At 65.1% G+C, this 55,046-nt stretch carries 64 protein-coding genes (2 of these 64 running past the window's edge); 52 read left to right on the forward strand and 12 right to left on the reverse strand.

The window, feature by feature from the left end; translation table 11 throughout:
* The 9 genes from J1M87_RS07845 to J1M87_RS07885 all read left to right on the forward strand — a co-directional run.
* Nucleotides 1–278, forward strand: the 3' end of a protein-coding gene (locus J1M87_RS07845; protein ID WP_206488990.1) for a lipase family protein. The gene continues 931 nt to the left of window position 1, outside the view; only the last 278 of its 1,209 coding nucleotides appear in the window; its start codon lies beyond the left edge, outside the window; its stop codon occupies nt 276–278.
* Nucleotides 275–2,029, forward strand: a complete 1,755-nt coding sequence (locus J1M87_RS07850) for a CocE/NonD family hydrolase (RefSeq protein WP_206488991.1) — start codon at nt 275–277, stop codon at nt 2,027–2,029. Before J1M87_RS07845 ends, J1M87_RS07850 begins: the two co-directional genes overlap by 4 nt.
* Nucleotides 2,026–3,261 (forward strand): lipase family protein, encoded by a 1,236-nt coding sequence (locus tag J1M87_RS07855; RefSeq protein WP_241256542.1) that lies wholly within the window; start codon nt 2,026–2,028, stop codon nt 3,259–3,261. Before J1M87_RS07850 ends, J1M87_RS07855 begins: the two co-directional genes overlap by 4 nt.
* 160 nt (nt 3,262–3,421) lie before the next feature.
* Nucleotides 3,422–3,982, forward strand: coding sequence for a DUF3558 domain-containing protein (locus J1M87_RS07860; protein WP_206488992.1), 561 nt, complete (start codon nt 3,422–3,424; stop codon nt 3,980–3,982).
* A gap of 19 nt (nt 3,983–4,001) precedes the next feature.
* On the forward strand, nt 4,002–4,403 hold the full coding sequence (locus J1M87_RS07865; RefSeq protein WP_206488993.1) for a hypothetical protein: 402 nt from the start codon (nt 4,002–4,004) through the stop codon (nt 4,401–4,403).
* Between the two features lie 227 nt (nt 4,404–4,630).
* Entirely contained in the window at nt 4,631–5,797 is a 1,167-nt protein-coding gene (locus J1M87_RS07870; protein ID WP_206489101.1) for a low temperature requirement protein A, read from the forward strand.
* A gap of 12 nt (nt 5,798–5,809) precedes the next feature.
* On the forward strand, nt 5,810–6,565 hold the full coding sequence (locus tag J1M87_RS07875; protein ID WP_206488994.1) for a phosphoglyceromutase: 756 nt from the start codon (nt 5,810–5,812) through the stop codon (nt 6,563–6,565).
* Nucleotides 6,566–6,702: 137 nt separating this feature from the next.
* The gene (locus J1M87_RS07880) at nt 6,703–7,875 is read left to right on the forward strand and encodes a cell wall metabolism sensor histidine kinase WalK (RefSeq protein ID WP_206488995.1); all 1,173 of its coding nucleotides are present in this window, start codon (nt 6,703–6,705) and stop codon (nt 7,873–7,875) included.
* On the forward strand, nt 7,872–8,561 hold the full coding sequence (locus tag J1M87_RS07885; RefSeq protein WP_206488996.1) for a response regulator transcription factor: 690 nt from the start codon (nt 7,872–7,874) through the stop codon (nt 8,559–8,561). Before J1M87_RS07880 ends, J1M87_RS07885 begins: the two co-directional genes overlap by 4 nt.
* Nucleotides 8,562–8,630: 69 nt before the next feature.
* On the opposite strand, the gene J1M87_RS07890 is transcribed toward J1M87_RS07885, so the two are convergent.
* Complete coding sequence (locus J1M87_RS07890) at nt 8,631–9,383, reverse strand: hypothetical protein (protein ID WP_206489102.1); 753 nt, start codon at nt 9,381–9,383, stop codon at nt 8,631–8,633.
* Nucleotides 9,384–9,473: 90 nt separating this feature from the next.
* On the opposite strand from J1M87_RS07890, the gene J1M87_RS07895 reads away from it, so the two are divergent.
* The 10 genes from J1M87_RS07895 to J1M87_RS07940 all read left to right on the forward strand — a co-directional run bounded on the left by J1M87_RS07895 (nt 9,474) and on the right by J1M87_RS07940 (nt 16,972).
* Entirely contained in the window at nt 9,474–9,770 is a 297-nt protein-coding gene (locus J1M87_RS07895; RefSeq protein WP_374222369.1) for a hypothetical protein, read from the forward strand.
* Nucleotides 9,767–10,900 (forward strand): Yip1 family protein, encoded by a 1,134-nt coding sequence (locus J1M87_RS07900; protein WP_206488998.1) that lies wholly within the window; start codon nt 9,767–9,769, stop codon nt 10,898–10,900. Before J1M87_RS07895 ends, J1M87_RS07900 begins: the two co-directional genes overlap by 4 nt.
* An 11-nt stretch (nt 10,901–10,911) precedes the next feature.
* The gene (locus J1M87_RS07905; protein WP_206488999.1) at nt 10,912–11,754 is read left to right on the forward strand and encodes a sugar phosphate isomerase/epimerase; all 843 of its coding nucleotides are present in this window, start codon (nt 10,912–10,914) and stop codon (nt 11,752–11,754) included.
* 22 nt (nt 11,755–11,776) lie between these two features.
* Nucleotides 11,777–12,634 carry a thioesterase family protein gene (locus tag J1M87_RS07910; protein WP_206489000.1) on the forward strand — a complete coding sequence of 286 codons (858 nt, stop codon included), beginning with the start codon at nt 11,777–11,779 and terminating at the stop codon, nt 12,632–12,634.
* 19 nt (nt 12,635–12,653) lie between these two features.
* The gene (proC, locus tag J1M87_RS07915) at nt 12,654–13,469 is read left to right on the forward strand and encodes a pyrroline-5-carboxylate reductase (RefSeq protein WP_206489001.1); all 816 of its coding nucleotides are present in this window, start codon (nt 12,654–12,656) and stop codon (nt 13,467–13,469) included.
* 127 nt (nt 13,470–13,596) lie between these two features.
* Nucleotides 13,597–13,833, forward strand: a complete 237-nt coding sequence (locus tag J1M87_RS07920; protein WP_008713658.1) for a helix-turn-helix domain-containing protein — start codon at nt 13,597–13,599, stop codon at nt 13,831–13,833.
* A gap of 204 nt (nt 13,834–14,037) precedes the next feature.
* Nucleotides 14,038–14,139 (forward strand): 30S ribosomal protein bS22, encoded by a 102-nt coding sequence (locus J1M87_RS07925; RefSeq protein WP_003402602.1) that lies wholly within the window; start codon nt 14,038–14,040, stop codon nt 14,137–14,139.
* Between the two features lie 139 nt (nt 14,140–14,278).
* Nucleotides 14,279–15,424, forward strand: coding sequence for an NAD-dependent epimerase/dehydratase family protein (locus J1M87_RS07930; RefSeq protein WP_206489002.1), 1,146 nt, complete (start codon nt 14,279–14,281; stop codon nt 15,422–15,424).
* On the forward strand, nt 15,421–16,461 hold the full coding sequence (locus J1M87_RS07935; protein ID WP_374222367.1) for a lysophospholipid acyltransferase family protein: 1,041 nt from the start codon (nt 15,421–15,423) through the stop codon (nt 16,459–16,461). Before J1M87_RS07930 ends, J1M87_RS07935 begins: the two co-directional genes overlap by 4 nt.
* 22 nt (nt 16,462–16,483) lie before the next feature.
* Entirely contained in the window at nt 16,484–16,972 is a 489-nt protein-coding gene (locus tag J1M87_RS07940) for a GNAT family N-acetyltransferase (RefSeq protein WP_206489003.1), read from the forward strand.
* Between the two features lie 19 nt (nt 16,973–16,991).
* Here J1M87_RS07940 and J1M87_RS07945 read toward each other — a convergent pair whose 3' ends face one another.
* Nucleotides 16,992–17,927, reverse strand: a complete 936-nt coding sequence (locus J1M87_RS07945) for an HAD family hydrolase (RefSeq protein WP_374222370.1) — start codon at nt 17,925–17,927, stop codon at nt 16,992–16,994.
* 203 nt (nt 17,928–18,130) lie between these two features.
* On the opposite strand from J1M87_RS07945, the gene J1M87_RS07950 reads away from it, so the two are divergent.
* From J1M87_RS07950 to J1M87_RS08020, 15 genes are all read left to right on the forward strand, one after another.
* Complete coding sequence (locus J1M87_RS07950) at nt 18,131–18,412, forward strand: glutaredoxin family protein (RefSeq protein ID WP_206489005.1); 282 nt, start codon at nt 18,131–18,133, stop codon at nt 18,410–18,412.
* Nucleotides 18,413–18,567: 155 nt separating this feature from the next.
* On the forward strand, nt 18,568–19,398 hold the full coding sequence (locus J1M87_RS07955) for a redox-sensing transcriptional repressor Rex (RefSeq protein WP_206489006.1): 831 nt from the start codon (nt 18,568–18,570) through the stop codon (nt 19,396–19,398).
* Nucleotides 19,395–20,789, forward strand: a complete 1,395-nt coding sequence (locus tag J1M87_RS07960; RefSeq protein WP_206489007.1) for a glutamyl-tRNA reductase — start codon at nt 19,395–19,397, stop codon at nt 20,787–20,789. Before J1M87_RS07955 ends, J1M87_RS07960 begins: the two co-directional genes overlap by 4 nt.
* Nucleotides 20,790–20,794: 5 nt before the next feature.
* Nucleotides 20,795–21,763: a hydroxymethylbilane synthase gene (gene hemC / locus J1M87_RS07965; protein WP_206489104.1), complete on the forward strand. Its 969-nt coding sequence runs from the start codon at nt 20,795–20,797 to the stop codon at nt 21,761–21,763.
* 159 nt (nt 21,764–21,922) lie between these two features.
* Nucleotides 21,923–23,485 carry a bifunctional uroporphyrinogen-III C-methyltransferase/uroporphyrinogen-III synthase gene (locus J1M87_RS07970; RefSeq protein ID WP_206489008.1) on the forward strand — a complete coding sequence of 521 codons (1,563 nt, stop codon included), beginning with the start codon at nt 21,923–21,925 and terminating at the stop codon, nt 23,483–23,485.
* Nucleotides 23,486–23,564: 79 nt separating this feature from the next.
* Complete coding sequence (gene hemB / locus J1M87_RS07975) at nt 23,565–24,539, forward strand: porphobilinogen synthase (RefSeq protein ID WP_206489009.1); 975 nt, start codon at nt 23,565–23,567, stop codon at nt 24,537–24,539.
* Entirely contained in the window at nt 24,536–25,162 is a 627-nt protein-coding gene (locus tag J1M87_RS07980; protein ID WP_206489010.1) for a hypothetical protein, read from the forward strand. Before hemB ends, J1M87_RS07980 begins: the two co-directional genes overlap by 4 nt.
* Nucleotides 25,163–25,242: 80 nt before the next feature.
* Nucleotides 25,243–25,416 carry a hypothetical protein gene (locus J1M87_RS07985; RefSeq protein WP_206489011.1) on the forward strand — a complete coding sequence of 58 codons (174 nt, stop codon included), beginning with the start codon at nt 25,243–25,245 and terminating at the stop codon, nt 25,414–25,416.
* Nucleotides 25,417–25,486: 70 nt separating this feature from the next.
* Nucleotides 25,487–25,915, forward strand: a complete 429-nt coding sequence (locus tag J1M87_RS07990; RefSeq protein WP_206489012.1) for a hypothetical protein — start codon at nt 25,487–25,489, stop codon at nt 25,913–25,915.
* 52 nt (nt 25,916–25,967) lie between these two features.
* Entirely contained in the window at nt 25,968–26,393 is a 426-nt protein-coding gene (locus tag J1M87_RS07995; protein WP_206489105.1) for a hypothetical protein, read from the forward strand.
* Nucleotides 26,390–26,641 carry a hypothetical protein gene (locus J1M87_RS08000; protein ID WP_206489013.1) on the forward strand — a complete coding sequence of 84 codons (252 nt, stop codon included), beginning with the start codon at nt 26,390–26,392 and terminating at the stop codon, nt 26,639–26,641. The genes J1M87_RS07995 and J1M87_RS08000 overlap by 4 nt, the downstream gene beginning before the upstream one ends.
* Before the next feature lie 16 nt (nt 26,642–26,657).
* A complete protein-coding gene (locus J1M87_RS08005; protein WP_206489014.1) occupies nt 26,658–26,939 on the forward strand; it encodes a metal-sensitive transcriptional regulator in 282 nt (93 codons plus the stop codon).
* A 19-nt stretch (nt 26,940–26,958) separates the two neighbouring features.
* Entirely contained in the window at nt 26,959–27,162 is a 204-nt protein-coding gene (locus tag J1M87_RS08010; RefSeq protein WP_206489015.1) for a heavy-metal-associated domain-containing protein, read from the forward strand.
* Nucleotides 27,163–27,247: 85 nt separating this feature from the next.
* Nucleotides 27,248–28,426 carry a sorbosone dehydrogenase family protein gene (locus J1M87_RS08015; protein WP_206489016.1) on the forward strand — a complete coding sequence of 393 codons (1,179 nt, stop codon included), beginning with the start codon at nt 27,248–27,250 and terminating at the stop codon, nt 28,424–28,426.
* On the forward strand, nt 28,426–29,220 hold the full coding sequence (locus J1M87_RS08020) for a cyclase family protein (RefSeq protein WP_206489017.1): 795 nt from the start codon (nt 28,426–28,428) through the stop codon (nt 29,218–29,220). The genes J1M87_RS08015 and J1M87_RS08020 overlap by 1 nt, the downstream gene beginning before the upstream one ends.
* A 10-nt stretch (nt 29,221–29,230) precedes the next feature.
* On the opposite strand, the gene J1M87_RS08025 is transcribed toward J1M87_RS08020, so the two are convergent.
* Genes J1M87_RS08025 through J1M87_RS08035 form a run of 3 tightly spaced genes read right to left on the reverse strand, consistent with a single transcriptional unit; the run spans nt 29,231 to nt 32,844 of the window.
* Nucleotides 29,231–31,198, reverse strand: coding sequence for an acyl-CoA dehydrogenase (locus tag J1M87_RS08025; protein WP_206489018.1), 1,968 nt, complete (start codon nt 31,196–31,198; stop codon nt 29,231–29,233).
* 43 nt (nt 31,199–31,241) lie between these two features.
* The gene (locus tag J1M87_RS08030; protein ID WP_206489019.1) at nt 31,242–31,448 is read right to left on the reverse strand and encodes an inositol 2-dehydrogenase; all 207 of its coding nucleotides are present in this window, start codon (nt 31,446–31,448) and stop codon (nt 31,242–31,244) included.
* A 46-nt stretch (nt 31,449–31,494) separates the two neighbouring features.
* Complete coding sequence (locus J1M87_RS08035; protein ID WP_206489020.1) at nt 31,495–32,844, reverse strand: serine hydrolase; 1,350 nt, start codon at nt 32,842–32,844, stop codon at nt 31,495–31,497.
* Between the two features lie 81 nt (nt 32,845–32,925).
* Between J1M87_RS08035 and J1M87_RS08040 the strand changes: the two genes are divergently transcribed.
* From J1M87_RS08040 to J1M87_RS08055, 4 genes are read left to right on the forward strand one after another with little or no spacing between them, the layout of a single operon-like run.
* Nucleotides 32,926–34,197 (forward strand): adenosylmethionine--8-amino-7-oxononanoate transaminase, encoded by a 1,272-nt coding sequence (locus J1M87_RS08040; protein ID WP_241256591.1) that lies wholly within the window; start codon nt 32,926–32,928, stop codon nt 34,195–34,197.
* Between the two features lie 24 nt (nt 34,198–34,221).
* A complete protein-coding gene (locus J1M87_RS08045) occupies nt 34,222–35,367 on the forward strand; it encodes an 8-amino-7-oxononanoate synthase (RefSeq protein ID WP_206489021.1) in 1,146 nt (381 codons plus the stop codon).
* The gene (gene bioD / locus J1M87_RS08050; RefSeq protein ID WP_206489022.1) at nt 35,364–36,062 is read left to right on the forward strand and encodes a dethiobiotin synthase; all 699 of its coding nucleotides are present in this window, start codon (nt 35,364–35,366) and stop codon (nt 36,060–36,062) included. The genes J1M87_RS08045 and bioD overlap by 4 nt, the downstream gene beginning before the upstream one ends.
* 44 nt (nt 36,063–36,106) lie before the next feature.
* Nucleotides 36,107–36,676: a hypothetical protein gene (locus J1M87_RS08055; RefSeq protein ID WP_206489023.1), complete on the forward strand. Its 570-nt coding sequence runs from the start codon at nt 36,107–36,109 to the stop codon at nt 36,674–36,676.
* Nucleotides 36,677–36,688: 12 nt separating this feature from the next.
* Here J1M87_RS08055 and J1M87_RS08060 read toward each other — a convergent pair whose 3' ends face one another.
* Nucleotides 36,689–37,207 carry a pyridoxamine 5'-phosphate oxidase family protein gene (locus J1M87_RS08060; protein WP_206489024.1) on the reverse strand — a complete coding sequence of 173 codons (519 nt, stop codon included), beginning with the start codon at nt 37,205–37,207 and terminating at the stop codon, nt 36,689–36,691.
* A 115-nt stretch (nt 37,208–37,322) separates the two neighbouring features.
* Between J1M87_RS08060 and hemL the strand changes: the two genes are divergently transcribed.
* From hemL to J1M87_RS08095, 7 genes are all read left to right on the forward strand, one after another.
* Nucleotides 37,323–38,642, forward strand: coding sequence for a glutamate-1-semialdehyde 2,1-aminomutase (gene hemL, locus J1M87_RS08065; protein ID WP_206489025.1), 1,320 nt, complete (start codon nt 37,323–37,325; stop codon nt 38,640–38,642).
* A 53-nt stretch (nt 38,643–38,695) separates the two neighbouring features.
* On the forward strand, nt 38,696–39,358 hold the full coding sequence (locus J1M87_RS08070; RefSeq protein ID WP_206489026.1) for a histidine phosphatase family protein: 663 nt from the start codon (nt 38,696–38,698) through the stop codon (nt 39,356–39,358).
* Nucleotides 39,351–39,950: a TlpA disulfide reductase family protein gene (locus J1M87_RS08075; protein ID WP_206489027.1), complete on the forward strand. Its 600-nt coding sequence runs from the start codon at nt 39,351–39,353 to the stop codon at nt 39,948–39,950. Before J1M87_RS08070 ends, J1M87_RS08075 begins: the two co-directional genes overlap by 8 nt.
* 8 nt (nt 39,951–39,958) lie before the next feature.
* Nucleotides 39,959–40,780, forward strand: coding sequence for a cytochrome c biogenesis CcdA family protein (locus tag J1M87_RS08080; protein WP_206489107.1), 822 nt, complete (start codon nt 39,959–39,961; stop codon nt 40,778–40,780).
* The gene (locus J1M87_RS08085; RefSeq protein ID WP_206489028.1) at nt 40,777–42,396 is read left to right on the forward strand and encodes a cytochrome c biogenesis protein ResB; all 1,620 of its coding nucleotides are present in this window, start codon (nt 40,777–40,779) and stop codon (nt 42,394–42,396) included. Before J1M87_RS08080 ends, J1M87_RS08085 begins: the two co-directional genes overlap by 4 nt.
* A gap of 3 nt (nt 42,397–42,399) precedes the next feature.
* Complete coding sequence (gene ccsB / locus J1M87_RS08090) at nt 42,400–43,365, forward strand: c-type cytochrome biogenesis protein CcsB (RefSeq protein ID WP_206489029.1); 966 nt, start codon at nt 42,400–42,402, stop codon at nt 43,363–43,365.
* Between the two features lie 933 nt (nt 43,366–44,298).
* Nucleotides 44,299–45,519: a MinD/ParA family protein gene (locus J1M87_RS08095; protein WP_307830765.1), complete on the forward strand. Its 1,221-nt coding sequence runs from the start codon at nt 44,299–44,301 to the stop codon at nt 45,517–45,519.
* Nucleotides 45,520–45,534: 15 nt separating this feature from the next.
* On the opposite strand, the gene J1M87_RS08100 is transcribed toward J1M87_RS08095, so the two are convergent.
* Both J1M87_RS08100 and J1M87_RS08105 read right to left on the reverse strand, forming a co-directional pair.
* Nucleotides 45,535–45,735, reverse strand: coding sequence for a hypothetical protein (locus tag J1M87_RS08100; RefSeq protein ID WP_206489030.1), 201 nt, complete (start codon nt 45,733–45,735; stop codon nt 45,535–45,537).
* A gap of 136 nt (nt 45,736–45,871) precedes the next feature.
* Complete coding sequence (locus tag J1M87_RS08105) at nt 45,872–46,087, reverse strand: BldC family transcriptional regulator (RefSeq protein WP_037187021.1); 216 nt, start codon at nt 46,085–46,087, stop codon at nt 45,872–45,874.
* 199 nt (nt 46,088–46,286) lie between these two features.
* Between J1M87_RS08105 and J1M87_RS08110 the strand changes: the two genes are divergently transcribed.
* Together J1M87_RS08110 and J1M87_RS08115 are read left to right on the forward strand one after the other, a co-directional pair.
* Entirely contained in the window at nt 46,287–46,640 is a 354-nt protein-coding gene (locus tag J1M87_RS08110; protein ID WP_374222368.1) for a DUF4229 domain-containing protein, read from the forward strand.
* Complete coding sequence (locus tag J1M87_RS08115; RefSeq protein ID WP_206489031.1) at nt 46,637–47,719, forward strand: PLP-dependent cysteine synthase family protein; 1,083 nt, start codon at nt 46,637–46,639, stop codon at nt 47,717–47,719. The genes J1M87_RS08110 and J1M87_RS08115 overlap by 4 nt, the downstream gene beginning before the upstream one ends.
* Nucleotides 47,720–47,723: 4 nt before the next feature.
* Here J1M87_RS08115 and J1M87_RS08120 read toward each other — a convergent pair whose 3' ends face one another.
* The 4 genes from J1M87_RS08120 to J1M87_RS08135 form a co-directional block, all read right to left on the reverse strand.
* Complete coding sequence (locus tag J1M87_RS08120) at nt 47,724–48,035, reverse strand: hypothetical protein (protein WP_206489032.1); 312 nt, start codon at nt 48,033–48,035, stop codon at nt 47,724–47,726.
* Between the two features lie 5 nt (nt 48,036–48,040).
* A complete protein-coding gene (gene pepN / locus J1M87_RS08125; protein ID WP_206489033.1) occupies nt 48,041–50,500 on the reverse strand; it encodes an aminopeptidase N in 2,460 nt (819 codons plus the stop codon).
* Between the two features lie 24 nt (nt 50,501–50,524).
* Entirely contained in the window at nt 50,525–51,844 is a 1,320-nt protein-coding gene (locus J1M87_RS08130) for an HNH endonuclease signature motif containing protein (protein WP_206489034.1), read from the reverse strand.
* 99 nt (nt 51,845–51,943) lie between these two features.
* Nucleotides 51,944–52,852, reverse strand: a complete 909-nt coding sequence (locus J1M87_RS08135; protein ID WP_206489035.1) for an NAD(P)/FAD-dependent oxidoreductase — start codon at nt 52,850–52,852, stop codon at nt 51,944–51,946.
* 76 nt (nt 52,853–52,928) lie between these two features.
* Between J1M87_RS08135 and J1M87_RS08140 the strand changes: the two genes are divergently transcribed.
* From J1M87_RS08140 to J1M87_RS08160, 5 genes are all read left to right on the forward strand, one after another.
* A complete protein-coding gene (locus J1M87_RS08140; RefSeq protein WP_206489036.1) occupies nt 52,929–53,429 on the forward strand; it encodes a MarR family winged helix-turn-helix transcriptional regulator in 501 nt (166 codons plus the stop codon).
* Nucleotides 53,430–53,481: 52 nt separating this feature from the next.
* The gene (locus tag J1M87_RS08145; protein WP_206489037.1) at nt 53,482–53,823 is read left to right on the forward strand and encodes a nitroreductase/quinone reductase family protein; all 342 of its coding nucleotides are present in this window, start codon (nt 53,482–53,484) and stop codon (nt 53,821–53,823) included.
* Between the two features lie 98 nt (nt 53,824–53,921).
* On the forward strand, nt 53,922–54,137 hold the full coding sequence (locus J1M87_RS08150; RefSeq protein ID WP_206489038.1) for a helix-turn-helix domain-containing protein: 216 nt from the start codon (nt 53,922–53,924) through the stop codon (nt 54,135–54,137).
* A gap of 6 nt (nt 54,138–54,143) precedes the next feature.
* Nucleotides 54,144–54,644, forward strand: a complete 501-nt coding sequence (locus J1M87_RS08155) for a Clp protease N-terminal domain-containing protein (RefSeq protein WP_206489039.1) — start codon at nt 54,144–54,146, stop codon at nt 54,642–54,644.
* Nucleotides 54,645–54,677: 33 nt separating this feature from the next.
* Nucleotides 54,678–55,046, forward strand: the 5' portion of a protein-coding gene (locus J1M87_RS08160) for a phage holin family protein (protein ID WP_206489040.1). The gene runs 12 nt beyond the window's last position; 369 of the gene's 381 nt are visible here — the first part of the coding sequence; its start codon is at nt 54,678–54,680; the stop codon falls past the right edge of the window.

The raw sequence follows: 55,046 nt of genomic DNA on the forward strand, positions 1-55,046 counted from the left end.
AGGCGCAGCGGATCATCGACGAGAACAGTCTGGTCAAGTACGCCGGTGTGCCGACTGCCCCGACGCTGCTCTGGGCCAGCGACAACGACCCGCTGATTCCGATCGCCGCCCTACGCGATACCGCCGGTCGGTACTGCGCAAACGGGGCGACGCTGCAGTTCGACATCGTTCATGCGCCGCAGCACATTCAGGCGGCATTCGAAGGGCTTCCGGCTGCGCTCACATTCCTGGACAACAGGTTTCGGGGTGTCGCTCCGCCTACCAACTGCCTCCGATGAAGCGGCTCGCAACTGCGGTCGCGGCAACGACACTGGCGTTGGTCGCGGCGTCCGTTCCGGCGCACGCCGCAGATCTGCCGGTGTTGGCGCCCCAGTCGTTCGGTGAATTCTCGGTGCAGACTCGATATTTCGACATCGCCGTCGGACCCGCGCGCGACCAGCACTGCACAGTAGTGGGCGACATCTATGTTCCGGATGGGCTCGGCCCCGACAATCGAGCACCGGCCATCCTGACGAGCAATGGTTTCGGCGGATCCAAGGACGACCAAGCGGGAGCCGCCGCGAGGTTCGCAACCCACGGCTACGTGGTGCTGTCGTACTCGGCGCTCGGATTCGGAGGTTCGACCTGCAAGATCTACTTCGCCGATCCCGACTACGACGGTGCGGTGGGATCGGCCCTCATCGGCTATCTCGCAGGCGCGCGCGACGGTGTGTTCGCCGATGCGGCGAGAACTGTGCCGGCACCGGCGCTCGACGTGGTGCGGCTCGACGAACCAGGAGATCCGCGCGTCGGCTATCTGGGCGGGTCCTACGCCGGCGCAACAGGGTTGGCGACGGCGTCGGTGGATCCGCGACTGGACACGGTGGCATCGATGATCACGTGGAACGATCTGGCCCACTCGCTGGCACCGGAAGCAACCGGCCGGAGGCCGGTGGGGCCGATCAAGAGCGTGTTCGGCACGGCCTTTCTTGCAGCCGGTGCCATCCTCACCGGGCCGGTCGGGTACGCAGTCGATCCGGATCGAGCCGACGGGTGCCCCAACTATGCGCAGTGGGTGTGCAATGCCGCATCCGCCTTCGCTGCCAATCGCGAACCCGAGCCGGAAACCCTGGCGGCGATGCGCCACGTCTCACCCGCGGACTATCTCGATCGCGTCGATGTCCCGGTTCTGCTCACACAGGGCCAGAAGGATTCACTGTTCAGCCTCGACGAGGCGGCCGCCACCTTCGAGGCGCTGCGGGCGCGGGGAGTGGAAACGTCCATGATCTGGCACTCGTGGGGCCACAACGATCGCACTGGCTACCCGGGAGAATTCGACATCAAAGCACCCGATCCGTTCACTCAGCACGAAGCGGCTCTGGTGGGCAACTGGCTCGACCGACACCTCAAAGACCGCGACGTCGACCCCGGGCCTGCCTTCACCTACTTCCGCGACTGGGTTCCCTACAACGATGTGGCATCGCCTGCCTATGCGGAGTCGAGTACATTTCCCGTCGGCAACAGGCGCACCTATCACCTGGCCGATGGCGCATTGGTGGACAGCGCCGGCCCGAATGCTCCATGGGCGCAGACGATTCGGGATGCCGGGTCGCCGACGCACACCACGCTGGGGCTGCCGAACATCGCAGCAGAAGTTCCGGTACCGCGATTCTCCCTGCCCGGTTCTGCTGCGACCTGGACGACCCCGCTACTCACCGAAGCAGTCGATGTCGTGGGTGCGCCCGTCTTGTCCATCAGCCCGCGAACGACCGGACCGGCCACGGTGTACGTCAGTGTGCTCGACGTGGCACCGAACGGAGTCGCAACCGCGATCCACGGACTGGTGGCCCCGGCTGTTCTGACCGGAACCGCGGAGCCGGTGACCATCTCGCTGCCCAGCATCGTTCACCGATTCGATCGCGGACACCGCATCGCCGTCGAGATCACCGCACCCGATCCATCGTTCGCCGGTGGGCCCGGACCGGCGGAGGTGACCGTCGCGTCGACGGATTCGATCAACGAATTCTCCTTACCCGTAGTGCCGCAATGATCTACCTGAGAAACACCGAAAGGCTCGCCTTGACCAGAAAACTCGTTGCCCTGAGTTCCATCCTCGTGGCACTGTGCGCATCTCTGTTGGTCTCGGGGACAACAGCTTCGGCTACCCCTGCCCCGACGATTCCCGATCCGGACGTGTTCTACGCGGCACCCGCCGATATCGCCGATCACGCCCCGGGCGACATCCTGGACAGCCGTCGTGCGGACGCGTGGATGTACCCCAACACCGACATCTGGCAGCTCAAGTATCGGTCGACCAACTCCGCGGGTGCGCCGGTCGCCGCGGTGACCACCGTGCTGATGCCCCGAGGCAGAGGTGAGGGGACGCCGTTGGTGTCCTACCAGGCGGTGATCAACGCTTTGGGCGTCAAATGTGCACCCTCGCATGGTCTGTTCACCTACGAGATCGGTGAAGCTCCGAGCCTGTACCTCGGTATGGTCACTCGCGGTTGGGCGGTCGCTGTGCCGGACTACCTGGGGCCGACCGGTGCTTACGGGGCGGCGGAGTACGAAGGTCGGTTGACGCTCGACGGCGTTCGGGCCGTGCAGAACTTCGAGCAGTTGCCGCTGAAGGACAGCCCTGTCGCTCTGCTGGGCTACTCCGGCGGCGCGTTGGCGACATCGTGGGCCGGTGCGATGGCACCCACCTACGCCCCCGAGTTGAACATCGTGGCCAGCGTGCACGGCGGAACCCCTGCCGATCTGGGATTGATCGCACAGAATCTCGGCTACAGCCCCATTCCGCACCCCGCCTTCGGAATGGCACTCGCCGCGTCACTGGGGCTGGAGCGCGAGTACCCGACCGAATTCCCCGTCTCGGAGAACCTCAATGCCGCGGGCTTGGCACTGCGGGATCAGGTGAGTAACGAGTGCAGGCGACCCATCATCATCGGCGGAGCATTCAAGAGCGCGCGAGATCTGTCGAACGTCGACATCGCATCGCTGCCGTCGGCCCAGGCAGTGTTGAGGAAGAACAGTCTGGTCGACTACGAGGGCGTGCCGAAGGCCCCGGTGTACATCTGGCACGGGATCAACGACTTCATCACCCCGTTCGCGCCGGTGAAGGAAACCGTCGACCGCTACTGCGCCGCCGGAGCAACAGTGCAGTTCAGGGCGTATCCACTGGCGGAGCACTTCAGCGGATCGCTGGTCGGACTACCCGAGGCGTACGCCTACGTGGATGCACGATTCCGAGGTGAGCCGGCGCCGTCGAACTGCGCCTGATCTGCGCTCGGTGGCAACCTCACACCTTTTCTCTCGACCTCACACCCCTGCTATGCCCTGAACCCCGGCGCGCGGTCGGCAGAAAGGGTGTGAGGTCGTTGTGGAACCGAGACAATGTTCGCGGCGTCCAAGGGTGGGTGGCTTCGACGAGGGGAGTGGCATGACGCGGTGGTGGGGGGCGGGAGTGCTCGGCGTGATGGTGCTGGTCGCCGGGTGTGGCGGGGCGACGGAGGGCGTACCGGTGGCGGATTCGCCGGCTTCGACGACGTCGGCGGCACCGAGCGCAGCCGAGCCGTGGGATCCATGCAGCATCCCGAACACTGCTATCGAGACTGCGGGATTGGATGTGGAGAGCAAGAGCACGAACCTGTTCGGGGATGCGCCGCTGTCCAACGACTGGAAGACGTGTATCTGGACCGACCCTGATCCGGGGTCGTGGTATTTCCTGGGCGTATTTTCCTCGGCTCACAACCTGGGGTATGTAGAAGCGAACGACCAGTTCGAGGACTTCACTGCCGCTGACGAAGACGGTTTCGTGCAATTTCGACGTACCGCGAAGTACGACGAGGTCAGTTGTGGCATTGCGTACGAAGTGAGCGGCGGAATTGTGTACTTCGTTCTCGACGGAAGGGCTGGACGCGAGCCTCTGGGTGATCCGTGTTCGGAAATTGGTCGGGTAACGAAATCGTTGCAAGCCAGCCTGCCTGCGCGGGCACGATAGACCGAAAGGCGGAGGTTCGATGGCTTCTGGAAACGGCAATCTGTTCGAGTCGATGCAGTATTGGTGGGACCTCTCGGAGCGTGCTGAGGCAGGGCTGATGGAGATACCGAAGGAAGTGGCTTTCAAGTGCGACCAAGTGTGCGCGGACTACATCGACCACCTTGGAGGCATGCTCGCGAAGACAAAATTTCTCGTCGATCTGGATGCATATGGCACCCTTCCGTCGGCTCGATTGCTGGGTGCGAAGTTCAAGCGACTGGCCGACGGTGAAGAAGGGTCGGCGGCTGCTGCACTCAAGCAGCACATCGAGGTCGTCGAATTGATGCGTTCGGTGTTTCGTCGCTATTTCGTCGACACCGAAGCGGTCGATGAGAGTGTGGGAGCTCGGATCGGCGGTATCGGAGCCGGCTCGGGGGAGTGAGTCCGCAACCTCACACCTTTTCTCTCGACCTCACACCCCTGCTATGCCCTGAACCCCGGCGCGCGGTCGGCAGAAGGGGTGTGAGGTCTCGTGAATCCTCGCGCCATACCGTCGAACATGCCCGAAATGTCCGATAACCGTTGAGCGGCACCATGATCGAGACAACATTCGCGAATCGGATCGCTTAGTCTGCGATCGTGAATCACTTCGCTGCCCGCCTGGTGCCGATGCGTCCGCGCGATCCTCACGAACCGCATCGCGCGGCGAGCCCGCTCGAATTGTTCTTCGACCTGGTGTTCGTCGTAGCGGTGAGTTCCGCCGCGATTCAGCTCCATCACGCCCTCGCCGAGAATCACGTGGCCGACGGTCTGCTGAGTTACGCGCTCGTCTTCTTCGCGATCTGGTGGGCGTGGATGAACTTCACGTGGTTCGCCACCTCCTTCGACACCGACGACTGGCTGTATCGCGTGCTGACCGTGGTGCAGATGGCCGGCGTGCTGGTACTCGCCGCCGGAGTAGAGCCGGCGTTCACCGATCAAGACTTCACCATCGCGGTGATCGGCTACATCGTGATGCGCATCGCGATGGTCACGCAATGGCTACGAGCGTCGCGCAACCCCGAACTTCGCAGGACGGCCTTGACGTACGCAGCGGGGATCGCAGGCGTACAGGTGTTGTGGATCCTGTGGGTACTGCTGCTCGACGGCACCACCGCCGTCGTGATGTTCGTCGTTCTGGCGGCGATCGAGATTTCCGTTCCCCTGTTGGCCGAACGGAAGGCGAGCACCCCGTGGCATCCGCACCACATCACCGAACGCTACGGGCTGTTCACGCTGATCCTGCTCGGCGAAAGTTTGCTGGCCTCCGCCAACGCCATCATCGAAGCGCTCAACGACGACACGGCTCTGGCACCGCTGATCTCGATCTCGGCCCTCACACTCGTCGTTACCGCGAGCCTGTGGTGGATCTACTTCTGGCCCCCGCATCATCGCGCAATCGGTGACTTCGGGAATTCGCTGTTCTACGGCTACACCCACTACTTCATCTTCGCGGCCGCCGGCGCATTCTCGGCCGGCATCGAGGTCGAGATCGACGTGCTCACCGAACACAGTGAGCTCGGCGACGTCGCCGCGTCGTTCACCGTGACCGTCCCGATCGCCGTGTTCGTGCTCGGAGTGTGGTTGGTCGCCATCCGGGCCAACGCCGACCGCCTCGTGAACTTCGCGGTTCCTATCGGGGCGGTTCTGGTGTGGTTCGATCCCGTCATCCCCGTCCCGATCACCCTGACCGCCGTCGTCATGATCGCCGTCGTCGCGGTCCTCGTCGCCCACGGGCCGATTCCCAACTCACCATCCGGTCGATCCGCAGGCCCCACTCCCGAGGCCGGCACGTGAGAAACTGACCACATGAGTATCGGAACCTTGATCCTGCTCCGTCACGGCGAGAGCGAATGGAATGCCTCCAACCAGTTCACCGGTTGGGTGGACGTGCGATTGACCGAGAAAGGCGAGGCCGAGGGCGCACGAGCAGGCAAGCTTCTCGTCGAGGCCGGAATCGCGCCGGACCTGCTGTACACCTCACTGCTTCGTCGCGCCATCAGCACCGCCAACCTCGCGCTCGACGCCGCCGATCGGCACTGGATTCCCGTCGTGCGCGATTGGCGTCTGAACGAACGGCACTACGGTGCGCTGCAGGGACTGAACAAAGCAGAGACCAAGGACAAGTTCGGCGACGAACAGTTCATGCTGTGGCGTCGTAGCTACGACACCCCGCCGCCGCCCATCGAGACCGGTAGCGAGTACAGCCAGGACGCCGATCCGCGATACGCCGATCTGGACAGCGTGCCGTTGACCGAATGCCTCGCGGACGTCGTCGAGCGGCTGATCCCGTACTTCGAGGAGACGATCGCCGCGGATCTGAAGGCAGGCAAGAACGTGCTCGTCGCCGCCCACGGCAACTCGCTGCGCGCTCTCGTGAAGTACCTCGACAACATCTCCGACGCCGATATCGCCGAACTCAACATCCCCACCGGCATCCCACTGCAGTACGACCTCGAAGAGGTCGACGGAAAACTCTCGCCCACCAACCCGGGCGGAACGTATCTCGATCCGGAAGCCGCCGCCGCGGGCGCAGCTGCCGTCGCGAACCAGGGCGGAAAGTAGCGTCGACCCGCTCGAAGCGAGGATTTGTCGGAACTGCAGGTGAACGATCGAAGAACACTGCCGACGGGGACTATGACGACCAGGGGAATGCCTGCACCCTGCGTATGTGAGCTGTCCATCGAACGTACGATTCCGGTGTGAGTGTCGCATCGGCCGTACTACTGGCAATCGCAGCGGCCTTCGTGGGATACCTCGTCGGCGGTGTTCTCATTCCCTACCTCAACACTCGACACGCGGAGCGTCGTCGAGTCACCTCCGGTCTGACGATGTCGCAGGTACTGGACCTGATCGTGCTCGCATCGGAGAGCGGCATCGCCGTCGTCGACCAATTCCACGACGTGGTGCTGTTCAATCCCCGCGCCGAGGAGCTGGGCCTGGTGCGTAACCGCCTGATCGACGACCGGGCCTGGGACGCCGTCCTGAGGGTCCTCGCCGACGGCAACCCCGTCGAAGCCGATCTCAGCTCGAAGAACCCCCGAACCGGCCGCGACAAGATCTCCGTCCGATGCGTCGCACGTCTGCTCAGCAAGGAAGACAAGCGCTTCGTGGTCTTGTTCGCCGACGACGACTCCGAGCAGGTCCGCATGGAAGCGACACGTCGGGACTTCGTGGCCAATGTCAGCCACGAACTCAAGACACCCGTCGGTGCCATGAGCTTGCTGGCCGAGGCGCTGCTCGAATCCGCCGACGACCCGGAATCGGTCCGGCATTTCGGCGGCAAGGTCGTCGCCGAGTCCAAGCGGCTGGGCAACATGGTGACCGAACTGATTGCACTGTCGCGGTTGCAAGGGGCCGAGAAGCTCCCCGACCTCGAGGTGGTCGACGTCGACACCGTCGTCAACGAGGCAATGGACAGGTCCAAGCTCGCCGCCGAGAACGCCGGAATTTCCGTCACCACCGACCATCCCAGTGGGCTCGAGGTCCTCGGCGACCAAGCCCTGTTGGTCACCGCACTGGCCAACTTGATCCAGAACGCGATCGCCTACTCCTCCAACGGCTCGCCCGTCTCGGTCAGTCGAGCACTGCGAGCATCGAACGTCGCATTCGCCGTCACCGACCGCGGTATCGGCATCGCCAAGGCCGACCAGGAACGGGTCTTCGAGAGATTCTTCCGCGTCGACAAAGCTCGCTCGCGGGCCACCGGCGGCACAGGTCTCGGCCTGGCCATCGCCAAACACGTCGCAGCCAACCACAACGGCAGCATCTCGCTGTGGAGCAAGCTGGGCACCGGATCCACCTTCACCCTCCAGATCCCTGCGTACTTCGAAGAAGAAGACGACGCTTCGGTTACAGAAAGAGAGAATCAGTGACCAACGTTCTGATCGTGGAAGACGAAGAGTCGTTGGCCGATCCACTGGCCTTCCTGCTCCGCAAGGAAGGTTTCGAGGCCACCGTCGTCGGGGACGGACCGTCGGCGCTCGCGGAATTCGACCGGGCAGGCGCAGACATCGTGCTGCTCGACCTCATGCTCCCCGGCATGAGTGGAACCGACGTGTGCAAGCAGCTGCGTTCGCGTTCAGGCGTTCCGGTGATCATGGTGACGGCGCGCGACAGTGAGATCGACAAGGTCGTCGGCCTCGAACTGGGAGCGGACGACTACGTCACCAAGCCGTACTCGGCCCGCGAACTCATCGCCCGCATCCGCGCGGTGCTGCGCCGCGGCTCCGATGCCGAGATCGACGGGGGAGTCGATACCGGCGTGCTCGAAGCCGGGCCGGTGCGGATGGACGTCGAACGCCACGTGGTGATGGTCGGATCCGAGCAGATCACATTGCCGCTCAAGGAATTCGACCTGCTCGAGTACCTGCTGCGCAACTCCGGGCGGGTACTCACCCGAGGGCAGTTGATCGACCGCGTATGGGGAGCGGACTACGTGGGCGACACGAAAACACTCGACGTGCACGTCAAGCGACTGCGCTCGAAGATCGAGACCGACCCGGCCAAGCCGGAACACCTGGTGACGGTGCGCGGGTTGGGTTACAAGCTCGAGGGGTAGAGCCTGCGGCATGTGAGTGGAAACGGGTAGCCCACTACGAGTTTCCACTCACGTGCGGCGCCAGCCGCTCTACCGGCGCTGCGCCTCACGAGTGGCGGGATGCACGGCGATCAGCCCGAGTCCGCGGCGACGCTTGCACAGGGAGGCCAGTTCCTCGTAGGCCGCTTTGCCGAGCAGTTCGGTCAACTCGGGCTTGTAGGACTCGAACACCTGCTTCGAGCCGACATGCGCGTCGGGGGAGCCGGAGCAGTACCAGTGCAGATCGAGACCACCCTCACCCCAGCCGCGCCGGTCGTATTCGCCGATGGTGGTCTTGAGAATCTCGGAGCCGTCGGGCCGCGTCACCCAGTCCTGGGTGCGCCGGATCGGTAGCTGCCAGCACACATCGGGTTTGACCTCGAGTGGTTCGATGCCCTTGCGCAATGCCATCGAGTGCAGTGCGCACCCGATACCGCCGGCGAACCCGGGACGATTCTGGAAAATGCACGCACCCTTGTAACGGCGGGTGCGCAGGGACTGCTCGTCGTCGAGATCGTCGTATTCGACGTACCCCTTCTTGCCGAGGCCCTTGTCCATCAGCTGCCAGTCCTGAGGAGTGAGCAACTTCACCGACTCGTCGAGCTTGCGTTTGTCGTCTTCGTCGGACAGAAACGCGCCGTGGGAGCAGCAGCCGTCGTCGGGCCTGCCTTCGACGGTTCCCTGGCATGCCGGAGTGCCGAACACGCAGGTCCAGTTCGACAACAGCCACGTCAGATCGGCGACAATGACGTGTTCCGAATTATCTGGGTCCGGGAATTCGACCCATTCTCGGGGGAAATCCATCTCGACCTCTGCAGCGAACGGTGGCTGCTCACGAGCTGCTGTCACAATCGACGACGGTAGACCCAGTACCGTGGGCTTGTGCGATCAGGGGTGCTCGACGTCGGTGGAAACGCCGCGCGTCCGCGTGTCGAATCGCTCAACACGAGGGGTTCGAGACAACTCACTGCCTCGGTATCACGGAGGACTGTCGTCGACCGTGCAGAATTGAAGGGCGTCGGCGCCGACAGGTCACCAGAACCTGTGGCCGGGGCACTGGTAGCGGAGGCGAGCATGCGGGCATTGACGGTGAGGTCGGTCGAGATCTGCCCGCGGGTGCCGAGGGAAGGTTTGATTGTGCGGAAGCTGGACACCGAAACCGACGGCGATCTGGTGGTGAGTGCGAGATGAGCGATGCCAACCCGGACGACACCGGGCAGATCTCGGTCGCCGAGCTACTGGCCCGAAACGGACAGAAGACGAACCTGACTGCGGGCGGCCGCCGTCGCCGCGGCGTCAAGGGCGGAATCTCCGTCGCCGAGCTGACCGGTGAGATCCCCGTCGTCCGCGATGAACCGGACAGTCGCAGCGCCCCGGTGGTCGAGACGCCCGCTGCTCCCGCACCCGAACCCGAGACCGACGGCGACAATCGCGCCGAGCAGGAGGATGCGCCTGCCTTCGTGTCCTCCCGGAAGCAACCGGCGCAGCCTGCTCGTCCGATTCCGTTTCAACCCGTGGCCAGGCGCGACAAGCCCCAGCCCGAGCCCGAGTTGCTGTCCGGCTCCACCACGGTTGCCGGCGACATGCTCAATCGGTCGCACGACGACACCGAACGCGGCCAGCGTCCGGCTGCAGCCACAACGGCTTTCTCGGAGCGGCAACCGTATGGATCCACCGCGGCCGAGCAGGGCCGCACGCGTCGATCCGCAGAATTCCAGGCACCCCGACAGGTCGAGGTGGTCGAACCGAACACCGACGTGACCCCGCGATCCGCGCTCATCGATGTGGACGACCTCGCCAAGACAGCGGTGTCTGCGCGTATCCAACGCGCCGAGGATGCCACCTCCGCTGCAACGGACAAGCCGACACCGACACAGAAGCGCGCGGTGCCCACCGTCGCCGAGACCCCCGAGACAGCAGAGACCACAGCGGCCGAGACGACGGCTGGGACAGACGCCACTGCGTCGGACGGTGAAGCCGAGTCGGACAGTGAAGCCGAGGAGGCGAAGGCACCGGCCCGGGCCGGCCGCCGCGCGCAGGGCACCAAGGGCAAGGGCGGCGCCGTCCGGCAATGGCTGGTGCTCATCGGGCAGGCGGCGGTGGCGATCGTCGTCGGCGCGCTGCTGTTCAAAGGCTTCGAGCAACTGTGGGACGTGTTGCCCTGGGTCGCACTGGTGCTCTCGGTGCTGGTGATCGTCGGCCTCGTGGCAGTGGTGCGAATTCTGCGACGCACCGATGACCTGATATCGATCGTCATCGCGATCGCAGTGGGAGTATTCGTGACGCTCGGTCCGCTCGCCTTCCAGCTCAGTACCGGCTGAGCGGAACGACGATGGCCGCGAACCGGATAAAAATCGGCCTGTCCACGGCCTCGGTGTATCCGCAGAACACCGAGGCGGCATTTCGCTACGCGGCCGAACTCGGATACGACGGCGTCGAACTGATGGTGTGGGCCGAATCGGTCAGCCAGGACGTCGATGCGGTAGCCGCCCTCTCTCGGGAGTACTCGGTACCGGTTCAGGCGATCCACGCGCCATGCCTGTTGATCTCGCAGCGGGTCTGGGGATCGGATCCGGTCACCAAACTCTCCCGCTCGGTGGAGGTGGCCGAGAAGCTGGAATCGGCGACGGTCGTGGTGCATCCGCCGTTCCGTTGGCAACGCAAGTACAGCGACGGCTTCGCCGACCAGGTCGCCGAACTCGAATCCGGCTCCCATGTGAAAGTGGCCGTCGAGAACATGTTCCCGATGCGTGCCGACCGCTTCTTCGGACGCAAGGAGAAATCTGCACAGCGACTGGAACGGCGCGGCGGTCCCGGCGCGGCGCTGTCGGCGTTCTCGCCGTCCTACGATCCGACGGACGTCGGGCACAGTCACTACACGCTCGACCTCTCGCACACCGCCACGGCGGGCTCGGACGCCATCGAGATGCTCGATCGGATGGGCGAGGGGATCGCGCACCTGCATCTGGCCGACGGGAGGGGAGCCTCGGTCGACGAACACCTCATCCCCGGGCACGGCAGTCAGCCGTGCGTGCAGGTGTGCTCCGAACTGGTGCGACGCGGCTTCGAGGGGCAGGCGGTGATCGAGATCAACACCCAGAACGCGCGGACCGTGGCCGAGCGCTCCTCGATGCTCGGCCAGGCGCTGCAGTTCGCGCGTACGCACCTGTCCTGAACGTGCCGGTAAGTTGTTCGCAATGAGTTCCGCCAGCCCGTTCCGGGCCGCTACCACCCTCGTCGCACTCGATGTCGACACCGACACAGCGTCCTTCGCGGGCACGATCGACTCCACCTGGACGATCGGCCCGAAGGTCCACGGCGGTGCGATGCTCGCCGTCTGCGCCGCAGCAGCGCGTCGACACATCGTCGACACCGCACCCGAGCAGTCCGAGATGCAGCCGCTTGCGGTCAGCGTCAGCTACCTGGCTGCGCCCGACCCGGGGGAGGTGGCACTGACGACCGTTGTACGCAAACGTGGACGTCAGGTCTGCAGCGTCGACGTCGAGCTGACCCAGGCCGGACGCGTCGCAGTACGGGCTGTGGTCACCCTCGGCATCCCCGATCCGCACGAGCCGCTGCACCAGATGCCGTCCTCGTTGGCGTCGATGCCCGTCGAACCTCCCAGCGACACCCAGGCCGTGACAGGTGAGCACCCCATGGCAGCGATCGTGCATCTCGCCCAGGGCTGCGAAATGCGGATCGATCCGACGTCGGCGAAGTTCCTCACCGGCGAGCAGGGCGAGGCGGAAATTCGTCTGTGGGTGCGTCCGTTCGCAGGCGATGAAGCCGATGCCGATACAGCCGTCCTATTCGCCCTCATGACCGGCGACATCTCCGCTCCGGTGACGATGAACCGCGGAATGTTCGGTTGGGCTCCGACGGTGCAGCTGACGACCTACTTGCGAGCACGCCCGGCTCCGGGCTGGCTGCGCGTCGCCGCGACCAGCTCGGTCATCGGTAGATCGTGGTTCGAGGAGGACCATCTCGTGCTCGACTCCACCGGTGCGGTGGTGGTTCAGAGCAGACAGTTGGCGATGGTGCCGCGCTCGAACTGACGTGGCAGGCTTGTCGTCCATGACGAGAATTGCAGTGATCGGTGGCGGACGGATCGGCGAGGCGTTGATTGCGGGGCTCCTCGAGTCCGGCCACGCCGTGCGTGACTTGGTGGTCTCCGAGAAGTCCGAAGCCCGAGCCAAGGACATCGCGAACGAATTCGGCGTGCTCACCACCACCGTGGCCGACGCAGCCGAGAGCGCCGACGTGATCGTGTTGGCCGTCAAGCCGGCCGATATCGAAGCGGCGCTGAGCGAGATCACCGAGATCGAGCTCGACGGCGAACGCGAACAACTCATCGTCTCGATGGCCGCGGGCGTCCCCACCTCGAAGTTCGAGCCCAAGCTCCCTGCCGGATTCCCCGTCGTCCGGGTCATGCCGAACACTCCGATGCTCGTGGGCGAGGGTGTCAGCGTGCTGGCACCGGGAAAGTACGCCCGTGCCGAGCACCTCGAACTGGTTCGTTCCATTCTCTCGGCCGTCGGCAAGGTCGTCGTCGTCAAAGAACATCAGCTCGACGCCGTCACGGCGGTGTCCGGCTCCGGGCCGGCGTATTTCTTCCTCGTCGCCGAGGCCATGATCGACGCCGGGGTGGGGCTGGGATTGACCCGCGAGGTGGCGTCGGCGCTCGTGGCTCAGACCATGGTGGGGTCAGGAGCGATGCTCGATCGGTCGGATCAGAGCGCAAGCGAGCTCCGATACGCGGTGACCTCGCCGGGCGGAACCACCGCCGCAGCGGTGCGCGAATTGGAACGAAATGGCCTCCGAGCTGCGTTTTTCGATGCTCTCGGTGCCGCGAACACCAGATCCATTGAGATGGGCATCACAGTGGATTGAAAAATCTTTTCCCCACTCCCGTCGCAGTAACCCCATCTGTCCCTATAGGCTCGGGGGCAGCACGTGCGTGTCTGTTCGGCAGGAGGGGAAGCCTGCCGCATGAGACGTGCCGGAGGTATGTGGATTGATGGCGTCTATAAACAAGCCGTCCAAGGGTTCGTCCCCGGACGGTCAACCGGCTCTGGCCGGAACGCAGTTCCTCACTGTCGCCGAAGTGGCGACGTTGATGAGGGTTTCGAAAATGACCGTGTACCGGCTGGTGCACGGCGGAGAGCTGCCCGCTGTACGGGTGGGTCGATCTTTTCGTGTGCACGCCAAGGCGGTCCACGACTATCTCGAGACCTCGTACTTCGACGCAGGCTAGTTGTGCACGCAGGGCCGGTTTCGTAAGTTCCGGTTCACACCGGTAGGATTGGCGTTCGTCGTGCCAGCCAGCCGGTGTGTAGCCGTGGGCGAGTACGTGGCCCCAGCGCCAGCTCGGTGACCACAGCCTCAGGGCTCGGTCGTCAGGTAGGCGTACGCAAACGGCGTGCGCGCAAACGCTAGAGAAGAACGTGAGGACACCCGCATGGGTTCAGTGATCAAGAAGCGTCGCAAGCGCATGTCGAAGAAGAAGCACCGCAAGCTGCTTCGTCGTACCCGCGTGCAGCGCAGGAAACTCGGCAAGTAGATCCGCCGACATCTGATTCACGAACAAGCCCGTCACCATCGGTGGCGGGCTTGTTTCGTTGGTGGACGGCTCGCTTCTCACCTCGCGCTCGCCCGCCGATCCAGTACGCTTTGTGGGGAGCCGATGTTGGGGGTGCGTAGTGAGTCCGAGCGATCGTAGTGTTGCCGCGCCCCGAGTGGTCCTGGTGACCGGGGCAAGCCGATTCCTCGGCGGTTACCTCGTCACGCGGCTCGCTCAGAACCCACAGATCGAACGCGTGATCGCCGTGGATGCGAAGTCACCGAGCAAAGACCTGCTCCGGCGCATGGGCCGTGCCGAGTTCGTACGCGCGGACATTCGAAACCCTTTGATCGGCAAAGTGATTCGCAATGCCGGCGTGGACACCGTCGTGCATGCGGCCACCGTTGCCAAGCCCCCCAGATCCGGCGGCCGCGCCACGATGAAAGACCTCAACGTCATCGGTGCGATGCAGCTGTTCGCGGTGTGCCAGAAGTCGCCCACGGTCGAGAAGGTAGTGCTCCGTTCCTCGTCCTCGGTGTACGGCTGCAGCGCCAAGGACCCGGCGAAGTTCACCGAGGAGATGAGTGCTCGACGCCCACCGAGCGGCGCGTATGCACGGGACACCATCGACATCGAGGGCTACATCCGCGGACTCGGCAGGCGGCGGCCGGACATCGCGGTGTCGATTCTCCGAATGGCACCGCTGATCGGACCTCGACTCAACGGCACCATCTCCCGATACATGACCTCGCCGCTGATCCCCAGCATCATCGGCCGCGATGCGCGTATGCAACTGCTGCACGAGGAAGACGCCCTCGCTGCACTCGAACGCGCCACCGTAGGAGGTCCGTCGGGAACCTTCAACGTCGGAGCCGACGGCACGATCATGCTCTCGCAGGCAATACGCCGGGCAGGCCGAGTACAGGTACCCGTGCCGTTCCCGCTGTTCAAGAGCGTCGGGCGCGCGTTGATGGGCGGCATGATGCGCGAGTTCACCACCGAACAACTCGAGTACTTCCACTTCGGCTGTGGGCTGGACACCACTCGGATGCGCTCGGTGCTCGGATTCGAACCGCGGTGGACCACCGTGCAGGCGTTCGACGACTTCGTCCGCGGGGCCGCGCTGCGTCCGGTGATCAGAACCGAATGGGTCGACAGCATCGAGAACCGACTGCTCTCGGGCGTCGATGCAGGTACGTCCGCGGCGCGAGCGCTGGCGGCACTGGGGAGCTCGGACACTGTGAACAGTGCCGAACCGGTGCGGGGCTCGGGAGGGGAGAGGTGAGCGAAGTGGCGAAAGTCATTCCATTGCACGGCGGTCGTTCGGTCCGCGCCGCTGCGGGCTCACGCGAACGGCATCCCTCCTCGTATGTCGAGCCTCGGGAACCGGTCCCGTTGCTCGATCCCGCTCCTCCAGCAGACGCGGCTGCCGCGGCGTCGATCCCGCCGCCGATCCTGTCGATGATCGACGATACGAAATCCGCGGTCGTCGACCAGATATCCTCGGTCGCCGAATTCGTTCGCAGGCGACTGGCCGGCGATTACAGCGTCGACGAATTTGGCTACGACCCGCATTTCGCCGACGCAGTCTGGCTGCCGCTCCTACGGCCACTGTTCGACAAGTGGTTCCGCGTCGAAGTCAGAGGCATCGAGAACATCCCCTCCGACGGAGGTGCTCTCGTCGTCGCCAACCATGCCGGAGTGGTGCCCGTCGATGCGCTGATGACCTCGGTTGCCGTCCGCGATCACCATCCGGCCCACCGTCCGCTGAGAATGTTGGCCGCCGATATGGCATTCGAGATGCCCGGCGTCGGCTCCATCGCCCGCAAAGCCGGTCATACGCTCGCCTGCAATCCCGACGCCGAACGGCTACTGCGTACCGGCGAACTCGCTGCGGTGTTCCCCGAGGGATTCAAGGGCATCGGCAAGCCGTTCAGCGAGCGCTACAAGCTGCAGCGATTCGGCCGCGGCGGGTTTGTCTCGGCGGCCCTGCGCACCGGCGCTCCGATCATCCCGTGTTCGATCGTCGGCTCGGAAGAGATCTACCCGAAGATCGGCGACATCACGCCGTTGGCGCGACTGATGGGCGTGCCCTACTTTCCGGTCACGCCGCTCTTCCCGCACCTCGGCCCGCTCGGCCTGATCCCGTTGCCCTCCAAGTGGTACATCGAGTTCGGAAAACCGATCCACACCGATTCGTACGACGCCACCGCATTCGAGGATCCGATGGTGCTGTTCGAGTTGACCGACCACGTACGCGAGACCATCCAACACACGCTGTACCGGCTGCTGGCGAAGAGACGCAACGTCTTTCTGGGATAGATCCTCGGGTTATCGTGTGGCCGTGCATATTCGTGACACGAGGACCGAGGACCTACCCGAGATTCTCGACATCCACAACGACGCGGTCGCCAACACCACCGCCATCTGGGATGAAGAACAGGTCGACCTCGCCGATCGCACGGCCTGGTTCCTCGGTCGCACAGCCGCGGGATACCCCGTCCTGACCGCCGAGGTCGACGGACGCGTCGCCGGCTACGCGTCGTACGGGCAGTGGCGGGTCAAGAGCGGATTCCGACATTCGGTGGAGCACTCGGTGTACATCCATCCGGATTTCCATCGTCGGGGCCTGGCCAGTGCGTTGCTGAGCGAGTTGATCGAGCGGGCCGTGGCAGGAAACGTGCACGTCATGGTGGGTTTCATCGAATCCGAGAACACCACCTCGATCGCCCTGCACGAGAAATTCGGGTTCGTCACCGTCGGGCAGATGCCGCAGGTGGGCGTCAAGTTCGGTCGGTGGCTCGACCTGACGCTGATGCAGCGGACACTCTGATCGAATCCGCCGAAACGCACTACCCCTTGCGGCGACCGATGACCGCGGCGAGTCCGCCGCCCACCGCGCCCAACGCCAGCGCGGTGGGAACACCGATCTTGGCGGCCTTGCGTCCGGTGCGGTAATCGCGAATCTCCCAGCCCCGGTTCTTGGCCAGCTCGCGTAGATCGGTGTCGGGGTTGATGGCCACGGCTGTGCCGACGAGCGAGAGCATCGGAACATCGTTGTGACTGTCCGAATAGGCCGTGCACCGCTTGAGATTGAGCCCCTCGCGCACTGCCAGCGAGCGCACCGCGTGCGCCTTGCCGATGCCGTGCAGGATGTCGCCCACGAGGCGGCCGGTGAACACCCCGTCCTTGCTCTCGGCGACGGTACCGAGCGCACCGGTGAGCCCCAAACGCTTGGCGATGATCTGGGCCAGTTCGAGGGGTGTGGCCGTGACAAGCCAGACCTGCTGGCCCGCATCGAGGTGCATCTGGGCGAGGGCGCGAGTTCCGGCCCAGATCTTGTCGGCGATGACCTCGTCGTAGATCTCCTCCCCGAGCGTGGTCAGCTCCGAGGTGGGGCGGCCTTTGATGAACGAGAGCGCCTTCTCCCGGCCGCTGGCCACATCCTCGCTGCTCTCCTTGCCGCTGACCCTGAACTTCACTTGCTGCCAAGCGAATTGAGCTAGATCACCGCTGGTGAAGTATTTGCGAGCGGCCAACCCGCGGGCGAAGTGAATGATCGACGCACCCTGGACCATGGTGTTGTCCACGTCGAAGAACGCCGCCGCCGTCAGATCCCGCGGAACCGCGCCCTCGCCCTCGATCTGCAGCGCGAGGGCGGCATCGGCACTGGCCTCACCCGCCACGTTCGCGCGAACTTCTGCATCGGACGGACCGAACGGATTGCGAATCCTGCGAATGCGCCGCTTGAACTGTTTGTCCTCGTGCGGATCCTCGGTGTCGACCAGATCGATATCGGGCGTGTCCTCGATCGGCAGGTCGTTTCCCCCGTCACTCACTTCCATCCACCTCCCACTCGAGTACTGGGTGCAGCCTAGCCGTGGGCCGAACCGGAGCGGCAGGCGACAGTGCTCGTGGTCACCGTGCTTCGCCCTCGAACCGACGCCTTGTGTGAGGTTCGTCTCCATTGCGTCCATGCCACAGTGGATGCATGCAGACGACTTCCCATGGCGTGGTTCTTCTCACCCGCGCAGGTTGCCATTCGTGCGTCCACGCACACGAGGTGTTGAGCGAGGTATGCCGCGAGTTCGACGTGGCAGTGACGGTGGTCGATGTCGACGAGGCGGCAGCCGAATCGCCTGACCTGCGTGCGGAGTACGGGGACCGAGTACCCGTGGTACTCCTCGACGGCATCGAACACAGTTACTGGGAGGTGGACGTGCCTCGATTGCGAGCCGATCTCGCACAGGAAGGGCACCCTAAGAACGTGTGATCGGTCTCCGTGTGCAGGTGAGGGCCGGTATGCGCAACTTTGTTCATTCGTTCACAAGCAGTTACCGTGGTGTGAACAGCATTCGTGAAATCGACACGAACGCAGGATCAGCGTGAAGACCGGCATCGACGCCGTTCGGACGAGGAGCCCCAGACGTGACCGAAGAGCGCCCGTCGCCCAGCGGCGTAGAGCGGGTCATCCCTCAGGCTACGGTCACCCGTCTGGCGACGTACCTGCGGGTCCTGTCGATCCTCGCGGACGAGGGCGTTCTCATCGTCTCCAGTGAAGAACTGGCCACTGCAGCGGGCGTCGGATCGGCCAAACTGCGTAAAGATCTCTCGTTCCTCGGCCCCAACGGAGTTCGTGGCGTCGGCTACGACGTCGCCCGCCTGCGCGCCAAGATCGACAGCGCCCTCGGCCTCGACCGCGGACATCGCGTCGTACTGGCCGGAGTGGGCAATCTCGGTCAGGCCCTCGCCGGATACGGCGGCTTCGCACGACGCGGTTTCGCCATGGTCGGCCTGTTCGATCGAGACCCGGCGCGAGTGGGAACCGAGACCGAAGGGCTGACCGTCCGGCACATCGACGACCTCGAGAAGGCCTGCCGCGAACTCGAAGCGACCATCGGCGTCATCGCCACCCCGGATGACGCCGTCCAGAGCGTCGCCGAGAAGCTCGTCGCCGGGGGTGTCGAGAGCATCCTGAGCTTTTCCCCGATGGTGCTCGATGTCCCCGAACGCGTCGAGGTGCGGCGAGTGGACCTGGCGGTGGAGATGCAGGTGCTCTCCTTCAACAGCTCGCGCAACCTCGCCGAACAGGTCGGCGTACCCGCGCCGACCATCGTCACCGCGCCCCGGCCGCAACCGGTCACACCGCCTGCGCTCACCTCCACGGCCCGGCTCGGTCGCAGCCATGGCCCGCGCATCGCAGGCAACCCAAGCCCAGTCAACAGTTCGACAAGAAACGGATCGGTGATTGCACCGTGAGTGTCCTTCTCGTCGGGATTTCGCACCGTAGCGCTCCCGTCGCAGTTCTCGAGCGTGTCGCCATCACCGATACCGATCGCCCGAAACTGACCGACAAACTGATGGCCAGCGGAAGCATTTCCGAGGTCATGGTGGTCTCGACGTGCAATCGCGTCGAGATCTACGCCGTCGTCGAGGCCTTCCACAGCGCCTTGACCGCAGTCGGCGAGGTTCTCGGTGAACACTCCGGGCTCGAGATCGCGGACCTGACCAAGCACGCATACGTCCGCTACAGCGAGGCCGCCGTCGAGCACCTGTTCGCGGTGGCCAGCGGACTGGACTCGATGGTCATCGGCGAGCAGCAGATCCTCGGCCAGATCCGGTCGGCGTACGCCGCCTCGGACAGTCGGCAGGCATCGGGCCGCGTGATGCACGAACTCGCGCAACAGGCCCTGCGGGTGGGCAAGCGCGTCCACAGCGAAACTGGAATCGACGCAGCCGGAGCCTCGGTGGTCTCGGTGGCCCTCGACCGCGCAGCAGGACTGTTCGACGGTTCCCTTGCCGGCCGAAAAGCAGTGGTACTGGGAGCCGGAGCGATGGGCGGTCTCGCCGTCGCGCACCTCGGCCGCGCCGGAATCGGCGAGCTCACCGTCGTCAACCGCACCCGCGATCGAGCCGACCACCTCGCCGAAAACGCCGTCTCCAACGGCATCCCGGCCACCTCGGTTGCGCTCGAGAATCTGCCCGACGCGGTGGCCGAGGCCGACATTCTCATCACCTGCACCGGCGCGGTGGGAGCGGTGGTCTCCATCGCCGACGCGCATCTCGCGCTGGCTCGCCGCGGCTCCGACCGGCCACTGGTGATCTGCGATCTCGGACTGCCCCGCGATGTGGACCCCGCAGTGGCGCAGCTGCCCGGCATCACCGTCTTCGACATGGAGTCCCTCCAACGCGACCCCGCAGCCGGTGCTGCCGCGAACGACGCGTCGGCCGCCCGGGACATCGTCTCCAGCGAGCTGTCGGGTTACCTTGCCGGGCAACGACTCGCAGAGGTCACCCCGACCGTGACCGCACTTCGCCAGCGCGCCGCCGAGGTGGTCGAAGGTGAATTGCTGCGGCTCGAGTCGAGGCTGCCAGGGCTGGATTCTCCGCAGCGTGACGAAGTGGCACGCACAGTGCGGCGCGTGGTGGACAAGTTGCTGCATTCGCCCACCGTGCGGGTCAAGCAGCTCGCCAGCACACCGGGAGGGGATTCCTACGCCGCTGCGCTGCGTGAGTTGTTCGAGCTGAGCCCCGGATCGGTCGATGCCGTGGCGACTCCGATGGAGATCGGATCCCTGGAACTGGTCGACGATTTCACCGCCAGCCGCGTCGACATGCGCGGTGTCACCGGTGAGGAGCACTCGGAATGAGCGACATCGTCAAGATCGGTACTCGCGGAAGTCTTCTCGCGACCACGCAGGCCGACACGGTCCGTGTTGCGCTGGCCGCGGCCGGCGTCGAGGCGGAACTGGTGATCGTCAGGACCGCAGGCGATCTGTCGGCAGCGCCCGTGCAGACGATCGGTGTCGGAGTCTTCACCGCAGCATTGCGCGAGGCTCTGGCCGACGGCACCGTCGATATCGCCGTGCACTCCTACAAGGACCTACCGACGGCGGCCGACGAGCGGTTCACCATCGCCGCCATCCCGGCCCGTGAGGATCCCCGGGACGCTCTGGTCGCCCGTGACGGACTGGTACTCGGTGAACTCCCCGCAGACGCGAGGGTCGGCACGTCGGCTCCCCGGCGAATCGCTCAATTACGCGCTCTCGGACAGGGATTGGACGTCCAGCCGCTACGCGGCAACCTCGACACGCGGATCGGCAAAGTGGCCTCGGGCGAGCTCGACGCAGTCGTCGTCGCCCGGGCCGGGCTGGCTCGCATCGGTCGACTCGACGTGGTCACCGAAGCGCTCGATCCGGTGCAGCTGCTGCCTGCTCCCGCCCAGGGGGCTCTGGCCGTCGAATGCCGCTCTGCGGACACCGATCTCGTCACCGCCATCGCGACGCTCGACGACGCCCACGCACGGGCCTCGGTGACAGCCGAACGCGGTCTGCTCGCCGAACTCGAAGCCGGATGCACCGCCCCGGTCGGCGCGATCGCCGAGGTGGTCGAATCCATCGACGAGGACGGTCGCATCTTCGACGAGCTGTCGTTGCGCGGCTGCGTGGCGGCCATCGACGGCAGCGACACCATCCGCGCATCGATTGTCGGCTCACCCGACCGCGCCGAGGAGCTGGGCCGCGAACTGGCTCGCGAACTGCTCGATCTCGGTGCACGCGAACTCGTTTCAGTCACCGAACCAGCACAGGCCGGTTCTCACGTACAGGGTGGATCTCATGTCTAGGGCCATAACGGCACCCGTCCGCGGACGTGCCAAACGCACAGCGACCCGTCCGGTCGTGCGAAGAGAGTCGATCGCCACCGCTCGACTGATTCCGAAACGGGGCACGGCAACCCCGATAGAACTGCAGTACCCACACAAGACAGCACTGGAGAACAACCGATGAGCCCAGTCCGCAAGAACACCAACGGACGGATCCTGTTCGTGGGATCCGGGCCGGGTGACCCAGCGCTGCTCACGGTCCGGGCACGGGAAGTGCTCGGAGCAGCCGAGCTCGCATTCACCGATCCTGACGTCGACAAGGGCGTCACGGCTCTTGTCGGTGCCGACGTCCCGCGTGACGCCGAGACCGGAGAGAACGGCGTCGAGGTTCGACCCGCACTCGGTGAGCCCGCCGAGGTCGCCAAGACGCTCCTGACTGAGGCCAAGAACGGACACGACGTGGTTCGCCTGGTCTCCGGCGACCCGCTGACGACCGATTCGGTGATCGCCGAGGTCAATGCCGTCGCACGGACTCACGTTCCGTTCGAGGTGCTCCCTGGCCTGCCTTCCGGGTCCGCGGTGCCGAGTTACGCCGGAATGGCGCTCGGCTCAGGACACACCGAGGCCGACGTCCGCGGCGAGGTCGACTGGGCAGCACTCGCTGCTGCTCCCGGCCCGCTGGTGCTGCACGCGACATCGGGGCATCTGGCCGAAACCGCTAGCGCCCTCGTCGAACACGGCCTGGCACCGCAGACGCCTGCCGCCATCACCGTCCGGGGTACCACCCGCCAGCAGCGCACGGTCGAGGCCACACTGGCCACGCTCAACGATGCCGGATCCGAGCTCGTCGGATCTCTCGTCGTCACCGTCGGCAAGGTGGTGTCGGGTCGAAACAAGATGTCCTGGTGGGAGTCTCGCGCACTGTACGGCTGGACCGTGCTGGTGCCGCGTACCAAGGACCAGGCAGGTGAGATGAGCGATCGTCTCGTCACCCACGGCGCCATTCCCATCGAGGTGCCCACCATCGCCGTCGAGCCCCCGCGGAGCCCGGCTCAGATGGAGCGCTCGGTCAAGGGTCTGGTCGACGGCCGCTACCAGTGGGTCGTCTTCACCTCCACCAACGCAGTGCGCGCCGTGTGGGAGAAGTTCGAGGAATTCGGCCTGGACGCCCGCGCGTTCTCCGGCGTCAAGATCGCTTGTGTCGGCGAGGCAACAGCGGCCAAGGTGCGCTCGTTCGGTATCAATCCCGAGCTCGTGCCGTCGGGGGAGCAGAGCTCACTCGGACTGCTCGAGGACTTCCCGCCGTACGACGAGGTGTTCGACCCGGTCAACCGAGTCCTGTTGCCGCGTGCTGACATCGCCACCGAAACACTCGCAGAAGGTCTACGCGAGCGTGGCTGGGAGATCGACGACGTCACCGCCTACCGGACCGTCCGGGCGGCACCGCCCGCCGCCGAGACCCGCGAGATGATCAAGACCGGCGGATTCGACGCGGTGTGCTTCACGTCGAGTTCCACAGTCCGGAACCTGGTCGGTATCGCAGGTAAGCCGCACGCACGCACGCTCGTTGCGTGCATCGGCCCCAAGACCGCCGAAACGGCCGCCGAGTTCGGTCTGCGCGTGGACGTGCAGCCCGAATCGGCTCAGGTCGGACCGTTGGTCGAGGCACTCGCCGAGCATGCGGCCCGTCTGCGCGCCGAAGGTGCATTGCCTCCGCCGCGAAAGAAGTCACGTAGGCGCTGACGCGCATCGTGCGCCTTGTGCGCCCTCCCGGGGTACGCAACAAGGCGCACGAGCCGAACGAAGTGAGGCAGGTTCAGCAGTGTTCCCCACCGACCGCCCTCGACGTCTGCGCCGCACCCCGGCCATTCGTCGGCTCGTGGCCGAAACGTCTTTGGAACCAAGGCATCTGGTGCTTCCGATGTTCGTCGCCGACGGCATCACCGAGCCTCGGGCGATCACCTCGATGCCCGGAGTGTTCCAACACACGCTCGATTCGCTGAGCGAGGCGGCCGAGGAAGCCGTCACGGCGGGCGTCGGTGGCCTCATGCTGTTCGGTGTGCCCAAGCCCGAGGACAAAGACGAAAATGGCTCGGGCGCAACCGATCCCGATGGGATTCTCAATCGCGGACTGGCTCGGTTGAAGGCGGACCTCGGGGACTCCACGGTCATCATGGCCGATACCTGCCTGGACGAGTTCACCTCCCACGGACATTGCGGTGTGCTGGGAGCGAACGGATCGATCGACAACGATGCCACCCTGGTGCGCTACGTGGACATGGCCGTAGCGCAGGCAGAGGCGGGCGCACATCTGCTCGGACCGAGCGGAATGATGGACGGGCAGATCGGTGCGATCCGGGCCGGACTCGACGCGGCCGGGCATGTGGAGGTCGGACAACTCGCGTACTCGGCGAAATACGCCTCGGCGTTCTACGGCCCGTTCCGTGAAGCCGTGGGGTCCTCGCTGGAGGGCGACCGCCGCACGTACCAACAGGACGCAGCGAATCGCCGCGAGGCCACCCGCGAGGTGGAGCTCGATCTCGCCGAGGGTGCCGACATGGTGATGGTCAAGCCTGCGATGTCCTATCTCGACATCGTGCGTGATGTCGTCGAGATGTCACCGGTTCCAGTTGCGGCTTATCAGATTTCCGGGGAATATGCCATGATCACCGCCGCCGCGCAGAACGGGTGGATCGATCGCGACGCCGCGATCCTGGAATCACTCGTCGGCATCCGGCGCGCAGGTGCAGACGTGGTACTGACCTACTGGGCTACCGAAGTGGCGGGCCGACTGTGAACGATCTTCCACCGGGCAACAACAATCCCGACAGCAACGTGCCGGGCAATCCGCCGCCACAACCTGATTGGCAGCGCTGGGAGCTCGAACACGGCTTCCCACAGTCGGGTCCGGAACTCGAGCCGACGCCGCGCCCGGCACCGGTCGACATCGAGACCTCTCGCCACCTGTGGTGGGGAGTAGCGCTGATCGGTGCGATCTCCGCGCTGTACTCACTGTGGACGCTGTTCGGCGTGCGCGAGCAATTTGCGCAGTCGCTGCTCGACGACCTCGCGGCGCAGAACGCGGCAGCGGACATGACCGTCGAGTCCACGCAGTCGATGGTGACGGTGATGCTGGTGATCACGGTCTTCGTCGTGTTCGGCTTCGGTGCGTTGTTCCTGTTCTGGGTCGAGCGCATGCGCACGGGCAAGATGTGGGCCCGCATGCTGCTCACCGTCATCGGCTCGTTCACCGTGTTCACCACGCTCGTGGACCTGTTCGCCATAGCGTCGAGCGCCGGTGCGATGAACATCGTGATGAGTGTCCTCGGCATCGGCCAGGGGGTGCTCGCGGCCGGGGCGATCTACCTGATGCATCGTCGGGAATCCAACGAGTACTTCCTCGCGTCGAAAAAAAGGTAATTTCGGGCGTGTTCCGAGTCGAGAAACCGGCCGAGTGACTAGCATCACACCGGACATCGTTTCGAGTGATCGGATTCGGCATGGCAGAGAACACCCCTGCAGCGGCACACGTTGCGCAGCCGAGCATCGAACCGGTAGAAGATCGCGAGGCCTGTCCCGCCGAGGCCGGTCGACCAGGTCTGGCGCTACTGGGACTACTACTCGCAGTCGCTGCCGCGATCGCCATCATGGCCCTGGGCATTTCTGCAGGCTGAACCCCAGACGACGGTGCTCGATCTCGGTCGGCGCGGCCGCTGACTCGACCACGGTGGCAGGATGTCTGGCGTGAGCGCAGAAATGGACGCCCCGATGGCCCGGCCCCGTGTGGTGTCCGTCGCCTACTGGTTGTGGCTGGCTTCGGCAGTGTTGCTGATCGTGGTCTGCATGATCGCGTTGACGCTCCCGAGCGAGCAGATTCGTGGATCGTTCGAGACGGCGGAACAGGGAGACTCGTTCCTGACCGTCTTTCGCGGTTTCGGAGTGATCTCCGGGGTGGTAGGGCTGGCCGTCGGGCTGATGTCGGGCCCCGTACGCGGCGGTGACCGCAGGTTTCGGCGCGCCCTGGTGGCCTTGTCCGCAAGCGTGTCACTGCTGCTGATCTTCGCGTCGTTGGTCTTCCCCGTCGCACCCACAGTGATCACCGTCGGTTTGATCGTCGCAGCCGTCCTCGTCTATCGGCCTTCGGCGCGGGAGTGGTTCCACCGTGAGCAGTGAGATCCCCACCCGAGAACCCGTTCTGTTCCACGAGCCCGGCGGTCGGTGGCGCATGCTGGCCTGGGGTCCGGCGTTCTGTCTCGTGGTGTTGGTAGTGGAGTTGGTAACCGGCCCGGTGATCCACTGGTTCGGCCTGGTGGTGTTCGCGCTGATCCTGGTCGGTTTCACCTACGTTCAGCTGCGCGCCGCGCGGATGCACGTCAGCGTCGAACTCACGCCCCGGCAGCTGCGTCAAGGTACCGAGACCGTCGACCTGGTCGACATCACCGAAATTTTCCCGCCTGCCGAGTACGCCGACAACGAGTACGAACCCAAGAAGTGGGAGACCGCGCGCGTGCTCGGTGAACTCGCGGGCGTACCGCGCAAACGCAACGGCATCGGGCTGCGTCTGGTGGGCGGCGGATTGGTTCAAGCGTGGGCCAAGGACGACGACGGGTTGCGTTCGGCCCTCGAAGCGGCCACGCGGGAGAGCCTGTGAGGAAGGTTCTCGGCTGGGCAGAGGTTCTGCTGGCACTGCTCGCCGTGATCGGGGCCGTTGCCTGCTGGAATTCGGGTGTGCGCACCACCGAGTTTCCGGCTGTTCCCGATGTGTCCCCGGCGTACTCGGGGACGTTCTACTCGGGTTCCTGGATCGCGCTCGCCGCGCTTGCCGTGATCGTGGGAGCACTGTTGCTCATCGACGGCGTCCGCCGAGTCCTGATGGATCCATCTTCCCCTACCGGGTAGGGGTATCATCGTCGGCATGAGCAGCTACAGCGCCGAGCAGGACGATCTGTTGAAGCGATTGCGTCGCATCGAAGGACAAGTGGCCGGGATTTCCCGGATGGTTGCCGACGATCGCTACTGCATCGACGTCCTCACCCAGGTCTCTGCCGCAACCAAAGCGCTGCAGTCGGTGTCGTTGAAGCTGCTCGATGCGCACCTGGCCGGCTGCGTCGTCGACGCCGCGAGGCATGGCGGCCCGGAGGCGGACGCGAAAGTGAAAGAGGCCTCCGAGGCCATCGCGCGCCTCGTACGTTCCTGACTACACGAAAGGCAATCCCATGCAGACGACATATTCTGTCGAGGGCATGACGTGCGCACATTGTGCCGCGTCGGTGAAGGAAGAAGTGTCCGAAATCGCCGGTGTGACCGGCGTGGACGTCGATGTGGACACCGGATCGGTCGTGGTGAGCAGCGACGCAACGCTGGCCACCTCGTTGGTGGACGCCGCCGTCTCCGAGGCGGGATATCGACTCGCGTCGTGAGCTGGCGCACCGCTTCGCGAGTGTGATAGAGATCATGACGTAACGGTCATAACGGGCCGTCAGCGGATCGCCGTCAGGAGAGTGGATGAACAAGCTGGTGTCCAGTACCGGAGTCCTCGCCGCGAGTGTTTTCCTGACGCTGGCATGTTCGACCGGCGCAACGGCCCAGCCGGATCCTCTCCCCGATCTGACGGTCACGACTGTTCTCGACGGGCTCGCCAAGCCGTGGGATGTGGTGGTCGCCCCGGACGGAACCGTGCTGACGGGGGAGCGGGCCGGACGGTTCGTGATCCGCGACGTCTCCGGAACCACCCGCGAGCTCGCAGCGGACCTGGACGATCTGTACGCGTCCGGTGAGACGGGACTAATGGGCATCGCTCTGGCGACGGATTTCGACTCGTCGAGAACGATCTACACCTGCCAGGGCGTGCTCGGTGATGGGGGCGCAGGTACCGGCAGCGCAGGCACCGGCAGCGCGGGCGGCGGCAGCGACAATCACATCGCCGTGTTCTCGTGGACCGTGGACCCGGAATGGACCGCGCTCACCCGCACCGGCACTCTCGTCGACGATATTCCCGTAGCCGACGGAGGACGACACGGTGGATGCCGCATTCTGGCCCATCCCGACGGCACCCTGTACGTGGGAACCGGCGACACTGCGTCGCCGACGGTCCCACAGTCGCGAGATTCGTTGGGCGGCAAAGTGCTGCATATCGAGGCCGACGGTTCCCCGGCCGCCGACTCCCCGGATCGCATCTTCACGCTCGGCCACCGCAACGTGCAGGGTCTGGCGATCCGACCCGGCACCGATCAGATCTACGAAGTGGAGCAAGGGACCAGCCGAGACGACGAGCTGAACCTGCTCGTGCCCGGCGGCAACTACGGATACCGCCCCGATCGGCTTCCACTGATCTACGACGAATCCGTTCCGATGACCGATCCCACCCGGGTGCCAGGGGCACGTGAGGCGGTGTGGAGCTCGGGTAGTCCCACCATCGCAACACCCGGTCTGACCTTCGCGAACGGCGCGGGGTGGGGTTCGTGGAACGGAGCTGCGGTGATCTCGAGCCAACAGGCCGAGAAGCTCGTGTTCCTCAAACTGTCCGAGGACGGCACCGAGTACGTCGACGAGGCCGACGCCCTGGTGGGGACCTACGGTCGACTGCGCTCGCTCACCAGCTTCGGCACCGATGGCGCCTTCCTGCTCACCACGGACAACGGGTCCCAGGACAAGGTTCTGCTCGTCACTCCCGCTGCCGACTGATGTGTGGGCCGGAGGTCGTCGAGACGGTCCACCGCAGAATCGGGCGTAGAGCCCTGCTCGGATCCTGGGGCGCGGCCGCGCTGACCGTCGCAGCGTCCGGCACGGTGCGAGCAGAACCCGCGGTCGCTGCGGCCATTCCGGCGGGACGCTTGATCGATTTGACGCACACCCTCGGCCCGAGCTTTCCGGTCTGGCCGGGCAACGCGCGCTTCTCGATGCGTCCGGTTGCGGCCTACGAGTTCGGCGGATTCCTGGTGAACGAGCTCTCGTACTGGGAGCACACCGGTACACACATCGATGCACCTGCGCACCGTGTTCGCGGCGGTGCCACGGCAGACGTCATACCCCTCGAAGACCTCATCGCCCCGCTGGTCGTCGTCGATATCTCGGAGCGCGCGGCGGTCGATCCGGAGGCGGTGGTGACCACCGAGGACATCGCCGGGTGGGAGCGCGTGCACGGCCGGATACCCGACCGAGCCGTCGTGGCGATGCACAGTCGGTGGCAGACCAGGCTCGCCGAGGGCTCCGCGCCGGGATTCGGTGGTGACGCGGCGGACATGCTGGTGCGTGAGCGCAACATCGTCGGAATCGGGGTGGACACGCTCAGCTTGGACCGGATGAACGATCGCCTGTACCCGGCCCACACAGCGGTCCTCGGTGCCGGGCGGTACGGAATCGAGGCCTTGGCCAATCTGGATGCGGTGCCCCCGGCAGGGGCGACGGTCGTGATCGGCGCACCGAAGCACGCGGGCGCGACCGGCGGCCCCTGCCGAGTCTTTGCGGTAGTCCCCTAGCGGAGAGTCTTCAGTTCGCCTGACTGGGATTGGCGGCGGGTTCTTCCGCGCTCCCCGCTTCCGGATCACCGAGCATCGCCGCACCGACCAATGCGTCGGGAATGCCGAAGCCGTCGACGAGCAATTCCGCATGGGGGCGCAGTGTGCGGCACCGCTCGTTGATGGCACGGGTGACGGCCTTGGATCGCTCGGTGGACAGGTAGCGATGCTCGATGAACCAGGCCTTGTCCTGGTCGATCACCGACAGCGCATACAGATCGCAGACCTCCTCGAGCAAATCCTTGGTGGTCGGGTCCTCGCAGGATTCGATGCCGGCGATGAAGGCTTCGAGAATGATGCGATCGACGTGTGCGCTCGCGGCATGCAACACGTGGTCCTGCACAGCGTTGAACGCTTCGAACGGGCTGGTCTCCTTGGACTTGGACTGCAACCGGCGAGCGACGGTGGACAGAAGGTATTCCTCGCGGTCCTCGAACATCTTGACCTGGGTGCCGCGGTTGAACAGCGAGCCCTCCTCCTCGTTGTCCTGACGTCGGTCGAGGATGGTCTGCATGATCGTTTGTGCCGCAGTGCGTTTGACCACGCGGTCGCCCACCATATCGGCGGCGAACTTGACCCACTCGACCGGACTCATCGACTTGACGTCATCGGCGTACGCGGTGAGCAGTTCCTTGGCCACCAGCTGAGTGAGCACATGGTTGTCACCCTCGAAGGTGGTGAACACATCGGTGTCCGCCTTGAGCGAGATCAGCCGGTTCTCGGCGAGATAGCCTGCGCCGCCACATGCTTCACGGGCTTCCTGAATGGCGGCGGTGGCGTGCCAGGTGTTCGCGGCCTTGAGTCCGGCAGCCCTCGATTCGAGTTCTCGTTGTTCCTCGGCGTCGGGGTTGTCCGCAGTCTGTAGCTCGTGCATCTTCGACACGAGCTCGTTCTGCGCGAACTGCAGGGCGTAGGACTTGGCGATCAGCGGGAACAGGCGACGCTGATGCACCAGGTAGTCCATGATCAAGACTTCCTGATCGGAATCGGGTGCCGAGAACTGCCTGCGCTGCAGTGCGTATCGGGTCGCGATGTCGAGGGCTACGCGGGCCGCAGCAGCGGCGCTGCCGCCGACGGTGACGCGGCCGCGGATCAACGTGCCGAGCATCGTGAAGAACCGTCGAGACTTGTTCTCGATGGGGGAGGAGTACGTACCGTCCTCGGAGACGTCCGCGTACTTGTTGAGCAGGTTGTCGCGCGGAATGCGGACGTGGTCGAACATCAGGCGGCCGTTGTCGACTCCGGGTAGACCGCCCTTGTACTGGCAGTCCGAGGTGGTGACTCCGGGCAGGTCGTCACCGTTCTCGTCGCGGAGCGGAACGAAGAAACAGTGCACGCCGTGGCTTTCGGGCTCCTCGCCCGGTCCTGCGGTGATGAGCTGGGCGAACACCGCGGCGACGGTGGCGGTTTCGGCGGCACCGCCGATGTAGTCCTTACGCGAGGACGGCGTCGGTGAGTTGATGACGAACTCGTCCGTCTTCGGGTCGTAGGTGGCAGTCGTTTCGAGCGACTGCACGTCGCTGCCGTGTCCGGTCTCGGTCATCGCGAAACAGCCGAGCAGATCCAGACTGATGATCCTGGGGACGTACGCCTCGTGGTGGCGTTCGGTGCCGAGATTTTCTATGGCACCACCGAACAGCCCCCACTGGACGCCGGCCTTGACCATCAACGACAGGTCGCTCATCGCGAGCATCTCGATCATCGTCACCGCCGCGCCGACGTCGCCGGTGCCGCCATGTTCCTTCTTGAAGCCGTTGTCGGCTGCGCCTGCAGCGGCGAGAAGCTTCAGTTGCTCGAGTGCCTTGGTGCGAGCGATGACCGTGTTCGGTGTGTAATGCGGACGGAATTCGTCGCGAGCGAGTTGCGTGCGCGCCTCGTTCTTCACATCCCGCCAGCGGCCGTCCAGAGTGTTCCGAAGGTGATCCGTTGTGGTTGCCATACTCGACGGTAACCTTTTGTGGCCGCTTGTGAGCGCCGTAAAGTCAGACCGGCCAGACGAATTCTCTGAACACTGCCCTGCAGTTCTTCCAGAAGCGCGATGTCGCCGAGGGGACGTCGGCGAACAGCGATGCGCCGTTGTCCGTGAGCGCCCTGTCCATCAGGGGGCTGAAGTCGGTGAATTCCTCGATCAGAAACTCTTCGAAGCCCGTCGGCCACACGTAGTGCGTTGGTTCGCGCTCCGACTCCATGACCGTGAGTGTAATGCAGCGGTAACATCGCTGTTACAAACGGTGGTCACCTCAGCAGGGCAAACGACTCCTGGGCCACGAGCGCGGCGTAGCTGGTCGCAATCGAACCGATCGCCTCGTCGGCCTGGAACTGCTCGGTGACGATCCAATCCTGGCCCGCCGCGTCGGTGGCCAGATACGCGCCCGCGAGGTCGCCGGGCGCAGAGCCGCCCTTGAAGCCCGAATACGGCCAGGACGCCGGGTCGAGCTGGACGCCGGGAGTAAGGGCCAAGATGCGACGGTTCTCCTGCGCTGCCGGGCCGGAAGCCAGATAGCCCATCGCAGCACAGACATCCTGCGCATTGGCGTACCACTCGACGCCGTCGGCAGAGGCCGGATCGTCGAGGAAGTTCTCGAGGTCGATCTCGAGCGGACGCGCGTCGGCCCGGGCGAGCAGCTCCTCCCGGACGGCTGGATCCGCGTCGGCCCATTCGGACCGCAGGTTCGGATCGCCGAACCCGATGACGAAGAACTGTCGAGTGTCCATCATCGGCGTCATGACCGCCGGATCGTGGTGTCCCATCACCCTCAGTTGGCGTTCGACGCGTTCGCGGCCCAGACGTGCCATCAGCAGATCCGTCGCGGTGTTGTCGGACAACGAGATCATCTTCTCGGCGGCCTCTCGAACGGATACCGCCGTACCGTCGGGCAGACCGTGCAGCTCGCCCGAGGGTGCGCTCTTGTTCGCGTCCCGAACGGTGAGCTGCTCGTCCCACTCGACCGTTCCCGCTCGGATCTCGTCGGTGAGCGCACCGAGGACGTACAACTCGAACACCGAACTCAGCGGGAGCAGGACGTCTGCGTCGGTGGAGTACACGGCTTCGCAGTCTCCATCGCTGAGGCGGGACGCGCTGAAGGAGTAGTGCGGGGCCACCTTCGACAGTGCAGCGTCGAGATCGTCGAACGAGGAGATCTGCGGGGTGTCGGGGCCGACCAGGAACCCGTCGAGCGTGCCGTCGGTGCCGATCGAGGTCGAGATCGTCGCGGGAATGCCCCCTGTGGTGAACTCGAGCACCCCGCCTGCGGGACCGGCCACGAAGCCGGTGGCCAGGTTCGGTGCTCCGGCTCGCACCTGTTCGAGGGGCGTGAGCAGACCCCCGAGCGGTTCGACGGCCGTGGCGAGCTCGGGTCCGGTGATGGCGTCGACCGCAGCCGGATCGGGCGCGGTCTCGCCGTTGATCCACTGCAGAATTCGATCGTTGATCGCACCGAGGGGAGTCGAGGTGTCGATCACCAAGGACGGTGCCGCGGTGGTGGTAGCCGCGGGCGTTTGTGCTGTGGCCCCGCACGCGGACAGAGTCAGGGTGGCCACGAGGGCAACGCCTGCCAGTCTCGTCGTGGTGTGCCGCTCCGTCATGCGTGCGATGTTAACGGATTCGGACATTTCGCCTTCGCGGGTGAGCGGGCCCGAAGTGCTGTGGCAGTGTGCTGTGGCGTGTTGACTTCCGACGATGTTCGCCGCCTCGACTCCGATCATCTCTGGCACCCCTACAGCAGGTTTCCGGCCGGCGCGACGCCGCTGGTGGTCGACAGCGCATCCGGGGTACGGCTGCAGCTGGCCGACGGCAGGCAGCTCATCGACGGGATGAGTTCGTGGTGGGCAGCGGTGCACGGCTACCGACACCCGGTGCTCGACGCCGCCGCGCGCGATCAGCTCGGCCGGATGAGTCACGTGATGTTCGGCGGGCTGACGCATGCTCCGGCGGCCAGGTTGGCCGAGCTGTTGGTCGAGATCACCCCGCAGGGGCTCGACAAGGTGTTCCTCGCCGACTCCGGCTCGGTCTCGGTCGAGGTGGCCGTGAAGATGGCGCTGCAGTACTGGCGGGCCCGCGGCGAGAAAGATCGCACCAGGCTGCTGACCTGGCGTGGCGGCTATCACGGGGATACGTTCGCGCCGATGAGCGTGTGCGATCCGGACGGCGGAATGCACACTCTGTGGACCGATGTACTCGCACAGCAGGTGTTCGCTCCGGCACCGCCCGCGACGTTCGACGCCTCCTACGTCGCGGAATTCGAGCAGGTGCTCGAGGCGCATGCGAACGAGCTGGCGGCGATCATCGTCGAGCCGATCGTGCAGGGTGCTGGTGGTATGCGCTTCCACGATCCGCGTTTCCTGGTCGAATTACGGCGGATGGCCGACGTGCACGGCGTGCTGCTGATCTTCGACGAGATCGCGACCGGTTTCGGCCGGACCGGTGAGCTGTTCGCCGCCGATCATGCGGGTGTTGCACCGGACATCATGTGCGTGGGCAAAGCCTTGACCGGCGGCTACCTGACCCTGGCCGCGACTGTGTGCACCACCGCGGTGGCCGAGACGGTTTCGGCGGGCGAGGCAGGTGGGCTGATGCACGGGCCGACGTTCATGGGCAATCCGCTGGCGTGCGCGATTGCGGTGGCCTCGGTGGAACTGCTCCTCTCACGCGACTGGCGCGCCGAGGTCACGAGCCTGGCGTCGGGCCTGACGCAGGGCCTGGCACCTGCTCGCGCGCTACCGGGTGTCGCCGACGTGCGGGTGCTGGGCGGGATCGGGGTGATCGAGATGGAAACCCCGGTGGACATGACGCGGGCCACGGCAGCGGCCGTCGACGCGGGGGTGTGGCTGCGACCGTTCGGCCGGCTGGTGTACGCGATGCCGCCGTTCATCTGCACCGAAGCGGAGGTGTCTGCCATCGCCGAAGCCATGGTGGCGGTGGCTCGACACCATACTTGAACGATGTTCAAGTATGGTGCTGGAATGACCGCACTCGGTTGGCTCGACGCCGATGCCCACGCCCGACGCGAGGCAGGCCTCGAACGCGTCGTCCTCGCCCGCACCGCACAGGAAACGGTTCTCGACCTGGCATCGAACGATTACCTCGGGCTCTGTCGGCACCCGGCCGTTGTCGACGGGGCCTGCGCTGCCGTGCGTCGGTGGGGCGGCGGATCCACCGGATCGCGTCTGGTCACCGGCACGACCACCGCGCACGAGGCCCTCGAGGTGGATCTCGCCGAGTTCGTCGGGGCCGAGTCCGGGCTGATCTTCTCCTCCGGATACGCCGCCAACCTCGGCGTCGTGACCGCACTGGCGGGCCGAGGCGCGTTGGTGATCTCCGATGCCGCCTCGCACGCATCCTTGATCGACGCCTGTCGCCTCTCTCGGGCGCGAGTGGCCGTCGCGCGGCACTGCGACAGCGAGCACGTCGACCAACTGTTGCGTGAGCGGGTCGAGGCGCGGGCTCTGGTGGTCACCGACTCGGTGTTCAGCGCAGACGGCGATCTCGCGCCGCTGGCCGCGCTCTACGCCGTATGTCGACGTCGGGGCGCAGTGCTCGTGGTCGACGAAGCGCACGGCCTCGGCGTTCGTGGACACGGCGGTCGCGGGGCCGTACACGAAGCCGGGTTGGCCGGTGCTCCCGACCTGGTGATCACCGCGACCTTGTCCAAGGCTCTCGGATCCCAGGGCGGTATCGTCCTCGGCCCGATATCGGTGCGTGAGCACGTGCTGCACCGGGCCCGCACCTTCGTGTTCGACACCGGCCTTGCTCCGGCGTCGGTGGGCGCAGCCTCGGCTGCGCTCGAAGTCCTGCGTGCCGAACCCGACCGCGTGGGTGCGATCGGCAGACGGTCAGCGCAACTGGCCACCGCGGCGGGAGTGGCGCCGACGACATCGGCCGTGGTCCCGGTGATCCTGGGCGACGCCGAAACAGCTGTCCGCGCGGCCGGCCACTGTCTGGACCTCGGCGTTCGAGTCGGATGCTTCCGGCCACCGTCCGTTCCGTCGAATGCATCTCGGCTGCGCCTGACCGCACGGGCCGATCTCACCGATTCCGAGATCGATCGCGCCGCTGTCGTTCTCGCGGAGGTGTTGGCAACGGCAACGGCAACGGCAACGCTGCGATGACTGTGCTGATGGTGACCGGAACGTCGACCGGCGTCGGGAAGACGGTGGTGACCGCTGCGCTGGCGGCGACCGCCCGCGCCGACGGACTGACGGTAGCGGTGTGCAAGCCGGCGCAGACCGGCATCGCCGACGGAGGTCTCGACGAATCGGATATCGAGGTGGTGCAGCGACTGTCGGGAGTGCGCGGAATCGAGTTGGCCCGATTCCCCGAGCCGCTCGCACCCGATGTCGCCGCTCGGCGATCGGGGCGACCGATGCTCGAACTCGACGGCGTCCTCGACGCGGTACGGGTGCTCGACGCGGCCCACGACCTCGTGTTGGTCGAAGGCGCGGGCGGGGTCGCGGTGCGTCTCGGTGCCGATGGCTTCACCGTGCTCGACATCGCCCGTGGCGTCGGGGCGTCGGTGCTCATCGTGGCCTCGGCCGAGTTGGGGACGCTCAATCACAGTGCGCTCACCGTCGCAGCAGTGCGGGCAGCCGGCGTCGAATGCGCGGGTCTGGTGATCGGTTCGTGGCCCGCCGACCCGGATCTGGCCGCGCTGGTCAACCTCGACGAACTACCGCTCGTGACAGGACTGGAGCTGATCGCGTGCCTACCGGAAGGAGCAGGTGCGCTCGAGCCTGCCGAGTTCGACGCCCTCGCGAACGCGAAGTTCGGTGAGTTTACCGGTTCGTTACCCGGGTACCCGACGTAGACGTATGCCCACCTCGGCATTCGAAACAGTCGGGAGTAGCAATCATGAGCACCACCGTATGGATCATCGTCGCGGTAGTCGTCGTTGCAGTCGTTCTTGCCGTCGTCGTCGTGGTTTCGCGCCAGGGCAAAGAGCGAAAGAGAGTCGAAGCCAACGACCTTCGCGAACAAGCGGCCGATCAGGAGATCGTTGCGCAGGAGCGGGAACTGCAGGCCCGCGAAAGCGAGGCCAGAGCACGTCGCGCGCAAGCCGAGGCGGACGTCAAAGCGGCCGAGGCCGAGAAGCTGGCACAGCAGGCCCAGTCGCACCAGGGAGTCGCCGCGGCATCACGCGACGAAGTGAACTCGCAGTTCGAGCGCGCGAACGAGATCGATCCGGATGTGAAGGTCGGCCGGACGTCGAGTGCTGACCGGACGTCGAGTGCTGACCACGACGCAAATCTCGAAAGAGAATCGAGCAGGCACCGGGCTGGAACCGCTGACGGGGTGGACGGTACCGATCGGGTTGGAAGCCCTGACCGGTACGCGAGCGACGATCGGAACCAGGTAGAAGACCCGGCCGTGAACGGTGACCCGGACGTGCCCCCGACGGCACACCGGAACGAGAAGATCTAGCGCCGCAGGCCGCTAGCGCGTCGTGCTGTGGGGTAGTTCGAGTTCGACGACGCCGTTGTCGCCCAGATCCGGGCGCTGGTCGGTGATCTTGGCCTTGGCATAAGCCAACAGAGTGGACACCTTGGAGCCGGGGGTCGACCAGTACTCCGCGCCTTCGGCGGCCACGTGGATCAAGGCCACCTCCCGGGAATCGGGATTCTTCTCGAACCACGCGGCCGCTCGGCTGTTCCACAGTTCCTCCGCTTTGGCGGTGTTCTCGACCACGGCGGCCGTGCCGGACAGCGACACCCAGCCCGAACCCGACTGGAACGAGACGTTGACCGCCGGGTTCGCCGCGATGTCGCCGACCTTGCGGGAGTCGTGAGCGGCGAAGAACCACAGGTCGCCGTCGAACTCGGCTTCCTGCAGTGCCATCGGTCGCGAGATCAAGTGGCCGTCGCGTCCGACCGTGGTGAACATGCAGAGTCCGGCTTCGGACATGAGTTCGGCGACCTTGGTGACGCCATCGGTGTTTCCGTCTGTGTTTGTCATCGAGACGAATTACCCCGGTCCGAATCGTTCAATCGTCAACGTCTCGAATCCGGGTAGCCGACAATTATTACGCCCTGTAGTTGGTGATTTCGAGGAACCTGGGACACTGGAAGTCGTGACTGTCTCCCTCGGCGACGACGCCCCCGAATCGGCCCAACTGTTCGCCCGTGCAAGTGCGGTGATTCCCGGTGGTGTGAACTCGCCGGTGCGGGCCTTCGCGTCGGTCGGCGGCACCCCGCGCTTCATCGCACAGGCCAGCGGATACACGATGACCGACGCCGACGGAAACTCCTACGTCGACCTCATCTCGTCCTGGGGTCCGATGATCCACGGCCACGCCCACCCAGCCATAGTCGAGGCCGTCCAGAAAGCCGCCGCGACCGGTCTGTCGTTCGGCGCACCCACCGAACGAGAAATCGAACTCGCCGAGGAAATCGTCCGGCGAGTCGGCCCCGTCGACCAGGTTCGCCTTGTGAATTCGGGCACAGAGGCAACCATGAGCGCAGTACGGCTGGCTCGTGGGTTCACCGGCCGCACCAAGATCGTCAAATTCTCCGGCTGCTACCACGGCCATGTCGACGCGCTACTGGCCGACGCAGGCTCGGGGCTGGCCACCTTCGGACTCCCGACATCCCCCGGAGTCACCGGCGCACAAGCGTCGGACACCATCGTCGTTCCTTACAACGACCTCGACGCCGTCTCCGCAGCGTTCGAGGCCAACCCCGGCGAGATCGCCTGCATCATCACCGAAGCCGCAGCAGGAAACATGGGCGCCATCGCGCCCGTCACCGGCTTCAACGAGGGGCTGCGCCGCCTGGCGACCGAGCACGGCGCGCTACTGATCATGGACGAGGTGATGACCGGATTCCGCGTCAGCGCGGCCGGTTGGTACGGCATCGACGGCGTTGCCGGCGACCTGTACACCTTCGGCAAGGTCATGTCCGGTGGGCTGCCCGCCGCGGCATTCGGTGGTCGAGCGGATGTGATGGCGTATCTCGCACCGGCGGGGCCCGTGTACCAAGCAGGGACACTGAGTGGCAATCCGGTTGCAGTCGCCGCCGGTCTGACGAGCCTGCAACTGGCCGACGCCTCGGTCTACGAGAAGCTGCAGAAGAATTCGCAGCTGCTCGGATCGCTGCTCGGTGACGCCCTCACCGCCGAAGGCGTCACCCATCGGGTGCAGTTCGCGGGCACTATGGTCAGTGTGTTCTTCGCCGATGAGCCCGTCACCGACTACGCGCAGGCCAAAGCCGCGCAGACCTGGCGATACCCGGCGTTCTTCCACGCCTTCCTCTCGCGCGGCGTCTACCCACCACCCAGCGCATTCGAGGCCTGGTTCGTCTCCGCCGCACTCGACGACCGCGCCTTCGAGATCATCGCCGACGCGGCCCCGGCCGCCGCGAAGGCTGCGGCAGCTGCCACGGCCCCGCTGTGACAGCTCCGCAGAACTGACACCACCACCCCACTACCGAGAAACAGGACCCCGCCGTGACCGAGGCCCCCGCAACACATCCGCACTCGACGACGCGCACCATCGTGCACGTTCTCCGGCACGGTGAGGTGCACAACCCCAAGGGCATCCTCTACGGACGGCTGCCGGGCTTCAAACTGTCGGTGACCGGCCAGGCGCAGGCGAAGTCGGTGGCGGATGCGCTGGCCGACCACGACATCACTCACGTCGTGGCCTCGCCGCTGCTGCGCGCCCAAGAAACTGCCGGGCCCATTGCCGCAGCACACGGCCTGAAAATCGCCGAGGACGACAACCTCATCGAGGCAGGCAACGAGTTCGAAGGACTGCGCGTGGCCGTGGGCGACGGCGCACTGCGTCGGCCACGGCACTGGTGGAAGCTGCGCGACCCGTTCACACCGTCCTGGGGCGAGCCGTACCTGCAGATCGCGCACCGCATGCTCGCCGCCGTCAACGCGGCCCGCGTCGAGGCCGTCGGGCACGAAGCAGTCTGTGTCAGCCACCAACTCCCGGTATGGACACTGCGCCGCTTCCTGCAGGGAGACCGGCTCTGGCACGACCCACGCCACCGGCAATGCGGCCTGGCGTCACTGACATCGCTGGTCTACGAGGGCGACCAGCTCGTCGACCTCGTCTACTCCGAGCCTGCCGGATCGTCCGACCCGAGGATCACCGGTGCGTAGGTTCGTACTCGCGATCGCCGCGGTAGCCGCGGTCGCCCTCGTAGCCGGATGCAGTACCGGCACCGACGCAGTGGCACAGGGAGGAACTTTCCAGTTCGTCTCACCGGGCGGCAAAACCGACATCTTCTACGACCCGCCATCGGACCGCGGTGCGCTCGGCGAACTCTCCGGCCCCGACCTGATGACGGAGAACAAGACGACAGCACTGTCGGACTACGACGGTGACGTCGTCGTACTCAACGTCTGGGGACAGTGGTGCGGACCGTGCCGCGGGGAAGCCGACGATCTCGAAAAGGTCTACGAGGCCACCAAAGACCAGGGCGTCGAATTCCTCGGTATCAACGTGCGTGACGAATCGAAGACCGCCGCCCAGGACTTCGTCATCAGCAACAACGTCAGCTACGCCTCCATCTACGACCCGCCGATGCGCACCCTCAATGCACTCGGCGGCGTGCCCACCTCCGTCATTCCGACGACCATCGTGCTCGACCGGCAGCACCGCGTCGCCGCAGTGTTCCTGCGCGAACTGCTCGCCGAGGACCTGCAGCCCGTCGTCGAACGGATAGCCGCCGAGGAGCCCGTGCAACAGTGACTGTGGCAATGCAGGAAACGGTCCACCTTGCCGGGGTCGGCGCGAGTTTCCAGGAAGCCGCGGCCTCGGGTCCGCTGATCCTGGCCCTCGGAGCCTGCGTCCTGGCCGGGCTCGTCTCCTTCGCGTCACCATGCGTCGTTCCGCTGGTTCCGGGATACCTGTCCTACCTCGCCGGAGTCGTCGGAGCCGACGCCCCCGCGGTCACCGCAGGCGAGGCCGCGGTGAAGACGAAGGTACGCAGCGGACGACTACGAGTGGCCGGAGCCGCCGCCCTGTTCGTCCTCGGATTCACCGTGGTGTTCGTCCTCGCGACCGCGTCCGTCTTCGGTGCCATCTCCGTTCTGTCGATCAATCGAGAACTGCTCATGCGGATCGGCGGTGTCGTCACCATCGCCATGGGCCTGGTGTTCGTCGGACTGATCCCAGCCCTGCAGCGCGACGTGCGATTCGAACCGAAGCAGGTCGGCTCACTGGCCGGAGCGCCGCTGCTCGGCGGCGTGTTCGCACTCGGGTGGACCCCATGCCTTGGACCCACTCTCGCGGGCGTCATCTCGTTGGCCGCAGGAACCGACGGCGCGACAGCGGCTCGCGGCGTCACCCTCATCGTGGCCTACTGCCTCGGCCTCGGCCTGCCGTTCGTGATTCTCGCGTTCGGTTCGGTCAGCGCACTCCGAGGCGTCGGCTGGCTACGTACACATGCACGACAGATACAGGTGTTCGGCGGAATCATGTTGATAGCAGTTGGAATTGCACTGGTCACCGGTGCCTGGGATCAGTTCGTCGGGTGGATTCGCGACGCCTTCGTCTCCGACGTGGTGTTGCCGATATGACCGCCGACACCGAAGAGCGCACCGAGGCCTCGCCGCCCAGCAAGCAGTCGACGCTGGGCAAGGTAGTTGCCCTGGTCCGCAACACCTGGCGCGGTCTGACCAGTATGCGCACCGCCCTGGTGCTGCTGTTCCTGCTGGCGTTCGCTGCCGTGCCCGGTGCCCTCGTGCCGCAGCGCAGCCTCAACGCGGGCAAGGTCGACCAGTACATCGCGGACCGCCCGACCCTCGGCCCCATCATGGACAGGCTCGAACTGTTCGACGTGTTCGGCAGCTTCTGGTTCACCGCGATCTACGCGCTGCTGTTCATCTCGCTGATCGGCTGCATCCTGCCGCGCTGCATCGAGCACGCGAAGCAACTGCGCACCAAACCCGTTCGCGCACCCCGCAACCTCTCCCGGCTGCCACACCACAGCCGCTACGACGTCGAGGGAACGCCGGAGGAGATCGCAGCGCAGGTACGCGCCCAGCTGCGAGGCTGGCGCGTCGCCCAGCGAACCGAGGACGGCGGAGCGGTGACGCTCTCGGCCGAGAAGGGCTACGTCCGTGAACTCGGCAACCTCGTCTTCCACCTCTCGCTCGTCGGCCTGCTCGCCGCGATCGCCATGGGCAAACTGCTCGGATACGAGGGCAACCGCATCGTCATCGCCGACGACGGCCCCGGATTCTGCACCTCCACGCCTGCCAACTACGACTCGTTCAGGGCAGGCAACCTCGTCGACGGCACCGACCTCGAACCACTGTGCCTGCGCGTCAAAGACTTCCGAGCCGACTACCTCGACAACGGCCAGGCCGAGATGTTCACCTCCAACATCGCCTACCAAGCCGGTGACGACCTGACCGACAACATCTGGCGCGACGACCAACTCCAGGTCAACCATCCACTGCGCGTGGCAGGCGACCGCGTCTACCTCCAAGGCCACGGCTACGCACCGACCTTCACCGTCACGTTCCCGGACGGTGAAACCCGCACCGACACCATCCAATGGCAACCGACCGACGCCACGACCTTCCTCTCCAGCGGAGTGCTACGCGTCGACCCACCCGGCGGCCTCTACCCCGACCCCCTGGACCGGCGGAAGAACCAGATCGCCATCGAAGGGCTGTTCGCTCCGACGGCGTCGTTCCACGGCAGCCTGCTGTCGTCGAGCTTCCCGGCCATGAACGACCCCGCCGTCGCCATCGACATCTACAAGGGCGACACCGGACTCGACACCGGACTCCCGCAATCGATCTTCTCGCTCGATCAGGAAATGATCGCCCAGGGACGCCTCGTCAAACAGGACCGCGTCAACCTGATGCCGGGAGAATCCTCGACGCTGAGCGATGGAACTATCGTCACGTTCGATGGAGCGAAAGAATTCGTCAACCTCCAGGTCTCGCACGACCCCGCCCAAACCTGGGTGCTCGTCTTCGCACTGACGATGATGGGCGGACTGCTCGTCTCACTGGTGATCAAGCGTCGCAGAATCTGGGTCCGGCTCATCGCCGACGAGCAGTCACGACGTACTGTAGTAGACCTCGGCGGACTTGCACGCACCGATCAGGCGGGGTGGGGCGAAGAGTTCGACCGCCTGTGCACCCGCCTGCTCGGCGACACCTCGAAACAGGAGAACTGACCGATGCCGATCAACGAGACCCTCTCGCAGTACAGCGACTGGTCGTTCGAATCCGCGTTCACCATCTACGTGCTCGCCTTCGTCCTCCTCATCGCCCAGTACGCCTCAGCCAAAGCCACGGCCGTACAGGCGAAAGAACTCGTCGGTGCCGGAGCCCCCGTCGAACAGACCCGCCCGGGACTGGTGGTGGAGACCCCCAAACGCCCGCTCTCCGATCGCCTCGCCGGCATGGGCTTCGCACTCCTCGCGCCCGCCCTCGCGCTGCACATCGCCGCCGTCGTCCTCCGCGGCTTCGCCACCCACCGATTCCCGCTCGGCAACATGTACGAGTTCGTCACCATGGCCACCGCAGCAGCAACCCTCACCTCGGTGATCGCACTGCGCAAGAAAACCATGCGCCCGATGCTCGTGTTCGTCCTCGCACCGATCCTCGTGCTGATGTTCTTCGCCGCCACCAAGCTCTACGCCGACGCCGCCCCGGTCGTCCCGGCACTGCGCTCCTACTGGCTGCCCATCCACGTCACCATCGTCAGCGTCGGCAGCGGCATCCTGCTGGTCTCCGGCGTCGCCTCCCTGCTGTTCCTGCTACGCATCAAGCAGCCACTCGGCGAGGAAAGCCTCGGGTTCTGGGGCAAATTCGCCTCCAAACTGCCCGACGCCCAAGCCCTCGACCGACTCGCCTACAAGACGACCATCGTCGCCTTCCCGCTCTTCGGAGCCGGCGTCATCCTCGGCGCGATCTGGGCCGAAGCCGCATGGGGACGCTTCTGGGGCTGGGACCCCAAAGAAACGATGTCGTTCATCGCCTGGATCATCTACGCCGCCTACCTGCACGCCCGCGCCACCTCCGGATGGCGCAACACCCGCGCCGCGTGGATCAACATCGCCGGATTCACCGCCATGCTGTTCAACCTCTTCATCATCAACATGGTGGTCTCGGGACTGCACAGCTACGCCGGCCTGAACTAGTCCCGGCGCAGACTGCGGGGCTCCACTCCTGCATCTTCGGGTCGTTCCGCAGGCTCCACTCCTGCATATTCGGGTCGTTCCGCAGGCTCCACTCCTGCATCTTCGGGTCGTTCCGCAGGCTCCACTCCTGCACTGTCGGGTCGTTCCGCAGGCTCCACTCCTGCCCCTCAGCTGGTAGCGTCCGATCCGGCTCGATGGGGGAGACATCCGAGCCCGGATCTGGAGTGGGGGGAATCGGTCATGGCCGATCGGCACGAAAACAAATGGCAACCCGTCCGGCCATTGGACGAGGACCTACCGGAAGAAGATGCGCCCGGGCGTGACGCAGCAGTCACCACCGGCTCGACCACAGCCACACCCGACGCGAAACCAGCGCCGCAACGTGAGCCATTTCGCTCGACGCCCATCACAATGCCGCCGGAAAGCAGCGCAACCCCGCCCCGGACGCCACCCGAGACCACGCGGACCCCGGTGCCATCGACGCCGATTCCTGCGTCACGTCCAGCACAATCCGCAGTCGCGCCCGCCACGGCATCCGAGTCGACCGATGGCGGCGACACACCCGGAACCGCCCAAGGTGTGGGGGAGGCAGAATCCGCCCCCGCCGCCGCCATACCGACCGAGGCGGGGGAGTCGGCGAAAAGTACGTCACCCGCCACGCCTGCCGAAACGCCGACCACTCCCGCAGCGTCTCCCGAGAAGCCCGCTCCGGCGCAGAAGGATTCCGCCGTTCCGCCGCCTGGTCCACCGCCACCCAGCCAGGTCCACCAGCCGCCGGTCTCATCCGGACCAGTACCGAACCGGCCCACAGCCCCGACGAACAACGGCGCGCCACAGGCCCAGATGGGGCCGCCGAACGACAGTCATCCGCAGATCCAAGGTGGGCCGCACGGGCCGATCGGACCCCAGAATCACTGGGCACCTCAGAACCAGATGGCAGTGCAGAACCAGATGGCGGTGCAGAACCAGATGGCACCACAGAACCAGATGGCACCTCACAACCAGATGGCACCGCACAGCCAGATGGCACCGCACAGCCAGATGGCGGTGCAGAACCAGATAGCACCTCACAACCAGTGGATTCCTCAGTCCGGTCCATGGCCTCAACCCCCACAACCGCAGCTCGCCCCGACAGGTGCCCAGGTTCTGCCGCCACCGGGAGCGGTAGACCACCTCGGTCGATTCGACGATCGAGCAGCGCCTTCGCATCCGGTGTCGGCGAACGATCTAGGTAATTCGTTGCTTGTGAGATCGGCGAGTGCGGCACCGGTGGCCGGGTGGCGTCGGGCTCTGTACGTAATGTCCGGCGGCCGTATCGACGTCGGCAACAGTGCAGCCCAGCAGCGCCGCCTCGAGTTGACTGCGCAGGTCGATCGGACTCTTGTGGGGTGCTACCGCGTCGCGGTGCTGTCGTTGAAGGGTGGCGTCGGCAAGACGACGACGACGGCGACGCTTGGGTCGACGTTCGCCGAGATTCGGGGTGATCGAGTGATCGCTATCGACGCGAACCCCGACCGCGGGACATTGGGACAGAAGGTTCCCTCGGAGACCTCGGCAACGGTGCGAAATTTGTTGCACGACATAGCGTCTCTGACGCGGTACAGCGACGTTCGGGCATACACCTCCCAGAACGCCAATCGGCTCGAGGTGCTGGCGTCCGATGCGGACCCGGCAGCATCGGAAGCGTTCAGTGGTGAGGACTACGAGCGCGCGGTCGAACTGCTCGAGAAGTTCTACAGCATCGTCATCACAGATTGCGGCACCGGATTGATGCACTCGGCCATGGAGAGCATTCTCGAAGGCGCTGACACGCTCGTGGTCGTCAGTTCAGCGTCGGTGGATGGAGCACGCAGCGCATCGGCCACGCTCGACTGGCTCGACGCGCACGGCTACCGGGACTTGGTGGCCGGATCGGTTGCCGTCGTCAACGGAGTTCGACCCAGGGCAGGGAAAGTCGATCTGGAGAAGGTGGTCGAGCATTTCGAACAGAGATGTGCACACGTACGGACGATTCCGTTCGACCCACATCTCGAGGAGGGGGCAGAGATCGAACTGGATCGCCTTCGTGGACGCACGCGTAAGGCACTGCTCGAGGTTGCGGCAGCGGTAGCGGCCGGTTTCCCGGACTCGCCCACCGCTTCTCGCCGCAGTTGAGAACCTCGAAAGCTTCTACTCGGTCGGTTCGGTGCCCGCCTCCGTGGTTCCGTCTTTTCCTCCGCGGCGAGCTTCCCGATTGATTCGCCACAGAAATTCCGGATCGTCATCGGGTCCGACGGTTCGTGGAGGCTCGGCCCCTGTGCCGGGTCCGAAAGCCTTCCAGAACAGCACCACCACTGCCACCAAGCCGATCAACGCCAATAGATAGATCACGACTCACCTCCTTGTACGAGGGTAGCCGCGATAGAGCAGCCTCCGCACCCGTCGAGCATCGCAGATTCCTGAGAATGTGCGATGAGTTCGTTGGGTGCGGATGCCGCAAGGGTTTCAGTTGTCGGGATATCCGATCTCAGTGGTGTGCGCCGGCTTCGGTCGTCAGAGACGTCAGCAGTTGCATGACCTCGGTTTCGCGGAACCGGCGGTGGCCGCCAGGGGTGCGGAGAGATCCGAGGCGTCCGGCGTGTGCCCAGCGGGTCACGGTCTTGGGGTCGACGTGGAAAAGCGCGGCTACCTGACCCGGCGTGAGAAGTGAGTCCTGAGCTTTGTGAAATGTTGGTGCGCTCATCTGTCGTGTCCTCCTACGATGCGGTTCGGTGCATTCGCGTCGAACCGGAGATATCGGTCTGCTGTGTTCTGGAACCCATGGTTGCACCCGAACCCCTAGGTACTCGACTGATACAAGGTTGGTAAAGGGGAGGTAATGGACAAATCGGTCACCCCAGGGGTGGGTCGGAACGATCGACGAGCCCGGTAACCTGGGATCCGTGAGTGAAGCGACGAATGCCGATAACAGCGAACCGACCAGCGGAAACACCGTGAACGGTAGGTCGCCGAAAAAGTCGCTCGCCGTGAACCTGGCCGCGTACACCTTCGCCCGGCTCGCGCTCGTCATCGTGATCGCGCTGGCAATCGTGGGCATCGGTTTACTGTTCGGCGTCGAGGTTCCGGTCCTCGTAGCCGCAATCTTCGCCGTGCTGATCTCGCTTCCACTGTCGCTGCTCCTGTTCAAGAAAATGCGTATCCGCGTCAACGAGTCCATCGCTGCAGTCGACGAGGACAGGCGAGCCGCGCGCGCGGACCTGCAGTCGAAGCTGCGTGGTGAAGACGGCAGAAAATGACCAGATCGATCGACCACTCGGGATCGCGGGCCTGGGTCGACAACGCCGTGCGGCTGATCGAAGCCGACTCCCAGCGCAGTGCCGACACTCACTTGCTGCGGTACCCGCTCCCCGCGGCCTGGGGGATCTCGCTGTACCTCAAGGACGAGTCCACCCACATCACGGGCAGCCTGAAGCATCGACTGGCTCGGTCGCTGTTCCTCTACGCAATCTGCAACGGCTGGGTCACCGAGCACACGACGGTGATCGAAGCGTCGTCTGGCTCCACCGCCGTGAGCGAGGCGTACTTCGCCGGACTGCTCGGCCTCGAATTCGTCGCAGTGATGCCGCGAAGCACCAGCACAGCCAAGGTCGCTCTCATCGAGTCGCACGGCGGTAGGTGCCACTTCGTCGACCGGCCCGGCGAGATGTACACCGAAGCCCATCGGCTCGCGGCCGAACCGGATTGCCACTACATGGATCAGTTCACCCACGCCGAGCGGGCCACCGACTGGCGCGGAAACAACAACATCGCCGAGTCCATCTTCGACCAGCTTCGGCTCGAGGAATGCCCCATCCCCGACTGGGTGGTGGTCGGAGCAGGGACCGGGGGAACCAGCGCCACCATCGGCCGGTACATCCGATACCGCAGGCATGCAACGCAACTCGCTGTGGTGGACCCGGAGAACTCGGCGTTCACAGGCGGTTACGAAACCGGGGATGCCACGTTCGAGACCGGCTTGCCATCCCGCATCGAAGGAATCGGCAGACCACGCGTCGAACCGTCGTTCGTCGGGCAGGTGATCGATCGCATGATCGCAGTGCCCGACGCAGCGTCGGTTGCCGCCGCCAGGTTCACTTCGGAGGCACTCGGAAAGCGGGTGGGCGGATCGACAGGTACCAACATCTGGGGTGCCTTCGGATTGATATCGGAAATGATCGCCGCGGGCCGCACCGGAAGCGTCGTGACGCTGTTGTGCGACGGCGGAGATCGGTACTCCCAGACCTACTTCGACGACGCCTGGGTCGCGAGTCAAGGCATGGATCTCGGCGAACCGACCGACGCTCTCGAACGGTTCATTCGTACCGGGACGCTCTGACCGACTAGCTGCTCACGATCAACGACGCCGCCGCAGTTGCAGCGGCGACGGCACCGACGGCCGGCCACGCACCGATTTTCTTCGCCAACGGATGCGAGGCACCGAACGCCACGAGGTAAGTCCCGAGGAGTACGCCGGCGCGCGCCGTGCCCGAGGACTTCTGCCACTGCGCCGTGCATGCCACGCCGACGGCCGCCAATACGGCTCCGCCGAGCTGACGATTGTGGGACTGCCGGGCAACGGCGAAGCCGCCCAGCAAGCCACCGGCAGCCAGAGCGGATGTAGCAATCGAGCGTCGAGCACCGTGGTTGGGCATGGACGTCATTCTAGTCGCGCCTGAACCCGCAGACTCCGGGCTAGATGGTCTCTCTGTTCGATCACCAAGCGCCGTAGAGCAGCCGGGGCCCATTCGTGCTCGGCGAGCCATGCATCCGCCGCGTCCGTCGACGGCTGCTGTGGAAACAGTCGGACGACGATTCGCCTCGCGATCTCGATGCTGCGCGAGGCCCACAAGGAGGAGATGGAGCGGAAATACGCGTCGTCGTACGGCTCGGTCAGGTCCGGTCGGTGCCCCGCTCGGAATCCGGTGATCAGGGCATCGAGGACATCGTTCGACACGTCCTCGCGCTCGGTGATGGCAGTCCACGCTCGTGCCTTCACCTCCGCGTCCGGTATTGCCGCCGACGCTGCGGTGTGTGCAGTTCGTCCCGAAGAGGTGTCGTCCGAGGCCAGTTCGGCATCGAGCTCGGCTGCGGTGGCGTGTCCGGTGGCGGCGAGGGCCAACCAGAAAGCCCAACGCTGATCAGGATCGAGACGGAGGCCGTCGATGGTGAGGGACCCGTCGAGCAGCGCGCGCACATCGGCGGCAAGCACGTCGTCCAGCTGGGCAGCTGATGCGACCGCACGCGCCCATACCAGCTGCGCGTCGCTTCCTGCTTCCGCGGCGCGCAGCTGATTCCCTGCCTCCACGAGCCACTGGCGGGTGGGTTCGTGCCTTCGCTCCTCGGGTAGATAGTGCTCCACCGCGTACGTCGCGTTGGCGGTGACAGCGGACAGAAGGCCGATCTTGGGCTCAGTGGGCGCGAATCTGGTTGCAATGTCGAGGTATTCGAGTGCCGAGAGCTCGGCATCGCGGGTGGAATTCCACAGCGCTGACCACACCAGTCCCCGTGCGAGGGGGTCCACCATGCGGTCGAGGTAGGCTCGCACGGTGGCGGTGGAGCGTTCGTCGAATCGGATCTTGGCGTATGTCAGATCGTCGTCGTTGAGCAGAACCAGTGCGGCAGCAGGAAACTCCACGGGAGTTCGGGCTTCGGTGATGTCGAGCTCGTGGCGGTGGGTTCTGGTCAGATTTCCCGACTCGTCCAGATCGTAGAGGCCGACGGCGACACGGTGGGGGCGCGGAGGCGTCTGCTCGATGGCATCGCCGGTGAACCTCAGTGTGGAGACTCCGCTGGTCTGTAGCCATGCAGCCGCCCAGGTGTCGAGATCGCGCCCGCTGGCGGCCGACATCTCACCGAGCAGGTCCGTCAGAGTCGTGTTTCCGAAAGCATGGGTTCGAAAGTAGTTGCGAGAGGCAGCGAAGAACGCGTCGGCACCGACGAATGCTCCGAGTTGCTTGAGCACGCTCGCGCCTTTGGCATAGGTGATGCCGTCGAAGTTGAGCTTCGCGGCCTCGAGATCGGTGATGTCGGCGACGATGGGGTGGGTCGTGGGAAGCTGATCCTGCAAATAGGCCCACGCTTTTCGGCGGTTGGCGAAACTGACCCAGGCATCGGTGAATCGAGTGGCCTCGGCCGACGCGTAGGCGCCCATGTAGTCGGCAAAGGACTCCTTGAGCCACAGATCGTCCCACCACTGCATCGTGACGAGGTCGCCGAACCACATGTGCGCCATCTCGTGCAGGATCGTGTTTGCCCGAGCCTCGTACTGGGCTTCGGTTGCCGCCGAGCGGAACACATACGATTCGGTGAAGGTGACCAGGCCTGGGTTCTCCATCGCACCGAGGTTGTACTCGGGGACGAAAATCTGGTCGTACTTTCCGAACGGGTACGGATAGTCGAACTTGTCGTGAAAGAAGTCCAGGCCCCGCTTCGTGATGTCGAAGATGTCCTCGGCGTCGAAGTGCTCGGCGAGCGAGGCCCGGCACAGCGCTGCTAGCGGGACGGTGAGTTCGTCTCGCGTCCAAGATGATTCGACGCGGTGGTACGGGCCCGCTGCGACCGCGGTGATGTAGGTCGAGATCGGCAGAGTCGGCGCGAACGTGGTGACGGTGTTGTCGGTGACTCCTTCGCGGTTCGAGAGCACGGTCCACCCCGCCGGTGCTGCGACGGTCAACGTGAACGGAGCTTTCAGGTCGGGTTGCTCGAAGTTCGCGAACACCCGCCGCGCGTCGGCGGGCTCGTACTGGGTGTACAGATAGACGTTGTTGTCCACTGGATCGACGAAGCGGTGCAGTCCTTCACCCGATCGGCTGTATCGCCCGCGCGCTCGAATCCGCACCACGTTGTGCTCGCTGAGCCCTAACAGCTGAATCCGCGCACCGTCGTAGTCGACCGGTGAGTCGGCACCGTTGACGGTGACCTCGTCGACGGCGGCGCCGATGAAATCGACCCACGTCGCGGCGGTGGTCGCGTCGAATTCGATCGTCGTCACGGTTTCGAAGGTGTCGACGCCGATGTTTTCGGCATGCAGAAGGTCCAGATGGACGCGATAGCTCACTGCGTCGATGTGGCGCGAACGCCTGCGAGTTTCGGTCCGGGTCAGGTTCGCGGTGCTCACCAACCAACCCTATGCGATCGTGTTTCACAGAGTCGGCGCGGTGAAGTAGTGATTTCCGAGTGGATCGACGATGTGCAGAACTCCTTCCGGGAGCAGTTCGGTGCGCCAGAGCTTGCGCGTCTTGAGATTGTGGTGGAGTCGACAGCGCGGGCCGACGTTCGTGAAGATCGTCCAGCCGCCTCGCTCCGGATTCCGTTGGTCGAATTCGACGATATGGTCGAGATCGCACCGTTCCGAGGGCACGTTGCATCCAGGGTGGAGGCAATACGGATGCGCGGCGCGCACCTGCGCCGCGAGTGCCCGACTGGGCGTGTAGGTCAGTGCCCCTGGCGGCGGCCGTTTCATGCCGCCGTGGCCGTCTGGGTACAGAGCGTGGGTGCCGAGGGGATCGCCCCGGACGAGGGCACGCCAACGCTCGATCAGCGTGCCCCCTCCTGGTCGTGATCTTCGCGACGGGTCGGGTGGTGCGAGCTCGGCAGTAACTCCCGGCGCGGGGTGCGTCTTTCCCGGTTCTGTCGATGCCGAGGGCAATTCTGCCGATGTCGAGGACGATGCAGTCTTCGACGCCGGTTCATCGGCATCGGGGGCCTGCGGATCCGTCGCATCGTCAGCATCATCGCGAGAGACCTGGCACGTGAGGCACTCGCACAGCAGTGGCTCGCCGCGCATCAGTGCGGTCTGGGCGTCGCCGCGCCGTTGGTCGTCCGAACGCGGATCCTCGGGGTGCAGGCGTGCGACCTCGACATCGATCCGGGAGAGCTGTTCGTCGGCTTCACCGTCGGTCATCAAAGCGGTCACACTCGACAGCCCCCGGGCTCGTCGCCGAAGGCGGATTCGCTTCTCGGTGCGCGCGGTCCGTGTGCGCACCGCGCGGTCCCAGTCGGCGTCGGCCTCGATGAGGAGTCGGTCGATCTCGCGACCCAAGGTCCCCGGAGCCATCTCCCTGGCGGCCTTGACGATCTCGGCCTCCAGGGCGATCACCGTCTCCGGCCGGGCGTGAAGCAGATGATCGTGAATTGTTCTGACTCGCTCCAGGTCGAGGGAGCCGGCGATGAATTCCTGACGTACGAGCGGGCGAAGTTGACGCCACATCTGCAGCTTGTTGTGCACGGCGGCAAAGGTGGACGACAGGGCCGCCGCCAGTTCGCAGATCGCCGAGTTGTACAGATCTTTCTCGGTCACCCCGGTGTCCCACGGTGCTGCGCACGCCGTTCGATTCCGGACGTATTCGTCCGAGAGATTCAGTTCCGAAGCAACAGCAGCGTTGATCGTCCGGCGCGCGCCCAGTACGCAGGCGAGCGCAGCATGATCGTCCGTCGTCCATGCCGATTTTCGTAGCCCCATGTCACCCCCCAGCGACCGGAGATCGAACACGTATTCGATCTCGTTGCGGCCAGAGTAAACCAGAGCTCCGACACATTCGTCGGTGCTGACGAAATGCCCTCAGGACGCGCTGGCGGCGAGGTTCACGTCGAGCTCGAGGAGGTAGTGATTGATGGCGATCGCGGCTTTCGAGCCTGCTGCCGCCGAATTGATCACTTGCGCGGGTGAGTCCGAGACGTTTCCCGCTGCCCACAGGCCGTCCACACTGGTGCAACCCGTGGGGTCGGTTGCCACCCATCCGTTCTCGAGGCGAGCGCAGCCGAGCCCGATGAGCAGGCTGTCGTTCGGGACGAACGTCGGACCGACGAATACCACCGTTCGGGGAACGACTGTGCCGCCGGCAAGCTCGATGCCGGTCACGCTGCCGTCGTGCAGCACGACCCGGGTAACCGGTGCGTCGACGACGCGCACGGACCTCGCGTCGAATCGGGCCCGCTCGTCTCGTGTCAGCTCGATGCCGTTGGTGAAGAAGATGACGTCCTTCGACCATTGACGGATCAGTGCGGCCTGGTGGACCGAGAACGGTCGGTTGGATCCGCCGACGACGGCAATGGGCTGATCTCGCACTTCGTAGCCGTGGCAGTACGGGCAATGCACCACTCCGGAACCCCACTGCTCGAGGACACCGGGGATGTCGGGCAGCTCGTCGCGGAGGCCGGTGGCCACCAACGCCGATCGGGCGTCGAGACGAGATCCATCTCGGAGGTGCACCGAGAACGCGTCGTCGATGCGAATTACATTGCCCTGCAGAATCTCTCCGCCGTATCGGAGGACTTCCCGGCGTCCGGCCTCACGCAATTCCGCTGGTGCGGAACCGTCGCGTGAGAGAAAGTTGTGCACGTGGTCGGCAGGAGCATTGCGTGGTTCCTCGGCGTCGACGACGATCACGCGTCGACGGGCACGAGCCAATAGTGTTGCGGCACTGAGTCCGGCGGGGCCGCCGCCGATCACCACTGTGTCGTAGGTCAAGAGGACTCCCGGTGTCGGTGGACTAGGCTGTGAACGTAGCAGAACTGTCAACTGGTTAACAATATTGGTGGTGACGATGGCCGACTCATCTCTACGTGAACTGACCTGTGCACGGTGGGCCGAGCGCAATCCCGAACTGGACACGTCGCCGATGCAGGTGGTGGCACAGATCAAGCGCATCGTCGCGCTGCTCGACATGGCGGTCGAACCGATCTACGACGCGGCCGACGTCACCGTGTCCGAGGTGGAATTGATGGTGCCGCTGCGCTTCGCGGTAGAACCTGTGACGGCGGCGCGGCTGGCCGAGATGCTGGGGATGTCCCGTGCCGGCGTGAGCAAGGCTCTCGGGAAACTCGAACGGCGTGGTTTTGTCGAGCGAGTGCCCAGCGCCGAGGATCGACGGTCTGCGTCCATCACGTTGACCGATGAAGGTGAACGCGTTGTGGACGAGGTGTTTCCCCTCGAACTGGCAGCTCACGGTCGGCTGTTCGATGCTCTGGGTGCGCAGCGTGGGGCCGTTCTGAAGGCCTTGGAGGTCCTCGCTGCGTCGATGGACAGCGGTCTGTCGTTGCGGTGAACCCGCAGCTACTCTCGGTTGTAGGGGGCATGCGCGAATCCGGAGGCGGGCAGTGAATACATTTCAGAGATCTGCGGCAGCGGTCAACACGGTGGTGATGGCGGTCATGAAACTGCCGGTGCTGGAGCGGTTGCTCGGGCGTTCGATGGGCATCCTGACCTACACCGGCCGGAAGTCGGGCCGGAAGATCACACTGCCGTTGGCAATCAGGCATCGCGGTGATCATCTGAAGATCGCTGTGGCCATGCCGGACAAGAAGACCTGGTGGCGCAACTTCTCGACCGAGGCCAGCCGGGTCGACGTCGAACTCGGTGGTGTTCATTACGCCGGCGTCGCCACGTCGACACGTGATGATCGTGGGCGAGTGTTCGTCGACGTGGCGTTGGATCGATGAAGCGCTCCTGGGCGTGAGAGCGTCTCGGCGGGCAGTCGATGTGGCGACGCCCGTCAACTAGGGTTGACAAGCAAGAGTTGTCAACCTAAATTGACGTCATGACCGAAGCCACTGCACTCGCTGCCGCAGCCGCCAGTCCCGATCCGGGGGAGGGGCTGCGTGCGGTAGCGGCCCTCCGTCGATTGCTGGAGCGGCTCGAGGCCGTTCAGGTTCGCAGTGCCAGAAATCAGGGATGGTCCTGGCAGGCAATAGCCGATTCGCTGGGAGTCAGCAGGCAGGCCGTCCACAAGAAGCACGGCGGAAAAGGAAGGTAGGCAATCATGTTCGAGCGATTCACCACGTCCGCCAGAGCAGTCGTCCTGGCTGCCCAGGGGCAAGCGCGGGCACTGCACTCACCGCGTATCGAGCCCACTCACCTTTTCCTGGGGGCGCTGTCCACCGTCGACGAACCGCTGAGAAAGGCGCTCGAAGAGGCTGGATTCACCGCCGATGGGGTATTCGCAGACGCGCAGACCCGTGACGCGCGTGCACTGCGTTCACTCGGGATCGACCTGGACGCCGTCGAGTCGACAGTCGGTCCGGGAGCGCTCGACGACGCGCAGCCGGACGGCTCGAAGCACATCCCGTTCGCGCCCTCGGCCAAGGAAGTCCTGAAGCACTCCTTGAAGGAGGCCGCGGAACGACGCGACCGCGAGATAGGCGTCGAGCATATTCTTCTCGGTTTGGTTCGAGGAGCCGATCCGTGGTTCACCGAATTGGTGCAGCTGCGGTGTTCGCTCGATGATCTGCGGTCGACGGTCCTGCTCGTTCGGACGCCGTAGCCGCCCAACGCTTCGAACCCTACGATGGGCGCCATGAACTTTCTGATTCGGCTCGTGATCAACGCTGTTGCCATATGGGTAGCGAAGGAGTTCGTCGACGGAATCACCGTCACCAGTTCCGGTCGCGGCGACGGGTGGGACATCGTGGTGCTGCTCGGTATCGCGGCCGTGCTGACGATCGTGAACGCGTTCATCAAGCCGGTGGTGAAGCTGTTGTCGCTGCCGTTGCTGATTCTGACTCTCGGACTGTTCACCCTCGTGATCAACGCGTTGATGTTGCTGCTGACGGGTTGGTTGTCGTCGCAGACCGGCTATGGTCTCGAGATCGTGGGCTTCGCCGCCGCGTTCTGGGGCGCAATCATCATCTCGATCGTGAATTTCCTGTTGGGTGCATTCGTCCCC

This window comes from Rhodococcus sp. KRD162 (assembly GCF_017168335.1).
Classification (GTDB): Bacteria; Actinomycetota; Actinomycetes; order Mycobacteriales; family Mycobacteriaceae; genus Rhodococcoides.

Bases quoted from the DNA above. Each gene is read 5' to 3' on its own strand.
- J1M87_RS07925 (WP_003402602.1), top strand. From the start codon at position 14,038: ATGGGTTCAGTGATCAAGAAGCGTCGCAAGCGCATGTCGAAGAAGAAG.
- J1M87_RS07950 (WP_206489005.1), top strand. From the start codon at position 18,131: ATGCAGACGACTTCCCATGGCGTGGTTCTTCTCACCCGCGCAGGTTGC.
- J1M87_RS08020 (WP_206489017.1), top strand. From the start codon at position 28,426: ATGTGTGGGCCGGAGGTCGTCGAGACGGTCCACCGCAGAATCGGGCGT.
- J1M87_RS07995 (WP_206489105.1), top strand. From the start codon at position 25,968: ATGCTGGCCTGGGGTCCGGCGTTCTGTCTCGTGGTGTTGGTAGTGGAG.
- J1M87_RS07905 (WP_206488999.1), top strand. From the start codon at position 10,912: ATGGCCGCGAACCGGATAAAAATCGGCCTGTCCACGGCCTCGGTGTAT.
- J1M87_RS08150 (WP_206489038.1), top strand. From the start codon at position 53,922: ATGACCGAAGCCACTGCACTCGCTGCCGCAGCCGCCAGTCCCGATCCG.
- J1M87_RS08045 (WP_206489021.1), top strand. From the start codon at position 34,222: ATGACCGCACTCGGTTGGCTCGACGCCGATGCCCACGCCCGACGCGAG.
- J1M87_RS08105 (WP_037187021.1), bottom strand. From the start codon at position 46,087: ATGAGCGCACCAACATTTCACAAAGCTCAGGACTCACTTCTCACGCCG.
- J1M87_RS07875 (WP_206488994.1), top strand. From the start codon at position 5,810: ATGAGTATCGGAACCTTGATCCTGCTCCGTCACGGCGAGAGCGAATGG.
- J1M87_RS07900 (WP_206488998.1), top strand. From the start codon at position 9,767: ATGAGCGATGCCAACCCGGACGACACCGGGCAGATCTCGGTCGCCGAG.
- J1M87_RS07920 (WP_008713658.1), top strand. From the start codon at position 13,597: ATGGCGTCTATAAACAAGCCGTCCAAGGGTTCGTCCCCGGACGGTCAA.
- J1M87_RS07970 (WP_206489008.1), top strand. From the start codon at position 21,923: ATGAGCCCAGTCCGCAAGAACACCAACGGACGGATCCTGTTCGTGGGA.
- J1M87_RS07855 (WP_241256542.1), top strand. From the start codon at position 2,026: ATGATCTACCTGAGAAACACCGAAAGGCTCGCCTTGACCAGAAAACTC.
- J1M87_RS08140 (WP_206489036.1), top strand. From the start codon at position 52,929: ATGGCCGACTCATCTCTACGTGAACTGACCTGTGCACGGTGGGCCGAG.
- J1M87_RS08085 (WP_206489028.1), top strand. From the start codon at position 40,777: ATGACCGCCGACACCGAAGAGCGCACCGAGGCCTCGCCGCCCAGCAAG.
- J1M87_RS07910 (WP_206489000.1), top strand. From the start codon at position 11,777: ATGAGTTCCGCCAGCCCGTTCCGGGCCGCTACCACCCTCGTCGCACTC.
- J1M87_RS07890 (WP_206489102.1), bottom strand. From the start codon at position 9,383: ATGGATTTCCCCCGAGAATGGGTCGAATTCCCGGACCCAGATAATTCG.
- J1M87_RS08030 (WP_206489019.1), bottom strand. From the start codon at position 31,448: ATGGAGTCGGAGCGCGAACCAACGCACTACGTGTGGCCGACGGGCTTC.
- J1M87_RS07860 (WP_206488992.1), top strand. From the start codon at position 3,422: ATGACGCGGTGGTGGGGGGCGGGAGTGCTCGGCGTGATGGTGCTGGTC.
- bioD (WP_206489022.1), top strand. From the start codon at position 35,364: ATGACTGTGCTGATGGTGACCGGAACGTCGACCGGCGTCGGGAAGACG.
- J1M87_RS08015 (WP_206489016.1), top strand. From the start codon at position 27,248: ATGAACAAGCTGGTGTCCAGTACCGGAGTCCTCGCCGCGAGTGTTTTC.
- J1M87_RS08035 (WP_206489020.1), bottom strand. From the start codon at position 32,844: ATGACGGAGCGGCACACCACGACGAGACTGGCAGGCGTTGCCCTCGTG.
- J1M87_RS08115 (WP_206489031.1), top strand. From the start codon at position 46,637: ATGACCAGATCGATCGACCACTCGGGATCGCGGGCCTGGGTCGACAAC.
- J1M87_RS08080 (WP_206489107.1), top strand. From the start codon at position 39,959: ATGCAGGAAACGGTCCACCTTGCCGGGGTCGGCGCGAGTTTCCAGGAA.
- J1M87_RS08005 (WP_206489014.1), top strand. From the start codon at position 26,658: ATGAGCAGCTACAGCGCCGAGCAGGACGATCTGTTGAAGCGATTGCGT.
- J1M87_RS08060 (WP_206489024.1), bottom strand. From the start codon at position 37,207: ATGACAAACACAGACGGAAACACCGATGGCGTCACCAAGGTCGCCGAA.
- J1M87_RS08095 (WP_307830765.1), top strand. From the start codon at position 44,299: ATGGCAGTGCAGAACCAGATGGCGGTGCAGAACCAGATGGCACCACAG.
- J1M87_RS08055 (WP_206489023.1), top strand. From the start codon at position 36,107: ATGAGCACCACCGTATGGATCATCGTCGCGGTAGTCGTCGTTGCAGTC.
- J1M87_RS08025 (WP_206489018.1), bottom strand. From the start codon at position 31,198: ATGGCAACCACAACGGATCACCTTCGGAACACTCTGGACGGCCGCTGG.
- J1M87_RS07870 (WP_206489101.1), top strand. From the start codon at position 4,631: ATGCGTCCGCGCGATCCTCACGAACCGCATCGCGCGGCGAGCCCGCTC.
- J1M87_RS08130 (WP_206489034.1), bottom strand. From the start codon at position 51,844: ATGGGGCTACGAAAATCGGCATGGACGACGGACGATCATGCTGCGCTC.
- J1M87_RS07865 (WP_206488993.1), top strand. From the start codon at position 4,002: ATGGCTTCTGGAAACGGCAATCTGTTCGAGTCGATGCAGTATTGGTGG.
- ccsB (WP_206489029.1), top strand. From the start codon at position 42,400: ATGCCGATCAACGAGACCCTCTCGCAGTACAGCGACTGGTCGTTCGAA.
- J1M87_RS08010 (WP_206489015.1), top strand. From the start codon at position 26,959: ATGCAGACGACATATTCTGTCGAGGGCATGACGTGCGCACATTGTGCC.
- proC (WP_206489001.1), top strand. From the start codon at position 12,654: ATGACGAGAATTGCAGTGATCGGTGGCGGACGGATCGGCGAGGCGTTG.
- J1M87_RS08120 (WP_206489032.1), bottom strand. From the start codon at position 48,035: ATGCCCAACCACGGTGCTCGACGCTCGATTGCTACATCCGCTCTGGCT.
- J1M87_RS08155 (WP_206489039.1), top strand. From the start codon at position 54,144: ATGTTCGAGCGATTCACCACGTCCGCCAGAGCAGTCGTCCTGGCTGCC.
- J1M87_RS07850 (WP_206488991.1), top strand. From the start codon at position 275: ATGAAGCGGCTCGCAACTGCGGTCGCGGCAACGACACTGGCGTTGGTC.
- J1M87_RS07985 (WP_206489011.1), top strand. From the start codon at position 25,243: ATGGCAGAGAACACCCCTGCAGCGGCACACGTTGCGCAGCCGAGCATC.